Source organism: Chitinilyticum litopenaei DSM 21440, assembly GCF_000428145.1.
GTDB lineage: Bacteria > Pseudomonadota > Gammaproteobacteria > Burkholderiales > Chitinibacteraceae > Chitinilyticum > Chitinilyticum litopenaei.
This window is the reverse complement of sequence record NZ_ATZJ01000011.1, coordinates 57,672-113,479: the sequence shown is the minus strand read 5'-3', so window position 1 is coordinate 113,479 and position 55,808 is coordinate 57,672. Positions and strand designations below refer to the sequence as shown.

The 55,808-nt window shown below is 63.2% G+C and carries 48 protein-coding genes, 1 tRNA gene and 1 pseudogene (1 of these 50 only partly in view); 29 read left to right on the top strand and 21 right to left on the bottom strand.

Annotated features, from left to right (window positions below):
* Nucleotides 1-87, top strand: a tRNA-Leu gene (locus C515_RS0106280).
* A gap of 150 nt (nucleotides 88-237) precedes the next feature.
* On the top strand, nucleotides 238-1,887 hold the full coding sequence (locus C515_RS0106275) for a response regulator (protein WP_158380786.1): 1,650 nt from the start codon (nucleotides 238-240) through the stop codon (nucleotides 1,885-1,887).
* Between the two features lie 171 nt (nucleotides 1,888-2,058).
* Here the strand turns inward: C515_RS0106275 and ybaK are convergent, their stop codons facing one another.
* Nucleotides 2,059-2,559 carry a Cys-tRNA(Pro) deacylase gene (ybaK, locus tag C515_RS0106270; protein ID WP_043648408.1) on the bottom strand — a complete coding sequence of 167 codons (501 nt, stop codon included), beginning with the start codon at nucleotides 2,557-2,559 and terminating at the stop codon, nucleotides 2,059-2,061.
* 85 nt (nucleotides 2,560-2,644) lie between these two features.
* Between ybaK and C515_RS0106265 the strand changes: the two genes are divergently transcribed.
* Entirely contained in the window at nucleotides 2,645-4,129 is a 1,485-nt protein-coding gene (locus C515_RS0106265) for a protein adenylyltransferase SelO (RefSeq protein ID WP_144290367.1), read from the top strand.
* 94 nt (nucleotides 4,130-4,223) lie between these two features.
* Nucleotides 4,224-5,696: an inorganic phosphate transporter gene (locus tag C515_RS0106260; protein WP_028454840.1), complete on the top strand. Its 1,473-nt coding sequence runs from the start codon at nucleotides 4,224-4,226 to the stop codon at nucleotides 5,694-5,696.
* 412 nt (nucleotides 5,697-6,108) lie between these two features.
* Here C515_RS0106260 and C515_RS0106255 read toward each other — a convergent pair whose 3' ends face one another.
* The 4 genes from C515_RS0106255 to C515_RS0106240 all read right to left on the bottom strand — a co-directional run bounded on the left by C515_RS0106255 (nucleotide 6,109) and on the right by C515_RS0106240 (nucleotide 9,356).
* A complete protein-coding gene (locus tag C515_RS0106255) occupies nucleotides 6,109-7,458 on the bottom strand; it encodes an ATP-binding protein (RefSeq protein ID WP_211233996.1) in 1,350 nt (449 codons plus the stop codon).
* A complete protein-coding gene (locus C515_RS0106250; RefSeq protein ID WP_028454838.1) occupies nucleotides 7,455-8,138 on the bottom strand; it encodes a response regulator transcription factor in 684 nt (227 codons plus the stop codon). Before C515_RS0106250 ends, C515_RS0106255 begins: the two co-directional genes overlap by 4 nt.
* 28 nt (nucleotides 8,139-8,166) lie before the next feature.
* Nucleotides 8,167-8,406 carry a PepSY domain-containing protein gene (locus tag C515_RS0106245; protein ID WP_028454837.1) on the bottom strand — a complete coding sequence of 80 codons (240 nt, stop codon included), beginning with the start codon at nucleotides 8,404-8,406 and terminating at the stop codon, nucleotides 8,167-8,169.
* A 188-nt stretch (nucleotides 8,407-8,594) separates the two neighbouring features.
* A complete protein-coding gene (locus tag C515_RS0106240) occupies nucleotides 8,595-9,356 on the bottom strand; it encodes a ferritin-like domain-containing protein (protein ID WP_211233997.1) in 762 nt (253 codons plus the stop codon).
* Between the two features lie 198 nt (nucleotides 9,357-9,554).
* On the opposite strand from C515_RS0106240, the gene C515_RS0106235 reads away from it, so the two are divergent.
* Nucleotides 9,555-9,845, top strand: coding sequence for a helix-turn-helix domain-containing protein (locus C515_RS0106235; protein WP_028454835.1), 291 nt, complete (start codon nucleotides 9,555-9,557; stop codon nucleotides 9,843-9,845).
* On the opposite strand, the gene C515_RS0106230 is transcribed toward C515_RS0106235, so the two are convergent.
* Nucleotides 9,835-10,698, bottom strand: coding sequence for a radical SAM protein (locus tag C515_RS0106230; protein ID WP_043648361.1), 864 nt, complete (start codon nucleotides 10,696-10,698; stop codon nucleotides 9,835-9,837). The genes C515_RS0106235 and C515_RS0106230 overlap by 11 nt on opposite strands.
* A complete protein-coding gene (locus tag C515_RS0106225) occupies nucleotides 10,695-11,141 on the bottom strand; it encodes a universal stress protein (RefSeq protein ID WP_028454833.1) in 447 nt (148 codons plus the stop codon). The genes C515_RS0106230 and C515_RS0106225 overlap by 4 nt, the downstream gene beginning before the upstream one ends.
* A gap of 98 nt (nucleotides 11,142-11,239) precedes the next feature.
* Between C515_RS0106225 and C515_RS0106220 the strand changes: the two genes are divergently transcribed.
* The 6 genes from C515_RS0106220 (at nucleotide 11,240) to mltA (ending at nucleotide 17,850) form a co-directional block, all read left to right on the top strand.
* Complete coding sequence (locus tag C515_RS0106220) at nucleotides 11,240-11,683, top strand: acyl-CoA thioesterase (protein WP_028454832.1); 444 nt, start codon at nucleotides 11,240-11,242, stop codon at nucleotides 11,681-11,683.
* A gap of 10 nt (nucleotides 11,684-11,693) precedes the next feature.
* Nucleotides 11,694-12,104 (top strand): TerB family tellurite resistance protein, encoded by a 411-nt coding sequence (locus C515_RS0106215; protein WP_028454831.1) that lies wholly within the window; start codon nucleotides 11,694-11,696, stop codon nucleotides 12,102-12,104.
* Between the two features lie 105 nt (nucleotides 12,105-12,209).
* A complete protein-coding gene (locus C515_RS0106210; RefSeq protein ID WP_028454830.1) occupies nucleotides 12,210-13,997 on the top strand; it encodes a methyl-accepting chemotaxis protein in 1,788 nt (595 codons plus the stop codon).
* 111 nt (nucleotides 13,998-14,108) lie between these two features.
* On the top strand, nucleotides 14,109-16,379 hold the full coding sequence (locus C515_RS0106205) for an NADP-dependent malic enzyme (protein ID WP_028454829.1): 2,271 nt from the start codon (nucleotides 14,109-14,111) through the stop codon (nucleotides 16,377-16,379).
* A gap of 2 nt (nucleotides 16,380-16,381) precedes the next feature.
* On the top strand, nucleotides 16,382-16,654 hold the full coding sequence (locus tag C515_RS0106200) for a PhaM family polyhydroxyalkanoate granule multifunctional regulatory protein (RefSeq protein ID WP_028454828.1): 273 nt from the start codon (nucleotides 16,382-16,384) through the stop codon (nucleotides 16,652-16,654).
* Nucleotides 16,655-16,656: 2 nt separating this feature from the next.
* Entirely contained in the window at nucleotides 16,657-17,850 is a 1,194-nt protein-coding gene (gene mltA, locus C515_RS19835) for a murein transglycosylase A (RefSeq protein ID WP_043648358.1), read from the top strand.
* 283 nt (nucleotides 17,851-18,133) lie between these two features.
* On the opposite strand, the gene C515_RS0106190 is transcribed toward mltA, so the two are convergent.
* Nucleotides 18,134-19,432, bottom strand: coding sequence for an HD-GYP domain-containing protein (locus C515_RS0106190; RefSeq protein ID WP_028454827.1), 1,299 nt, complete (start codon nucleotides 19,430-19,432; stop codon nucleotides 18,134-18,136).
* A 395-nt stretch (nucleotides 19,433-19,827) separates the two neighbouring features.
* A complete protein-coding gene (locus tag C515_RS0106185; RefSeq protein ID WP_028454826.1) occupies nucleotides 19,828-21,510 on the bottom strand; it encodes an ABC1 kinase family protein in 1,683 nt (560 codons plus the stop codon).
* Between the two features lie 198 nt (nucleotides 21,511-21,708).
* On the opposite strand from C515_RS0106185, the gene C515_RS19830 reads away from it, so the two are divergent.
* Both C515_RS19830 and C515_RS19825 read left to right on the top strand, forming a co-directional pair.
* Nucleotides 21,709-22,611 (top strand): C40 family peptidase, encoded by a 903-nt coding sequence (locus C515_RS19830; RefSeq protein ID WP_081686788.1) that lies wholly within the window; start codon nucleotides 21,709-21,711, stop codon nucleotides 22,609-22,611.
* Complete coding sequence (locus C515_RS19825; protein ID WP_051304691.1) at nucleotides 22,608-23,681, top strand: CapA family protein; 1,074 nt, start codon at nucleotides 22,608-22,610, stop codon at nucleotides 23,679-23,681. The genes C515_RS19830 and C515_RS19825 overlap by 4 nt, the downstream gene beginning before the upstream one ends.
* A gap of 31 nt (nucleotides 23,682-23,712) precedes the next feature.
* Here C515_RS19825 and C515_RS0106170 read toward each other — a convergent pair whose 3' ends face one another.
* The 7 genes from C515_RS0106170 to C515_RS19810 all read right to left on the bottom strand — a co-directional run bounded on the left by C515_RS0106170 (nucleotide 23,713) and on the right by C515_RS19810 (nucleotide 31,570).
* Nucleotides 23,713-24,114, bottom strand: a complete 402-nt coding sequence (locus C515_RS0106170; RefSeq protein ID WP_028454825.1) for a GFA family protein — start codon at nucleotides 24,112-24,114, stop codon at nucleotides 23,713-23,715.
* Between the two features lie 25 nt (nucleotides 24,115-24,139).
* A complete protein-coding gene (gene astE / locus C515_RS19820) occupies nucleotides 24,140-25,162 on the bottom strand; it encodes a succinylglutamate desuccinylase (RefSeq protein WP_051304690.1) in 1,023 nt (340 codons plus the stop codon).
* A 58-nt stretch (nucleotides 25,163-25,220) separates the two neighbouring features.
* Nucleotides 25,221-26,567, bottom strand: coding sequence for an N-succinylarginine dihydrolase (astB, locus tag C515_RS0106160; RefSeq protein WP_028454824.1), 1,347 nt, complete (start codon nucleotides 26,565-26,567; stop codon nucleotides 25,221-25,223).
* 226 nt (nucleotides 26,568-26,793) lie between these two features.
* Nucleotides 26,794-28,251, bottom strand: coding sequence for a succinylglutamate-semialdehyde dehydrogenase (astD, locus tag C515_RS0106155; RefSeq protein WP_028454823.1), 1,458 nt, complete (start codon nucleotides 28,249-28,251; stop codon nucleotides 26,794-26,796).
* Between the two features lie 4 nt (nucleotides 28,252-28,255).
* Nucleotides 28,256-29,308 carry an arginine N-succinyltransferase gene (gene astA, locus C515_RS0106150; protein ID WP_028454822.1) on the bottom strand — a complete coding sequence of 351 codons (1,053 nt, stop codon included), beginning with the start codon at nucleotides 29,306-29,308 and terminating at the stop codon, nucleotides 28,256-28,258.
* 192 nt (nucleotides 29,309-29,500) lie between these two features.
* On the bottom strand, nucleotides 29,501-30,997 hold the full coding sequence (locus tag C515_RS19815; RefSeq protein ID WP_051304689.1) for an amino acid permease: 1,497 nt from the start codon (nucleotides 30,995-30,997) through the stop codon (nucleotides 29,501-29,503).
* Between the two features lie 87 nt (nucleotides 30,998-31,084).
* Nucleotides 31,085-31,570, bottom strand: a complete 486-nt coding sequence (locus C515_RS19810) for a dihydrofolate reductase (RefSeq protein ID WP_043648355.1) — start codon at nucleotides 31,568-31,570, stop codon at nucleotides 31,085-31,087.
* Between the two features lie 170 nt (nucleotides 31,571-31,740).
* On the opposite strand from C515_RS19810, the gene C515_RS19805 reads away from it, so the two are divergent.
* The 5 genes from C515_RS19805 (at nucleotide 31,741) to C515_RS0106110 (ending at nucleotide 36,230) form a co-directional block, all read left to right on the top strand.
* Entirely contained in the window at nucleotides 31,741-34,179 is a 2,439-nt protein-coding gene (locus C515_RS19805) for a heavy metal translocating P-type ATPase (protein WP_081686787.1), read from the top strand.
* Complete coding sequence (locus C515_RS0106125; protein ID WP_028454821.1) at nucleotides 34,154-34,363, top strand: heavy-metal-associated domain-containing protein; 210 nt, start codon at nucleotides 34,154-34,156, stop codon at nucleotides 34,361-34,363. The genes C515_RS19805 and C515_RS0106125 overlap by 26 nt, the downstream gene beginning before the upstream one ends.
* The gene (locus C515_RS0106120; protein ID WP_028454820.1) at nucleotides 34,347-34,631 is read left to right on the top strand and encodes a metal-sensitive transcriptional regulator; all 285 of its coding nucleotides are present in this window, start codon (nucleotides 34,347-34,349) and stop codon (nucleotides 34,629-34,631) included. Before C515_RS0106125 ends, C515_RS0106120 begins: the two co-directional genes overlap by 17 nt.
* Before the next feature lie 235 nt (nucleotides 34,632-34,866).
* On the top strand, nucleotides 34,867-35,916 hold the full coding sequence (locus C515_RS0106115) for a porin (protein ID WP_028454819.1): 1,050 nt from the start codon (nucleotides 34,867-34,869) through the stop codon (nucleotides 35,914-35,916).
* Between the two features lie 134 nt (nucleotides 35,917-36,050).
* Nucleotides 36,051-36,230, top strand: coding sequence for a hypothetical protein (locus C515_RS0106110; protein ID WP_028454818.1), 180 nt, complete (start codon nucleotides 36,051-36,053; stop codon nucleotides 36,228-36,230).
* 86 nt (nucleotides 36,231-36,316) lie between these two features.
* Here the strand turns inward: C515_RS0106110 and C515_RS0106105 are convergent, their stop codons facing one another.
* Both C515_RS0106105 and C515_RS19800 read right to left on the bottom strand, forming a co-directional pair.
* Nucleotides 36,317-37,321 carry a response regulator gene (locus C515_RS0106105; RefSeq protein WP_043648351.1) on the bottom strand — a complete coding sequence of 335 codons (1,005 nt, stop codon included), beginning with the start codon at nucleotides 37,319-37,321 and terminating at the stop codon, nucleotides 36,317-36,319.
* Nucleotides 37,318-40,338, bottom strand: coding sequence for a PAS domain S-box protein (locus C515_RS19800; protein WP_051304688.1), 3,021 nt, complete (start codon nucleotides 40,336-40,338; stop codon nucleotides 37,318-37,320). Before C515_RS19800 ends, C515_RS0106105 begins: the two co-directional genes overlap by 4 nt.
* A gap of 387 nt (nucleotides 40,339-40,725) precedes the next feature.
* Here C515_RS19800 and C515_RS24535 point away from each other — a divergent pair.
* The 3 genes and pseudogenes from C515_RS24535 to frp all read left to right on the top strand — a co-directional run.
* Nucleotides 40,726-41,565 (top strand): annotated as a pseudogene (locus C515_RS24535) (DUF5939 domain-containing protein); the annotation flags it as partial.
* Nucleotides 41,551-42,144, top strand: a complete 594-nt coding sequence (locus C515_RS24530; protein ID WP_281170850.1) for an adenylate/guanylate cyclase domain-containing protein — start codon at nucleotides 41,551-41,553, stop codon at nucleotides 42,142-42,144. The pseudogene C515_RS24535 and the gene C515_RS24530, both read left to right, overlap by 15 nt.
* A 132-nt stretch (nucleotides 42,145-42,276) precedes the next feature.
* Entirely contained in the window at nucleotides 42,277-42,627 is a 351-nt protein-coding gene (gene frp, locus C515_RS0106090) for a fluorescence recovery protein (RefSeq protein WP_028454816.1), read from the top strand.
* 591 nt (nucleotides 42,628-43,218) lie between these two features.
* On the opposite strand, the gene C515_RS0106085 is transcribed toward frp, so the two are convergent.
* A complete protein-coding gene (locus tag C515_RS0106085; protein WP_028454815.1) occupies nucleotides 43,219-43,725 on the bottom strand; it encodes a DUF934 domain-containing protein in 507 nt (168 codons plus the stop codon).
* Complete coding sequence (locus C515_RS19790; RefSeq protein WP_043648348.1) at nucleotides 43,722-45,410, bottom strand: nitrite/sulfite reductase; 1,689 nt, start codon at nucleotides 45,408-45,410, stop codon at nucleotides 43,722-43,724. The genes C515_RS0106085 and C515_RS19790 overlap by 4 nt, the downstream gene beginning before the upstream one ends.
* 284 nt (nucleotides 45,411-45,694) lie before the next feature.
* Between C515_RS19790 and pepN the strand changes: the two genes are divergently transcribed.
* The 3 genes from pepN to bfr (C515_RS0106065) all read left to right on the top strand — a co-directional run bounded on the left by pepN (nucleotide 45,695) and on the right by bfr (C515_RS0106065) (nucleotide 49,673).
* Complete coding sequence (gene pepN / locus C515_RS0106075; RefSeq protein WP_028454814.1) at nucleotides 45,695-48,340, top strand: aminopeptidase N; 2,646 nt, start codon at nucleotides 45,695-45,697, stop codon at nucleotides 48,338-48,340.
* 365 nt (nucleotides 48,341-48,705) lie between these two features.
* Nucleotides 48,706-49,176 (top strand): bacterioferritin, encoded by a 471-nt coding sequence (bfr, locus tag C515_RS0106070; RefSeq protein WP_028454813.1) that lies wholly within the window; start codon nucleotides 48,706-48,708, stop codon nucleotides 49,174-49,176.
* Nucleotides 49,177-49,202: 26 nt separating this feature from the next.
* Nucleotides 49,203-49,673 (top strand): bacterioferritin, encoded by a 471-nt coding sequence (gene bfr / locus C515_RS0106065; protein WP_028454812.1) that lies wholly within the window; start codon nucleotides 49,203-49,205, stop codon nucleotides 49,671-49,673.
* A 414-nt stretch (nucleotides 49,674-50,087) separates the two neighbouring features.
* Here the strand turns inward: bfr (C515_RS0106065) and C515_RS19785 are convergent, their stop codons facing one another.
* Nucleotides 50,088-50,309, bottom strand: a complete 222-nt coding sequence (locus C515_RS19785) for a bacterioferritin-associated ferredoxin (RefSeq protein ID WP_051304686.1) — start codon at nucleotides 50,307-50,309, stop codon at nucleotides 50,088-50,090.
* A 366-nt stretch (nucleotides 50,310-50,675) separates the two neighbouring features.
* On the opposite strand from C515_RS19785, the gene alaS reads away from it, so the two are divergent.
* The 5 genes from alaS to C515_RS22350 form a co-directional block, all read left to right on the top strand.
* A complete protein-coding gene (gene alaS, locus C515_RS0106055) occupies nucleotides 50,676-53,312 on the top strand; it encodes an alanine--tRNA ligase (RefSeq protein ID WP_028454811.1) in 2,637 nt (878 codons plus the stop codon).
* A 423-nt stretch (nucleotides 53,313-53,735) separates the two neighbouring features.
* Nucleotides 53,736-53,984: a DUF1653 domain-containing protein gene (locus C515_RS0106050; RefSeq protein WP_051304685.1), complete on the top strand. Its 249-nt coding sequence runs from the start codon at nucleotides 53,736-53,738 to the stop codon at nucleotides 53,982-53,984.
* A 200-nt stretch (nucleotides 53,985-54,184) separates the two neighbouring features.
* On the top strand, nucleotides 54,185-54,586 hold the full coding sequence (locus tag C515_RS0106045) for a hypothetical protein (protein WP_028454809.1): 402 nt from the start codon (nucleotides 54,185-54,187) through the stop codon (nucleotides 54,584-54,586).
* Between the two features lie 233 nt (nucleotides 54,587-54,819).
* Nucleotides 54,820-55,458, top strand: coding sequence for an SMI1/KNR4 family protein (locus C515_RS19780; protein WP_144290366.1), 639 nt, complete (start codon nucleotides 54,820-54,822; stop codon nucleotides 55,456-55,458).
* Nucleotides 55,459-55,626: 168 nt separating this feature from the next.
* Nucleotides 55,627-55,808 carry the 5' portion of a DUF3299 domain-containing protein gene (locus tag C515_RS22350; protein WP_051304683.1) on the top strand. Its footprint extends 493 nt past the window's final position, so only the first 182 of its 675 coding nucleotides appear in the window; it begins with the start codon at nucleotides 55,627-55,629; its stop codon lies beyond the right edge, outside the window.

Here is a 55,808-nt window from a genome sequence, read left to right as displayed (position 1 = left end):
GCCCAGGTGGCGGAATTGGTAGACGCACTAGGTTCAGGTCCTAGCGCTCGCAAGGGCGTGGAAGTTCGAGTCTTCTCTTGGGCACCAGATTCCGGCAAAAACCCCGATCGCAAGATCGGGGTTTTTGCGTTTCTGCACGCCATTTCACGACACTTGCCCGTAAAGATCGCAGAAAACCCTTGAGCCAGCCGGGAAATAGCCGATATTTTGATGTATTGGCCCTTACCGGTTGCCATCATGGCGGATGAACTCACGCAAGCCCGTGTCCTTGTTGCTGACGACGCACCTACCGTGCGCCAGTCGGTGCGCATGACGCTGGCCGGCTGCGGCATCAACCGCGTGGATGCGGCCAGCAGCATTGGAGAAACCCGCCGGCGCCTGCACAACGGTGAATACGATGTCGTGCTCTGCGACTACCACTTCGGCGAAGGCATGAACGGGCAGGAATTGCTCGAAGAATTGCGCCATTCGGGCGAGCTGCCGCTGTACACCATCTGGATCATGATCACCGCCGAAGCCTCCTACGAAAAGGTGGTGGCGGTCGCCGAAATCGGCCCCGACGACTACCTGATCAAACCCTTCACCAGCGCGCGGCTCAGCGACCGGCTCGCCCTGGCCTGGGCCAGAAAGCGCTATCTGAAACCCATCTACGACCTGATCAATGCCGACCGGCTCAGCGATGCGATTGCCGAAGGCTACAAACTGCTGCAGCAGGGCAATGCGCAATTTCGCAACGACCTCTTGCGCCTGCTGTCGAACCTGCTGCTTGAAGCCGGCCGGCTGGACGAGGCCAAGCAGATGTTCGAAGCCATCCTGCAGCAGCGCGTGGTGCCCTGGGCCAAACTGGGGCTGGCGCGCACGCTGAACCGCATGGGTCACAAGAACAAGGCCGAGGCCACGCTGCAATCCGCCATCGTCGAGCACGCCCATTATGTCGACGCCTATGAAGCACTGGCGTCGATGTATATGGCCGATGGCAGGCTGGACGAAGCCATGGCCATTTTCGACAAGTGCCTCGCCATCACGCCGAACAATGTCTCGCGCCTGCAGAAGGCCGGGAATCTCGCCAACATGCTGGGCAACTCCGGCAAGGCCAAGCAGTTTCTCGAGCGCGCCGTCACCGTGGGCGGCAACTCGGCCAGCCTGTCCGCCGATACCGTGCTGCAACTGGCGCTGGCGGCGCGGCGCGATCCGGATGGCGGCGGCGAGGCCGACAAATACCTGCGCATGGTGCAGGAACTGACACGCCGCGACGACACGCCGGTCAACCGCGCCATCGGCAATCTGGCCAATGCGCTGTATTCCGGCAAGACCGATGCACTGGCGGCCGTCGCCACCCAGTTCACCCTGCCCGACTTCACGCTGGAACTGGGCGTCAGCTTCATCATGTGCGCAGACCTGCTGTCACCGCCCAGCGTCGAGGGCGAAACACCCAATCCCGCGACCCCGCCCTACTCCTGGCTGGATGGCCTGGCCCGGCGCTTTGTCACCACACGGCACATTTCCGGCATGCTGGAAAGCGCCGCCAACCAGCGCCCGGCCTGGGGCGCCTACATCCAGGAGGTGGGCCAGGAGGTCAGCGAGCTGAACAACCAGGGCGTGAAGCTCTTGCTGGACAACCAGCTGGAAGAAGCACTGCGCCTGTTGATGCCGGCCGCCGAAAGCACGCACAACACGCGGCTGATGCTCTCGGCCACGCACTCGGCGCTGAAATACCTGAAAGCCGGCCATGGCGACGCCGCGGAACGGCGCCACCTGCTGCATCGGGCCGACGAATTCATCGGCCGCCTGCAAGACAGCATCGAAGAAAGCGTGCTGCACAATCTCCGTCGCGATCTGGACGAGCTGCTTGGCGGCAAGAAGCCGGAACCTGCGAAGGGTATATAGCCACAGCCTTTTCCTGGAAAAGGCTGCAGCGCAATACCCAATCAATCTCCTGATCGGCAACCAGGCTCGGCAAACGGTGAACATCACCGTTCCCGCGCGGGCGGGAGCCGCGTCAATGCGCGATGACCGCCTGCGCGGGCATGAGGTGCTGAACCGTCTTGCCAATCAGCATCACGCTTCATGCGGCAAGGCCACCTCGACGGCTTGCGCGCCCAGCACACGGGTCAGGGCCTCGGGGGCCAGGGACACCAGAAAGCCGCGCTTGCCGCCATTGATGTAGATTTTCGGCAAGGCCAGCACGCCGGCCTCGACATACACCGGCATGCGGCGCTTCGTGCCGAAGGGCGAGGTGCCGCCGACCAGATAGCCGGAATGCCGGCTGGCCACCTCCGGGCTGCATGGGGCGATGCTCTTGACCTGCAGCAGCCGCGCCAGCGTCTTGGTCGAGACCTCGCAATCACCGTGCATCAGCACCACCAAGGGCTGCTTGCGCTCGTCTTCCATCACCAGCGTCTTGATGACGCAATGTTCGTCCACCCCCAGCTCGCGCGCCGACACCTCGGTGCCGCCCTTTTCCACGTAATCATAGTGATGCGGCTCGAAGGCCACGCCGGCTGCGCGCAGGGCGCGAATCGCCGTCGTGACCGGATACTTGTCGTGTTTCTCTGTCATGCCCTTTTCCATTCACGACTCGCCTGTTGCGGCAAAGCCGGATAAAATATCCGACTAAAACAGTCAACTTAACGAGCCACTGTCAATGTCACACACGCCGCACATTCTAAGCCACTTGCCGCGCCAGCCGGGCTTCAGCGCCCTCGGCGACGCCTTTTCCGGGCTGGTCGCAGCAACGCCGGTGCCGGCGCCACGCCTGGCAGCCTGGAATGGCTCACTAGCCAGCGAGCTGGGTCTGCATCCAAGCGTCGAGGCGCACGGACCGGAACTGGCCGAACTGCTGGCCGGCAATGTGCCACTGGTCGCCCATCCGCCGCGCGCCTCCGTGTACGCCGGCCACCAGTTTGGCGTCTATGTGCCGCAACTGGGTGACGGTCGCGCCCTGCTGTGTGCCGAATTCAGCGATCCGGCCAGCCGCCCCTGGGAGCTGCAGCTCAAGGGGGCCGGCCCCACGCCCTACTCGCGCCGCGCCGACGGCCGGGCGGTGCTGCGCTCATCCATCCGCGAATACCTGTGCAGCGAAGCCATGCATGCCCTCGGCATCCCGACCACGCGTGCCCTGGCGCTGGTGCATGCGCCGGAACAGCCGGTCTGGCGCGAACGGCGTGAAACGGCGGCCATCGTCAGCCGCGCTGCGCCCAGTTTCCTGCGCTTTGGTCACTTCGAATACTGGTATTACCGCGGCGAAGCCGAGCGCGTGCGTGAACTGGCCGACTGGACCATCGCCCGGCACTTTCCCGAATGCCGCGAGGCGGCGCAGCCTTACCGTGCGCTGCTCTCCGCCATCATCAGCCGCAGCGCCGGGCTGGTGGCCGGCTGGCAGGCGGTCGGTTTCTGCCACGGCGTACTCAACAGCGACAACATGTCGGTGCTGGGGCTGACGCTGGACTATGGCCCCTTCGGCTTTCTCGACGGTTTTGACGCGGGCCACATCTGCAATCATTCCGATGAGCGCGGCCGCTACGCCTACGACCAGCAGCCGCGCATCGTGCTGTGGAACCTGTACTGCCTGGGCCAGGCCTTCATGGCACTGCTTTGCCGTGAAGACATCCTGGCTGCGCTGGACGAATTCCAGCCGGCCTTCGAGCGCGCCATGGGTCAGCGGCTTGCCGCCAAGCTGGGCTTGCGCGACTGGCAGGATGACGACTGGACGCTCTATGACGACCTGCAGGGCCTGCTGGCCGCCGGACGCAGCGACTGGACCATTTTCTGGCGCAGCCTGAGCCATGCGGCCGATCAGCCGGAGCTGCCGGCAGCGCTGCGTGACCAGCTCCTCGACCGGGCCGGCTTTGCCGGCTGGCATGCGCGTTACCGGGCGCGCCTGGCGGCCGACCCGCAAGCGCCAGCCGAGCGCAAGGCCGCCATGCTGGCCGCCAACCCGGCCTATGTGCTGCGCAATCATCTGGCCGAGCAGGCCATCCGCCTGGCCGAGGACGAGCAGGATTACCGCGAGATCGCCCGCCTGCAGGCCTGCCTGGCCGAACCGTTTGTCGAGCGCAGCGAATTCGCCAGCTATGCCGCCTTGCCGCCTGACTGGGCCAGGACACTGGCTGTCAGTTGCTCTTCGTAACAGGAGAAGCACGCGCAAACCCCGACTGCGTCAAGTTGGCGGGCAACAAATCTGCAATAATCGCGCCCGTCATCATTCCTGCAATGAGCCCATCATGCTCGACCTGTTCAGCGGCCTTGGCACTGGCGTTGCCATCAGCCTCGCACTGGCGCTGTTTTTCGTACTGGCCTTTGAATTCATCAACGGTTTTCATGACACGGCCAACGCCGTCGCCACCGTGATCTACACCAAGGCCATGCCGCCGCAACTGGCGGTGTTTGCCTCCGGGGTCTTCAATTTCATCGGCGTGATGGCCGGTGGCCTCGGCGTGGCCTACGCCATCGTGCACCTATTGCCGGTGGACCTGCTGCTCAATGTCTCATCCAGCCATGGCCTCGTCATGGTGTTTGCATTGCTGGCCTCGGCCATCATCTGGAATCTGGGCACCTGGTATTTCGGCCTGCCGGCCTCAAGCTCGCACACGCTGATCGGCTCCATCCTTGGTGTCGGCATCGCCAATGCGCTGATGACGGGCACGGAACTGAGCAAGGGCGTGAACATGCAAAAGGCGATCGACATCATGCTGGCCCTGCTGATTTCGCCGCTGATCGGCTTCGCCGTGGCCGGCATGCTGCTGCTGGTGCTGAAAAAGTACCGCAGCGCCTCGCGCATGCACATGACCCCGGAAGAGCGCAAGGCCACCGACGGCAAGAAGCACCCGCCGTTCTGGACGCGGCTGATGCTGATCATCTCCTCGATGGGCGTGAGCTTTGCCCACGGCATGAATGACGGCCAGAAAGGCATCGGCCTGTTGATGCTCGTACTGATCGGCCTGGCGCCGGCCAAATTCGTCGTCGACATGAACAGCACCACCTACAAGATCGAACGCACGCGCGACGCCGCCCAGCACATGAGCGACTTCTACATCAGCAACGAGGCGCGCCTGAGCCAGCACATCAAGCTGGGCCACGGCAATGGCGGCATCGAGATGCCGGCCATCTTCAAATGCGACACCGCGCAGACGGTGCCGACCATCGAAGCCCTGACCGCCAAGCTCAAGGGCGTCAAGAATTATGGCGAGCTGGCCGCCGAAGACCGCCGCCAGGTGCGCCGCATGCTGCTGTGCATTGACGACGCCGCCAAGAAGGTCACCAAGCTGCCGGGCATCACTCCGCAGGAGAAGGACGACCTCAACAAGCTGCGCAAGGATCTGAACGCCACCACCGAATACGCCCCGCAATGGGTGATCGTCGCCGTGGCGCTGGCGCTGGGCCTGGGTACCATGGTGGGCTGGAAGCGCATCGTACTGACTGTGGGCGAAAAGATCGGCAACAAGGGCATGACCTATGCGCAGGGCCTGTCCGCGCAAATCACCGCCACCGCCGCCATCGGCATCGCCAGCGTGACCGGCATGCCGGTATCGACCACCCACGTGCTGTCTTCCGCCGTGGCCGGCACCATGGTCGCCAACAAAAGCGGCCTGCAGGGCGGCACGGTGCGCAGCATCCTGCTGGCCTGGGCGCTGACGCTGCCGATCACCATCGCCCTGTCGGGCGGCCTGTTCTGGCTGGCAAGCCAGCTGGGCTGAACCGGATAGTTCCATCAGCCGCAGACCCAACAAGAAACGCCGCAATCGCGGCGTTTCTTGTTGGGGGGGCGCAAACCATCGAACGATGCGGTAAACCTGATTGCTCCGGCCATCGGCAGTTTGCATTCCGGCAGGAGCGAGCTTGCTCGCAAAGCGCGGCTGATCGCGAGCAAGCTCGCTCCTGCGACTGAAAACAGCAAAGGGCCCAATCAATCGGACATCATCACGCATACACCAAAGCGTATCTGGCTACAGCCCATTCTTCTGTTTGGCTGCAGCCACATACCCGACAAGGCAAGCAGCCTGACACGCTCCGGGCCGGATTTGGCCGCACCGGGTTGCCGTGCGTGTCTGCCTCGTCGCGGCTTGCCAGACCTGCGTGGCAAAGCCGGTGATGTGAGTAATACGGCGCTCAGGCAGACAGACTGGACAGCGGCAGGCTGATGCGCACACCGGCGCCGCCCAGCTCACCCTGCTCCAGCACGATGCGCCCGCCGTAGGCGGCGACGATGTCGGCCACCACCGCGAGGCCGATGCCCTGGCCGGGCACCTGCTCGTCGGCGCGCACGCCGCGCAGCAAGGGCGTGTGCAGGTCGGCAAACCCCGGCCCGTCATCGCTGATCACCAGCAGCAGCTCGCGCTCGCCGACGATGTCGGCACGGATCAGCACCCGGCTGCGCGCCCATTTGGCGGCATTGTCGAGCAGATTGCCGCACAGCTCGAAGGCATCGCCCTCGTCCAGCGGCCAGCTCAGCGCCTGCGGACAGATGATCTCGAACTGCAGCGCGCGCTCGACATGCACCCGCGCCAGGGCAGCCTGGACGCGTTCGATCACCGGGCGCAGCGGCAAGGCGCTGGCCAGCGGCTGGCTGCCGCGGGCAGCGGCGCGGGCCAGCTGGTGCTGGACAATGTGATCCATGCGCGCGACCTGCTCGCCGACGCGCTGGCGGAAATCCGGCTCGGCGGCAGCATTGCGCATCACGGCCAGCGGGGTTTTCAGGCTGTGCGCCAGATCGCCCAGTGCGTCGCGGTAGCGCTGCTGGCGGGCGCGCTCCTGCTCGACGAGCGCATTCAGCCGCCGGGTCAGCACGGCCAGCTCGGCTGGATAGTCGCCGGTCAGCCGCTCCTGCTGGCCGGATTCGATCCGGGCCAGCTCGGCGACCAGCTGGCGCAGCGGCGCCAACCCCCAGCGCAGCAACAGACTTTGCGCCAGCAGCAGCACCAGCGCTGCGCCGCCCAGCCAGAACCACAGGCTGCGCCGGAAATCGTCGACCTGGCGCTGGAACAGCGCCGCATCCTCGAACACGGCAAATTGCAGCTGGCGCGCCTGGCCGCCAATGGTCCAGCGCACCTGATACGCCGCGAGCTGATAAGCCCGGCCTTGCGCCGCAACGGTGTCGAAACGCCAGTCGCCAGTGGGCTGGGTGGCGAGCACGGGCAGCGCCCGCCCCAGGGCGGACGGCGAACGCCAGCGCACGCCGCCGGCATCGGCAATCGTGGCATACAGGCCGGAATCCGGCAGCGCGAACAGCGGTTCGGCCAGGGTGGCGGGCAGTTGCAGCCGCCCCTGGCCATCAAGCTCGGCGGCCGCCATCAGCAGGTAGATTTCGCTTTGCAGGCGGGCATAACGGCTGGCCTGCAGCTGGTCGGCATAGCGCGCCTGCAGCGCCAGACCGGCAAAAAACAGGAAGGCGAGCAAGACGGCCAGCGCGCCCCATTGCAGGCGGCGGCTGATCGACCAGGTACGGGCAAGGTGCATCATGTCTGGACGTCAGCCAGGGCAAAGCGGTAGCCGCGTCCGCGCAGGGTTTCGATCGGCTGCAGGCTGCCGTCGGGGTCGAGCTTGCGCCGCAGCCGCCCGATCAGCACTTCCAGCACATTGCTGTCCCGGTCTTCGTCATGCGGATAGAGGTAGTCGGCGAGTTCCTGCTTGCTGACCACGCGCTGGCGCTGCTGGATCAGCATTTCCAGCAAGCGGTATTCGTAAGCGGTGAGTTCGACCGTGGCGCCATTCAGGCGCACGGCTTGCCTGGCGAAGTCGATCTGCAGCGGGCCCAGTTGCAGCTCTGTGGAGGTCGCCTTCAGCGCCCGGCGCAGCAGCGCCATCACGCGCGCGGCAAGCTCGGGGTATTCAAAGGGTTTGGTCAGGTAATCGTCGGCACCGGCTTCCAGGCCGGCCACCTTGTCCTGCCAGCTGCTGCGGGCGGTCAGCACGAGAATGGGAACGGCATTGTGCGCGGCGCGCAGGCGCTGGATCAGCGTCGCACCGTTAAGCCTCGGCAAGCCCAGATCGACGATCAGCAAGTCGAAGGGATACTCGCTGGCCTGATACAGGCCATCCTCGCCGTCGGCGGCCGTATCAACCCGGTAGCCGTCGGCGGTCAGCTGGCGCGCCAGCGACTCGCGCAGCGGCGCTTCATCTTCGACCAGCAGCAGGCGCATGGCTTCAGCCTCCGTTTCCGACCGGCTCTTAGCGCGCCGCGCCGGTGGCTTCGTCGACAAAGACCGCGCGGACATCGCCCTGGCTGGTCACGATCTTCACGCGCCAGACCGGCTTGTTGCCCTCGAGCACCTTGTCCACCGACAGCACGCGACCGCCGCCGCTGCTTTTCAGCGCAATCGCCGCCGCATCATCCTTGCTGACCGCAGCCAGCGCCACGGCACTGACCAGCGCCAGCATCACGACCATCATCTTGCCCAGCTTGCCCATTTTTCTCTCCTCTTGCCCGCAGGCATCAGCGCCAGCGCATCCGGCAGACCCGCACACCGCGCACTTGACGGGACCAGTATGCCCCGCCAACTCTGAATCATTGCTGAATGACGTCGTCATTCACATACCCAGCAACCCATAAAGCCACAACCAATCAAATACAAAGGCTACAAGCACATACCCCAATATCAGACCTGCAGACTTTCCAGCAGCAGCAGTTCATCCCTGCTGAAACCGGCCGCCTCGCGCGCCGGGTAATTCAGGGCACCACGAGCCAGTGTCGCATCATACTCGCGCAGCAGCGCGATGAAGGTCGCCGTCGGCTCCAGGCCGCGCTGCGCGCAACACCAGTGGTACCAGCGATTGCCGATGCGTACATGCCCGATCTCGTCGCGCAGGATGATGTCAAGGATGGCGCAGGCCGCCGTATCACCGACCGCGGCCAGCTTGTCCTGGATGCCCGGCGTGGCATCCAGGCCGCGCGCTTCCATGACGCGCGGCACCAACGCCATGCGCGCCAGCACATCATGATCGGTGCGCACCGCCATGTCCCACAAGCCGTTGTGCGCGGGAAAATCCCCATAGTCAAAGCCCAGCGTGCGCAAATGGTCGCGCAACAGCACGAAATGCCCGGCCTCTTCCTGTGCGACTTGCAGCCAGTCGCGGTAGTAATCGGCTGGCATGGCAGAAAAACGGCAGATGGCATCCAGCGCCAGATTGATGGCGTTGAACTCGATATGGGCAATCGCGTGCAGCAGCGCCGCACGACCGGCCGGCGAGTGTACCGAACGCCGCGCCAGCTGGCTGACCGGCACCAGTTCGGGCCGCGCCGGGCGACCGGGGATGTCGATGCGCGGCACGGTCTGCCAGGCCTTGTCGTCATCCCCCCTCGCCTCACCGGCGCGCAAGGCGGCGACCCGCGCCAGTTTGGCCGCGAGATCGGCCTCCATCAATGCGGCCAGCGCCGTCTCTTGCAAGTGCATCGCAACAACCTCAAGCATCCGTCAAGTGTGCGGACGGTGAATAATTACAACGGCATCGCGGCAATAGTGCCGGGAGCCGGATGGCATATCGCCCTAACATGGTTCCACCTGATTTTGCAGCAACGCAGCCGGCAGCGCGCCGGCAAACGGCCAAGGAGAACCGCCATGTCCATGGACAAACCCACACTCGACCCACGCAGCATTCGCAAGCAGCTGGGCCTGAACCAGCAGGAATTCTGGAGTCGCATCGGCGTCACGCAAAGCGGCGGCTCACGTTATGAAAGCGGCCGCGCCATGCCCAAGCCGGTGCAGGAGCTGCTGCGCGTCGTGCACATCGAGGGCATCGATCTCGCCAGCATCACGCGTGCCGACATCACCCTGCTCGACCACCTGCGCGCGCGGGAGCCGGCACTTTACCAGCAGTTGCAAGACCAGGCCCGCGCCATCAAGGGCTAAGGCGCACGACCAGCCCGGCCGCGACCATCCTTGCGGCCAGCGCTTCCATCCAGGCCACGGGGGCGGCGCTCAGACGCGGCGCCTCGGGCTGCATGGAAGGCCGCGCCAGGCCATACAGCAGCACCCCGGCCAGCGCCACACCCTGACGGCGGGCTTCACCCAGAAAGTCCAGATAGGCAGCCAGCTCGGCCTCATCCGGCAATGCGCCATCCAGCGCAAACATGCAGGTTTGCAGCCAGGTCGGGCACAGGCTGGCGCTGATCGCCAACCGGCGCGCCACCCCCTCGCACTGCAGGCTGACCTGGTTGACCGTGCTGAAGCCATCAGCCGGCGCGCGATCGAGCTTGAACCACACTTCGCCCCCCAGTTGCGCCAGCGTGCGCAAGCCCTGCTGCACCTCGGGCCTGTGCATCAGGCTGCCGTTGCTGATCAGCACGACGCCGATCTTGCCGGCCAGACCGAATTCCGCGAGCACCGTGCCGACCAGCGCCACGACCTCGGCAAACTGGTGACTGCTTGTCGGCTCGCCATTGCCGGAAAAGGCAATATCCTTCAGCTGGCGCAAGCCTTCGGGCACGCGCTGCACCATGAAGTCGCCGTGCAGGATGTCGTGCAGCATGGCGCTCAATTCCGCACGCAACTGTGCGAGATCCAGCACCGGCGCACTGCCACGCGTCAGCCCGGGCACCTGGCAGTACAGGCAGCGCCAGTTGCAGGCATCGTTGGGATTGAGATTGATGCCGACCGATACCCCGCCCGCCCGGCGCGAGACCACCGGATAGACATAAGTAAAACCGGCGCTGTCGCGCCGGTGATCGGTTAGCTGCAGTGTTTGCAAGGGGATGGCCGTCATTCGGGATTGCGCACCAGCAAGACGGGAACGGGAGCCTGGCGCACAACGCCTTCGGCCACGCAGCCCAGCAACATGTGCGTCAGCCCGCCATAGCCGTGCGTGCCCATCACGATCAGATCGGCCTGCCAGCGGACGGCTTCCTCGATCAGGGCATGCGACAGATTGCCGCCCCAGACTTCGAGCAGAACGGTTTCGGTGGCGATGCCGGCCTCCTGCAGTCCGGCGGCCAGCTCCGCCAGCAGCTTGCGCCCGCTTTCCTGCAGGCTTTCCTGCAGGCGCGGCACATCCATGAATTCATTGGCGCTCCAGGCAAACTGGGCCATGTCCACCACATGCACCAGGCGTACGGTGGCGTGCTGCTCCGGAGCCAGCCGCAGGGCTTCGCGCAGTGCACAGCGACAGGTCGCGCTGTGATCAACCGGCAGGAGAATGCGTTGGTACATGATGCGCCTCGCGTAATCTGATTAATCTGCTTACAAGTCTAGCAAAGCCGTTCCGAATGCGGTATCAATACCTGCCTGCAATTTTACCCCACCCGCCCATGCCCCGCCTGCGTCTGGACATCCCTGATTTTCCGCTATTCACCACCGAGCTGGAGGTGCGGGTCACCGACCTCAACTACGGCAAGCATCTGGGCAACCAGGCTCTGCTGGGCCTTCTGCATGAAGCGCGGCTGCGCTGGTTGCGCGAGCGCGGCTTTGCCGACGAGCTGGATGTGGGCGGCTGCGGGCTGATCATGGCCGATGTGGCGATCAGTTTCAGCCAGGAAGCGTTTCTGGGCGAGCGCTTGCGTGTCGAGCTGCGTCGCGGCGAATGCACGCGCAGTGGTTTCGATCTTTACTATCTGGTTACGAAGGTGCACGATAGGCAAAGCGTTGCCCAGGCAAAAACCTTCCTGGCTTGCTTTGATTACCAAACACGGCGGGTATGCGCGATTCCGGCGGAATTGCAGCAGGCACTGCAAACAGAAGATTCAAAGATATAGCGAGCGCAGCATGAAAAAATACCCATTCAACAGCCCGGAAGCGATGGCGCGTCTGCTGGTCATGCAAATGATTTGCGACGGCAATTTCGATCCGGAAGAAATTGATCGCATCGAACACCTGCATGTGTATGAAATGCTCGGCATTTCCCGCAAGGGTTTCATCCAGGTATTGCAGGAATATTGCAATGACCTGTCGGACGAAGCCGATGATGAAGGCCAGATTCACCTGATTGACAAGGATCGCATCGACGATCTGCTCGATACCGTCGACGAGCCGCGCAAGCGCTTGCTGGTCGCCGCGCTGGCGCTCGATATCGCCAAGGCCGACCGCGTTTTCAAGGAAGCCGAACTGCTGGTATTGCGCCGGATGCTGGAGCGCTGGCATCTCACGCTGGAAGACCTGCAAGCCGCCTTCAATTAATCGACCATTCGTCCATTCAAAAAGCAGCGCTCCTTGCGGAGTACGCTGCTTTTTTATGCAGTACCCGATAAAAATAAGTAAAAACTGATATCGCTGGAGATCATCATGTCCTGGTTTCTGGACGTACACGCCACGCTGGAACGGATGTTCTTTCCAACACTGGCCCGCAAATATGCCTTCATTGCCCTGCTGGCCCTCTTCCCGGCCGCCGTTTACCTGCTCCTGTTGAGCGCGGAAAACGAGCTTGCCGCGCTGCTGGCAGACAGTGGCCAGCGCGCGGCAGCGCTGGCGTTGATGGTGACGCTGCAGCGCTGGACCATTGTCCTGACGCTGCTGGCCTTGCTGCTGAGCGTCATCCAGGTCCTTTATCTGCACTTCTGGATCACCCGCCCCGTGCGCCGCATCACGGCCGTCTACAACGAGGCCGCCACCGGTGAAGGCGACCTGTCGCACAATCTGCCGGTACTTACCTGTGATGAAATCAGCCAGCTGGCCGCATCGTGCAACCGCTTCATGGGCAAGCAGCGCGAAATCATCGCCGGCGTGCAGGGCATGACAATCGGCATCGCGCTGGATGCGGCACGCTCGATGAAAAACGTCAAGGATTCGTCGGCAGCGGCCAAGCAGCAGGATGAACTGGCGCAAATCGTCGTGGATTCAAGCGAAAACACCACGCGCGGCATTCAGCATGTCTCGCAGCGCACCGGCGACATTTCCGGAACCACGCAGCACAATCTGGAATTGGCGCGCAGCTCCTACACCGAGCTGCAGGACGTCACCCACCGCATTCATGCCATCACCGGGAAAATCGCCAGCTTCAACCAGACCGTCGATGGACTGAACCAGCGCTCGGCCAGCATCAAGAACATCGTCGACCTGATCAAGGAAATTTCCGGCCAGACCAATCTGCTGGCGCTCAACGCGGCCATCGAGGCCGCGCGGGCCGGCGAACAGGGCCGGGGCTTTGCCGTGGTGGCCGACGAGGTACGCAAGCTCGCCGAGAAGGTCGGCGTCGCTACCGACGACATTTCGCACAATATCGACAGCATGCTGGCCCAGGTGGCCGAAACGCTGCAGGAAACCGTGCTGATCACCCAGGACGCCAATCTGACCCGCGATGTCGTGGAAAAAGCTTCCGGCCAGTTTGCGCGGATGATGAGCGACTTTGAAAACACCAGCTCGGCGCTGAGCGGCATCGCCCAGACGCTGGAAGAATTCACCGAGGCCAATGCGCTCGTCAACGGCAATGTCGCGGAGATTCACAAACTCTCGCTGACCGTGAACGAACTGATGGGCAAATCGGCCACCGCCGCACAGGATCTTGCCCTTGCAGCAGAAAAAGTGCAGGGTATGGTCGGCAAATACAAGGTGGGCGAAGGCGAGCTGGATGCTACCCTTACCCGTATGGAAGGTTTCCGTGATCGCGTGGCAGCGAGGCTTGGCGACATGCTGGCGCGGGGCATCGATATTTTCGACCAGAATTACCAGCGCGTGCCCGGCACCGATCCGGTGAAATACCAGACCGGCTATTGCGATGCCTTTGTGCGCGAACTGCAGCCGCTGTACGACGAGCTCGCCAAGGCTACAGCGGGCGGCAAGTTTTCGCTGGCCGTGGATGTGAACGGCTATGGCGCCACGCACAACAGCTGGTATTCCAAGCCACCAACCGGCGATCGCAGCATCGATCTGATCAATAGCCGCGACCGGCGCCTGTTCAACGATCCGGCGGGACTGCGCGCCGCGCAGAACACCGCGCGCTTCCTCCTGCAAACCTATGCCCGCGACACCGGGGAAATCATGACCGAAATCGACATGCCCGTGCATGTGAACGGCCGGCATTGGGGCAATCTGCGCCTGGGCTTTGACGCAACCGATTTCCTGCTCCGGAAATAAGGCTTGCCAAAGCCTGAGTAGGCCTCTGGCACAGCCAGCCAGCACTTGCGTGATGCTGCATTGCAAAATAAGCTGAACAGAGCGCAGCACACACCCAAACAGGATTCCCGCATGGACGAGCAACTCCGCGAAAAAGCCCTTGAATATCACCGCCTGCCCAAACCCGGCAAGATTCAGGTCATGCCCACCAAGGGGCTGGCCAGCCAGCGCGACTTGGCGCTGGCCTACTCGCCCGGTGTCGCCGCCGCCTGCGAAGCCATCGTCGCCGACCCCAACGAGGCACGCAACCTCACCGCACGCGGCAATCTGGTCGCCGTCGTCACCAATGGCACCGCCGTGCTGGGCCTGGGCGACATCGGCCCGCTGGCCGGCAAACCGGTCATGGAAGGCAAGGGGGTGCTGTTCAAGAAATTCGCCGGCATCGACGTCTTCGACATCGAGCTGGAAGAAAAAGACCCGGACAAGCTGGTCGACATCATTGCCGCGATGGAGCCGACCTTTGGCGGCATCAATCTGGAAGACATCAAGGCGCCGGAATGCTTCTATGTCGAGCAGAAGCTGCGCGAACGCATGAACATCCCGGTTTTCCACGATGACCAGCATGGCACCGCCATCATCGTCGGCGCCGCCGTCATCAATGCGCTCAAGCTGATCGGCAAGGACATCGGCCGCGTGCGGCTTGTCGCCTCGGGAGCCGGCGCGGCCGCCATCGCCTGTCTGGACCTGCTGGTGTCGCTCGGCGTGGATCGCGCCAATGTGCTGGTCTGCGACTCCAAGGGCGTGATCCACAGCGGTCGCGAAAATCTCGATGTGACCAAGCAGCGCTATGCGCGCGACACACCGCACCGCACGCTGGCGGACGCCATTGCCGGCGCCGACATTTTCCTCGGTCTCTCGGGCAAGGGACTGGTCGATGCCACCATGGTGAAATCGATGGCCGAGCGCCCGCTGATCATGGCGCTGGCCAATCCCGACCCGGAAATCACCCCGCCGGAAGCGCGCGCCGCACGTCCGGACGCCATCATCTGTACCGGCCGCTCGGACTTTCCGAACCAGGTCAACAATGTGCTGTGCTTTCCCTACATGTTTCGCGGCGCGCTGGATGTGGGCGCGACGACGATCACCGAGTCGATGAAGCACGCCGCCGTGCATGCCATTGCCGAGCTGGCCCACGCTGAATTGTCCGACGTGGTGGCCGATGCCTATTCCGGCCAGAATCTGACCTTCGGGCCCGATTACCTGATTCCCAAGCCTTTCGATCCGCGGCTCATCATCAAGATCGCTCCGGCAGTCGCCAGGGCGGCGATGGAGGCCGGTGTCGCCAGCCGCCCGATTGCCAACTTTGCGGCTTATGTCGAAGAAATCACCCAGTTTGTCTACAAGACCAATTTCTTCATGCGCCCGGTCTTCCAGGCCGCCCGCGGCAACCGCAAACGCGTGGTGTTCTGCGAGGGCGAGGATGAGCGTGTCCTGCATGCGGTGCAGGAAATCGTTGATCTGGGCCTGTGCCACCCCATCCTGATCGGCCGCCCGAGCGTCATGCAGCGGCGCATCGAAAAACTGGGCCTGCGCCTGCGGCTGAATGAAGATGCCGAGGTCTGCAATCCGGAAAACGACCCGCGTTACCGGGAATACTGGACGCTGTATCACGGCATCATGGCGCGCCGTGGCGTGACCGAGGAGCTGGCGCGCGCCGAAGTGCGGCGCAAGACCACGCTGATCGGTGCGCTGATGGTGCGCCGCAACGAGGCCGATGCGATGATCTGCGGCACCTACGGCCAATACCAGCGCCATCACTGGTATGTGAACAACGTCATCGGGCTGAAAGCCGGCGTGCACACTTCGGCGGCGATGAACGCGCTGGTGCTGCACAGCGGCAATATCTTCATCACCGACACCTATGTGAATCAGGACCCGAGCGCGCAGGAGCTGGCCGAAATCACCCTGCTGGCCGCCGACACGGTGCGCAAGTTCGGCATCCAGCCCAAGGTGGCGCTGTTGTCGCACTCGAGTTTTGGCAGCGTAGACAGCCCCTCGGCGCGCAAGATGCAGCAAACCCTGGCGCTGGTGCGCGAGGCCGCACCCGATCTGGAAATCGACGGCGAAATGCACGGCGATGCGGCGCTGTCGGCGGCGATCCGCCAGCAGGTCTTCCCGGGCTCGACGCTGAAGGGCGAAGCCAACCTGCTGGTCATGCCGAATCTGGATGCGGCCAATATTTCCTTCAATCTGCTGAAAATGACCAGCGGTGACGGCGTGACCATCGGCCCCATCCTGCTGGGGCTGGCCGCACCCGTGCACATCCTTACCCCCACGGCCTCGGTGCGCCGTATTGTCAACATGGCGGCGCTCGCCGCCGTCGAAGCGGCAAAGGACAAATGACCATGAGCGATTACAACCCGCAAGATCCGTTCGGCCTCTTGAACCAGTTCAGCCAGTTCATGAAAACCGGCGCCACGCCGAATCCCTTCATGCCCCCCTTGTCGGAAGAGGAAATCGACCGCAAGATTCTGGAATGCCGCACCATCGAACAGTGGCTGACCATGCAGGTCAGCATGCTGCAGATGACGGTCAAGACACTGGAACTGCAAAAGGCGGGTTTGGCCGCCTTCAAACAGGGCCTGGAACCCAAAGCCGACCCGGACAACACGATTTGACGATGAAATCCCTCCCCTGCCTTGCAACGGCCGCCCTGGCGGCCGTTTTGCTTGCTGCCTGCCAGAGCCCCGGCCTTCCTGCCGGCCAACCGGCGGACACGCCCGCCATCGCCAGCCAGCCCGCCGCTGCCAGCGCGCCCGCTACCGTTCGCTATCGCCCGGCCCGGCTCAGCGAACTGCCCGGCTGGCAGGCGCACAGCCTGCGCCCGGGCTTTGCCGCCTGGCGCAAGGGTTGCACGCAACTGGTGCGCCGCCAGCCAGCCTGGCAGTCCACCTGCACAGCAGCCCGTCAGCTTGCCGACGATGAAGCCAGCGTGCGGCAGTTCATCGAGACATACCTGAGTGCCTATCAGCTGGAAAGCCATACTGGTGAAGACTCAGGGCTGATTACCGGTTATTTCGAGCCGGTCTATCCCGGCAGCGTCTCACGTACCGCCCGTGCTGCCGTGCCGGTCTACGGTGTGCCGGACGACCTGTTGAGCATTGCACTCGATGGTCTGTATCCCGAGCTGAAAGGCAAGCGGCTGCGCGGGCGCGTGCAGGGTCGACAGGTGGTGCCGTATGCGGATAGCGCCACAATTCGCCGCCAAGGCCTGAATGCACCAGTGCTGGCCTGGCTGGAATCGCCACTGGATCTGCAGTTGCTGCAGGTGCAGGGCTCGGGGCGCGTGCGCCTGCCGGATGGCGGCGAATTGCGCCTCGGTTACGCCGACCAGAACGGCCACCCCTACGCCCCCATCGGACGCTGGCTGATCCGCAACGGTGAAGTGCCCGCCGGCGAGATGAGCATGCAGCGCATTCGCACATGGGCCGCGGCCAACCCCCAGCGCATTGATGAGTTGCTGGACAGCAACCCGAGTTTTGTCTTCTTCCGCACGCTGCCGGCCAGCCAGGACGGCCCGCCGGGCGCACTGGGCGTACCGCTGACCGCGCAATACAGCATCGCCATTGATCCGAATGCCATTCCGCTGGGCAGCCCGGTGTATCTCGGCACCACCCGCCCGGATGACGGCCAGCCACTGCAAAGGCTGGTGGCCGCGCAGGATACCGGCGGCGCGATTCGCGGGGCGGTGCGGGCCGATTTTTACTGGGGCACGGGAGACGCGGCCGGCGAACTGGCCGGGCGCATGCAGCAGCCTGGCGCGCTGTGGCTGCTCTGGCCCAGGGACCAACCCTTGCCTGGCCAAGGGGATTGAGCCCTCAGCTTGTTGCTGTTCCGGAAATGCGCTTTTGTCAGGACAGCCAATGTCTGTGCAGCAGCACAACGGTTGAAGCAAAAAGTGCGCACGACGGCCTGCTGCATCGGCTTGCTCCCGAGACAGTGCAGACGATAACCGGCAGGGACTTGCTGTGGGTGCCTTATGGCGTGGCCACTGGAGGCTGCCTGCGGGCTGCACTGTGCAAAGCAGGATCAGGGCATAATCACCAGAAGGTATATGGCTGCAGCCCTTCCTTAAAAATGGCTACAGCCACATACCCTCAAGCAGCCTGCGCCGGACGCACCGCAAGCAGATCCAGCAGCGGCTGCAGCAGGATCTGCTGATCGGGCGACAGGCTCACGCACAGCGTCGCCATGCGCCGGCCCAGATCCCGCAAGCGCCAGTCGATTTCATCGAGGATTGCCGCCAGCTCCTGCTCCAGCAGACCCGGCGTCGGATCGCCCTGCAGCAACTGCTCGCTTTCCACCTGATCCAGCCCGGTGCTGGAAAAGGCGCGCTGGATATGCTGAAACTGCAGGCTGATGCCGGCGAGCAACTGCCGGCCATCGGGCTGCAAGGGCAGCGCTTCGCAGCGCTGCAGCTCGACGACGATCTGCCCCACCCGCAACAACAAGCCATGCATGGCCGGCAGCAGCAAATCCTGTCCGGGCCAGGCACCAGCCGCCTGGGGTTGAGCACGCACTTCGCTGGCGATAAGGCCGACCAAGGCCGGATCGTATTCACCACCGATCATGCGCAATGCCAGACCGATGCGGTAAAGCGGCCAGCGCTGCTCGTGGCAGAGGGTGACCAGCAGATTGCTGACCGCAAGCAGCCGTCCCAGCGGCGAGATGCCGCCGCCACGCAGGCCGCGCGGATAACCGCTGCCATTGCAGCGCTCGTGATGCTCTTCAATGGCGCGCGCCACGGCATCGGGAAATTCGCCGGTGTCGCGCACGACCCGGGCGCCAATCAGCGGATGCACCAGCACATGCCGCCACTCCTCGGGGCTCAACTGCCGGTCGGCCGCGAGCAGAGCCGGATCGATATACAGCTCGCCCGCATCATGAAACAGGCCCGCCAGACCGGCCTGATCCAGCACGGCAGACTCCCAGCCGAGGCGCTGCGCCAGCTCGATGGCCACGGCAGCATTGAGGGTGGCGTGCGCGAGCGCTTGCCGGCCATGCTGCAACAGCAAGGCCAGCTGCAGGCGACTGCCCTGGCCATGCAGGCCGGCGGCGAGCCGATCCAGCGCGGCCAGGGCCCCCGGCCCCAGCAGGGTCTGCAAGACTGCCGATTGCGCGGCCTGCTCAGCAGCCAGCACCGACAGGGCGGGCAGCTGCAGATCGCTCACCGCCAGCGTGCGCTCCAGCGGCTTGCGCAGCTTGTGCCGCAGCAGACGCTCCTGCATGCCAGCCCCCAGTCGCGCGCCTTTGCCGACGAGCTTGACGCCCTGGGCGCTGAAGATGTCTTCACTGGCTTCAACACCGCTGTGCCCGGCCAGCGCCATCACCCGCTGCAGCATGTGCGGATTGGCGGCGAATTCGGTGGTAGCGGTCAGCGTGGCGCTCTGGTTCATGATGCTTGCCGCGAACGGAATACCGGAAGCATAGACAAGCGGCCTGAAAAATTAAGCAAACAGACATAATGCAAGCAGAAAAACGGACACAATGCTGTCAAAAATCCAAAGCAATCAGCAGATTCCGTCGATGTTGACCTGTATTCGCAGCGGCGTAACTTTTGCACGTAATCAATGATTTGCGAGCTGCGCAGGACGACTTGTGCCAGCGGAACAACAAGGCAAGGTCGCCACCCCAAGCACCCAGCCGGATGCCTGTCAAAAAGCCGGTTTGGCTGTTGCTGGTATGAGCACGCGTTGCCAATCCGCAGCTGGGAACGCCCAGCGACAGGCTGCACGGCGTGTTCCAGGCCCATCACAGCGACACAACATGGCCACTTAAACCGGCAGCAACCTCATTCGCGCTTGCCCGATACCCAGATGGCCATCACCAGCCAAACGGCATTGAAGGTCGCCAGCAGAAACCCCAGCAAGCCCAGCACATGCATGCCAAACAGCGTCGGCCCCCCCTTGATCGTCAGTACGATGGACGAGCCGACGATCAGCGCGGCGGTGACGATGCCCATGGTCAGACGATTGGCGCTGCGATTGATTTGCGCTCCGAAATGGTCCAGCCGCTTCAGATCAAGGTCGACACGCAACTGGCCACGCCGCGCCTGACGGATGAGCTTGCCAATGTCGCGCGGCAGGCCGCTGACCAGCTGCAGCGCATCGAGCAGACTGCCCTTGCCTTTCTTGAGCAGGCTGTCCGGGCTGTAGCGGGCAATCAGCACCTGTTTCACAAAGGGCGTGAGGTGCGGGACCATCTGGAAATCGGGGTCGAGCTGGCGGCCCAGCCCTTCCAGCGTCACCAGCGCCTTGAAGAGCAGCGTCAGATCAGGTGGCAGGCTCAGTTCGTGCTCGCGGGAAATCTGCGTGACCTCATTGAGCATCGTGCCGAAACTGATGTCCTTGAGCGGCAGGTTTTCATAATTGAACATGAAGTCGGCAATGTCGGCGGCGAGCTTTTCCTCATCCACCACCACATCGCCCGCCCATTCCAGCAAGACGTCGCGTATGCCGTGTTCGTCGCGCTGCGCCAGTGCCGCCAGCAGGTCGACGATCTGGTCGCGGCGCGGATGCGGCAAGCGCCCGACCATGCCGAAGTCCAGAAAGGCAATCTGGTTGCCTTCCAGATATTTCACATTGCCCGGATGCGGGTCAGCGTGAAAGTAACCATCGATCAGCACCATTTTCAGCACGGCATCGGCGCCGCGCGCGGCCAGCACGCGGCAGTCCAGGCCTGCCGCTGCCGCGGCCTCCAGTTCGTTGCCGGCAAATCCGCCCACATAGGTTTGCACATTCAGCCGTTCGGACGTGTATTCCCAATGGATTTTCGGAATGACGATGCCGTCATGCCCGGCAAAATTGCGGGAAAAGCGCTCCATATTGCGCGCTTCGGAAGACAGGTTCAGCTCGCGCCGCAAGGATTTGGCAAATTCATCGGCGATTTTCGCCGGCTGATAGCGACGGGCATCGGCAAATTCGAACTCCATCAGCACGGCAATCTGGCGCAGGATGCGCAAATCGGCCTCGATCTTGGGAACAATGCCCGGGCGGCGCATTTTCAGGATGACCTCGCTGCCATCCTGCAGCCGCGCACGGTGCACCTGCGCAATCGACGCCGAGCCGATCGGCTGCGGATCCAGGTCGACAAAGATGGCATGCGGGTCACAGCCCAGGATGTCGGTCAGCTCCGGCAGCAACTCGGCAAACGGCGTGCTGGGCACATTGTTCTGCAGGCGGGCGAATTCGGCGATCCACTCCGGCGGAAAAAGATCGGAGCGAGTGGCCAGCACCTGGCCGAACTTGATGAAGGTGGGCCCCAGCTCTTCCAGCGCGCGCCGCACTCGCACTGCCGGCTCCAGCGCCTCGACTTCGTGATTGCCGGGCAGGTGCAGCAAATCCCCGGCGCGCTCGACCCCCTTGTTCAAACCCAGCCGTTGAACCAGATTGCCGAGCCCATGTCGTACCAGCACGGCAATGATCTCCCGCACGCGCGGCAGATCGCGCACTACGGTATAGGTTTCCTTGAGCATGAATCGATATCCTGTGTTTCAGCGACTGGCTGCGCATTGCGCGTCCCCCATTCTATCAGCGCCCGCTCACTTTCCCGGGAATGACTGCATTCCTCATATGCCTTTCAGGCAACAGCCACGCACGCCATCCACAAGCCGCACATTTTTCCACTCAGGCAGGCTTTACAGCCTGTAACCACATCCGTACAGTTCCAGCCCATGAAATGGAATCTTCACTTTTTGCTCGCCGGTTTGCTGGCGTTTGCAGGCTCTGCCCTTGCCCCGTTTGCGCTGGCCGATGAAACCACCGGCACCGCCGGCAATGCCGGCAGCAGCGGCTGGTTCAACGAACCGGCCACCGCCAGCACACCCACGCCGGCGGCCACGCAGGCTCACGACATCCCGACCGCCAAAGCGCGCCGCAGCAGCCCCAAAACCGGCGGGAGCAACCCCGACTACGCACCCGCTCAGGATTTGCTGCTTTCGGCGATGAGCCTGATCGGCGTCAAGTACAAATGGGGCGGCAATACGCCGGAAACCGGCCTGGATTGCAGTGGCTTCGTGCGCTACGTCTTCACCAGCTCGATGAACATCACGCTGCCACGCACGGCCTTTGAAATGGCCCAGCGCGGCCAGAGCATCGAAAAAGACGAACTGCGGCCCGGCGATCTGGTGTTTTTCAACACGCTGGGACGTACCTTTTCGCATGTAGGCATTTACCTCGGTGACAACCGCTTCATCCACTCGCCGCGAGCAGGGCGCTCGGTCGAAATCGTGAACATGAACCAGCGCTACTGGCAGCAGCGCTGGAATGGCGCGCGCCGCATCGCCGATGCCGGCGGTGAACAGGTCAACATTGCCAGCCTGATGGCCGGCGGCGCGCCATCCCGCCAGAAAGCCGCCGGCAGCCAGGAAAGCAGCAGCAAGCCGGAGCGCCAGTGCCGCAAGGTCACCACCGGCAAGGGCAAAAAGAAGAAAACCACGACGGTGTGCAGTACGGCCAGCAAGCCGGCCAAATCGACAGCCGGTAAGCCGAAGGCCAGCAAGAGTTCATCGAAAAAGAAAAGCAGCAAGCCCAAGGGCAAACCGGCAGCCAAGACTTCCTCGGGCAAGTCGCGATGAGGCGGCTGCTGCAGGCCGCCGTGCTGCTGGTCATCTGCACCATCGCCAGCGCGGCCGGCCACGGTGCGGCGATCAGCGTCAGCGCGGCCGGCGACATCATGACCGGATCGAGCTATCCGACACCTTTGCTGCCCGAGCGCTGCACCGACCTCTTCGCCGGGCTGCGCGAGCAACTGGGCCGCGCCGACGTCACCTTTGGCAATCTTGAAGGTGTCATCACCGAGAACACCAGCGAGGTGAAGCCCTGCAAGGAAGGCTGCTTCTTCTTCGCCATGCCGCCGTCAACGCCGCAATGCCTGAAGGAATCCGGCTTTGATGTGGTTTCGATCGCCAACAACCACGCCGGCGATTTTGGCGCGGCGGGCCGGCGCGACACGGCGCGCTATCTCGCCCAGCACGGCCTGCCCTATTCCGGCCAGGATGACTGCCGGCCGGCCATTCTCGAGCGCAAGGGGCTGAAGATCGGCGTACTCGCCTTCTCGCCCAGCGCCGGCACCTGTCCGATGAACGATCATGCCGGCGCAACAAGGCGCATCGCCGAACTGGCGGGCCAGGTTGACATCACCGTGGTATCGATGCATGCCGGCGCCGAAGGCATGAAGGCACTGACCCTGCCGCCGGGGCGTGAATTCTTCCTCGGCCAGGACCGCGGCGATGTGCGGGCATTTGCGAAACTGGCCGTCGATGCCGGCGCCGATCTGGTACTGGGGCACGGCCCGCATGTGCCGCGCGCCATGCAGCTCTACAAGGGCCGGCTGATCGCCTACAGCCTGGGCAATTTTGCCACCTGGCAGCGCTTCAATCTGAGGGAGGCCAACGGCTACGCCCTGCTCCTCAATGCCGAGCTCGACCGTGAAGGCCGCTTCGTCCAGGGCGAAATCATCAGCGCCATACAAACCAAGCAAAGCGGACCGACACTCGACCCCGAACACAAGGCCGCGCGACTGGTGCAGGAACTCAGTGACCGCGACATTCCCGGGCACGGCCTGCTGATCGCTCCGGACGGCAAACTGCGGCCGGCTGCGGGTCCGGACTACGGCTCGCGTTCTGGCGGCCAGAAAAAACTCTGAGATTCCGCCTCGCGCGCCAGCAGAGACGCCCTCAGAGGTGGCGCGTGAATTCCGGCGCGTTTTGCCAGTTGTCGTGCAGGCCGTCCACGTAAACGACAGAAATCCGTGCGAGCTCGGCATCGCTCACCTCATCCAGGCAGCCGAGATTGACGCCGTACATCTCTCCCATCGGCGTATCGGTGCCATGGCCGAAGGCACGCACGCCGCAATGCCGGCAGAACCAGTGCTCGTTGCGATGCGCATTGAAGGTGTAGCGCGTCAGCGCCTCCTGGCCGGCCAGGAGGCGGAAATGTTCCGGCGTGGCCACGGCCGGCCAGAAACGCGTGCGCCGGCAGATCGAGCAGTTGCAGCGGAAACTTGGCTGCTCGAGATCCAGATCGGCTTCGAAGCATACCGCACCGCAATGACAGGAACCGCGATAGGTCTTGAGCATGATCGCTCCCCGGGCTTCTGTTGACTCAGGCGGGAACGATGATCAGCCCCGCACGCTGGCCGACGGCCACATCGGGGTTGGGGAAAATGATGCGCGCCCCCGCTTCCGTCACCACGACCGGCCCCGCACAGTCCTCGGCGAGCAGCATGCCCTGCGGCAGCGGCGTGAAATTGTCGGTCTTGCCGTCGATCATCAGGCGGAAGTTGGCGCTGTGCTTGATCACCTCGCGGGACACGCGGAAGACCGGGCTGCCGACTTGGGCGGCATAATTTTCGCCGGTCAATTCCGGCTGCGGCAGCTCGCCCTCGATCAGGCCGGCAAGATAGCCTTCCATTTTCGACAAATCCGTGCCGCCGTTCTGCCCGAACGGCTTCGCGCTGCCCAGCTCGATCGTGAAGGCGGTGGCATCACAGTAGCGCGTGGAAAAGTAGCTGAAGGTCGTCGATGTGGTCGATTGCAGCAAAAAGGCCTCGACACCGGCTTGCGCCAGCCGCGCCATTTCCACCGCCTGAAACGGTCGGCCGGCGCGCTGCAGCGGATAGATTGCGAACTTCTCGATCAGCGAACCGTGAATCGCCGTATGCAGATCGTAGTGATAACGCGCTACGGTATCGGCGACCGAGCGACCAAAAAAGCGCAAGAGGTGCATTTCCAGCATCGTTGCACGGCGGCGTTCGTGCCCGTCATCGTTTTCCGGTGCACGGCAGAACAGACGGTTCATGTCTTCTTCGATGAAACGCTCGCCGGCGCACAGCGCCTCGACATTGCCCATGACGAAGAGCACCCGGTTGCGCACGCGCAATTCGCCATCCAGGATGCGCGTGATCAGCCGGTCGACCAGCTCCACCGGAGCGGTTTCATTGCCATGCACGCCACAGGAAATCACCAGATCCAGCTGGCGCAGTTCCGGTTCGCGCGGCTCGAAACGGATGATGCCTTCGTCCATGACCTGCACATGCGCGCCACCGGGCAGGCAGAACGGCAAGGTGATGCCGGTTTTCCCCGCCAGCGTTTGCGCCAGAAAGCCTTGTTCGACAAAGGGATGCATGCTTGAGTCTCCTGCGGCAGGCTAGGTTCTGCAGAACCTAGCGCCTGCCTAAAGCCGCTCAGGCATCGCTGCCCGAACGCTGAAAAGGATAGATGCTACCGAGTTCCAGCAGCTGCGTCAGCTCATCCAGAGCAGTACGCACTTCGGAGAGCAGCTGCGGATCGGCCAGATCGTTGACGTGCAGGCGGTCGCGGTAATGGCGCGTCACCCAGTGCGTGAGACGCTCGTACAGCACATCGTTCATCCACACGGCCGGGTTGACTGCGTCCTGCTCGATGGCGTTGAGCGCCACGCGCAGGCGCAGGCAGGCGGGGCCGCCACCGTTCTGCATGCTCTGCTTGAGGTCGAACACCAGCACCTCGTCGATGGGCCCGCCGCCCTGCTGCAGCTCCTGCAGATAGGCCCACACCGCCGGCGTGTTGCGGCACTCCTCCGGCACCACCAGGCGCTGGCGGCCGTCCGCCTTGGCGAGCAGCTGGCTGTTGAACAGGTAGGAGCGCACGGCGTCAGTGACCGACACTGCGCCGGCCGGCACGGTGATCACACGCAGGCCAGGCTGCTTGCTGGCCAGCTCGGCGCACACCGCCTCCTGGTCGAGAAAGGCCTGCTCATGGCAGAACAGCACGTCGAGATTGCCCACCGCAATCACGTCGTTGTGAAAGACGCCCGCGTCGATCACGTCCGGATGCTGCTGGGCGAAAACCGTCCGTGCCGGATCAAGCCCGTGGCGGCGCGCAATGGCCTCGCTGGCCTCCTGCGTCTGGCGCGCGGGAAAGCGCGCCGGTTTCCGGCCATCGCCCCAGTAGCGCGCGCCATACACAAAGAATTCGACGCCGGGCTCGTCGTAATCCCGGCAAAAGCGCGTGTGATTGGCCGCGCCCTCGTCGCCAAAGGCCGGATGCTGCGGCAAGGCGGCGTGAATCGCGAAATGCCGCTCATCGCGGAAAATGGCCTGCAGGCTGCGCCGCGTCTGTGACGCCTCGATGGCGCGGTGCAGCTTGTTGTTCAGATTGGCGACGCTGAAATGCACGCGGCCATCGCCAGTATCGGCCGACGGACTGACCGTCGCGGCATTCGCCGTCCACATGCTCGACGCCGAGCACAGGCCGGCAAAGTACGCCGGATGGGTATTGGCACAGAGCCTAATGATCTCCTCGTCTGTACCCGCATACCCCAAGTCACGCAAAACCCACAGTGCCGGACGCTCCTGCGGCGGCAGCACGCCCTGCCGGTAGCCCAGGTCGGCCAGCGCCTTCATCTTGGCCAGGCCCTGCAGCGCCGCCGCGCGGGGATTGGCGACACTGGCAGCATTGCCGGTCGAGGCGACATTGCCAAAGGAATGGCCGCCGTAATGGTGGGTCGGGCCGACCAGCCCGTCGAAATTTGCTTCACACGCGCCGTGCATGAGCATTTCCTTTCCTGATTACTTCCTGATTAAAGCCCTGTCCCGGCACACGTCAAAAACCGCTTGAACCACAGAGACACAGAGGGCACAGAGAAGGTAAAACCTCTCGGACTTGCTCCCGTTTTTCTCTGTGAACTCTGTGCCTCTGTGGTGAATTGGGGTTCTGCCGTCAGGCCATGGGGCCATTTCATGCAAGGGCAGCCTTGCCGACAGGATTGACGTCATCTCAGAGCACCAGCCCGGGCGGCAGCTGCGCGGGCAGCGCCAGCGTGTCCGCTTCCAGCGACGCCACCGGGTAGGCGCAGTAATCGGCCGCGTAATACGCGCTGGGCCGATGATTGCCCGAGGCGCCAATGCCGCCAAACGGCGCGGCGCTCGATGCACCGGTCAGCGGCTTGTTCCAGTTGACGATGCCCGCGCGCGACGCTTTCCAGAACTCCTCGTAGCGCTCGGCGGAATCGGACAAAAGCCCTGCTGCCAGGCCAAAACGCGTTGCGTTCGCCAGCGCCTGCGCCTCGGTGAAGGTCCGATAGCGCTGGACCTGCAGCAGCGGGCCGAAATATTCCTCGTCGGGCAGATTGCGCACATTGCTCACGTCCAGAATGCCGGGGCTCATGAGCGCCGTTCCCTCACGGATTCGCGTCATCGGCAGCAAGGCCTTGCCGCCCAGCGCGAGCAGCCTGTCCTGCGCGGCCAGCAATTGTTCGGCCGCGATCAGCGACACCACCGCGCCCATGAACGGTTGCGGCTCGGCATCCCACGCGGCCGGCTGCAGGGTGGCGCTCACGCGCACGAGTTCTGCAAGGAAGGCATCGCCCCATGCGCCTTGCGGCACCAGCAGGCGACGCGCGCAGGTGCAGCGCTGGCCGGCGGAAATGAAGGCCGACTGGATGACGTGATGCAGCGCTGCCTTCACATCGGCCAGCGGCTCGACGATCAGCGGGTTGTTGCCGCCCATTTCCAGCGCAAGGATCTGGTGCGGACTGCCGGCGAACTGCCGGTGCAAGGCGTAGCCGGTGCCGGCGCTGCCGGTGAAATACAGGCCGTCGAGGTCCGGATGGCCGGCGAGCGCGACACCGGTGTCCTTCGCGCCCTGCACCAGGTTGAGCACGCCATGCGGCAGGCCGGCGGCCTGCCAGAGCTCGGCGGTTTTCTGCGCGGTCAGCGGCGCCAGTTCGGACGGCTTGAAGACAACGGTATTGCCGGCCAGCAGTGCCGGAACAATATGGCCATTGGGCAGATGGCCGGGGAAATTGTAGGGACCGAACACGGCGACGACGCCGTGCGGGCGGTGGCGCAGCACGGCCTGCGCGTCACCCATCGCGCTCTCGCGCTCGCCGGTACGCTCTTCGAAGGCCCTGGCGGAAATCTCGACCTTGTTGATCATCGTCGTGACTTCGGTCAGCGCCTCCCAGCGCGGCTTGCCGGTTTCGCGGCCGATGATGGCGGCCAGCTCGTCCTGGCTGCTTTTCAGCAATTCGGCAAAATTGCGCGCCAGGGCGAGCCGCTCGCCGTAATCCAGATCACGCCAGCCGGCAAACGCATGCCGCGCGGCGGCGACCGCGCTGCCGACCTCGGTGCTGCTGGCCGCAGCCCCCTCCCACACCGGCTCTTGCGTGACCGGATTGTGCGACGCGAACAGCGCGCCACTGCCGGGATACCAGTTGCCATCGATCAGCAGCATTGCATCATCCTTCCTGCTTGGTTTGAGTTGATTGCGGCAGGCGCGCCGAAAGCGGCACGGCGCGCACTTCGTCGCCATGCGCCACGCCAAGCCGTGCCAGCACGGCCTCGGAGAGCGGCAGCGCATCTTCCAGCGGCCGGGTTTGCGCCAGCGTCGCACGAAAATCACCCAGCTTGCGGTTACTCACCAGCCAGGTGCTGGCCTGGCGCGGCTCGCTGGCGACCGCCAGCGTCTGGTAGACGGCGCTCTTGCGCACGGCGCGGATGTCGGCAAGCGCGCATTCGAGCGAAGGGCCCGCGTCGAAAATGTCCACATAGCCCTGATAGCGAAACCCTTCGGCCTCCAGCATCGCGCGCGCCGGGCGCGTGGCCGGGTGCACCTCGCCGATCGCGGCGCGCGCCTCGTCGGACAAGAGGCAGGTATAGATCGGATAGCTGGGCATCAGCTCGGCGATGAAGGACTTGCTGCCGACATAGGACAGAAAATCGGCGCGGGCGAAATCCATCTTGAAGAAGTGCCGGCCCAAGCTTTCCCAGAACGGCGAGCGCCCGGCCTCGTCGGAGACGCCGCGCATCTCGGCGATCACGCGCTCGGCAAAGCGCTGCGGGTATTCGGCCATGAAGAGGAAACGCGATTTCGACAACAGCGCGCCATTGCCGTCGCGACGGTAGTCGGGGTGCAGGAACAGCGTGCACAGCTCGGACGCGCCGGTCAGATCGGACGTCAAGAACAGCGTCTGCAGCTGCTTGTAGATGCCCAGCTCGCGCGAGGCGTGGACGGCCAGGCCGACGCGGTAGTTGTACCAGGTGTCGTGCATGCCGACCGCGCCCTCGATTGCGCAGATACCGGCCAGCCGGCCACTGGCGTCGTCTTCCAGCGCGAACAGGTAGCTGGCCTCGCCAGGCATCGGCTCGCCGGCCAGGCTTTGCATGCTGGCGGCGATGCGGCTGGCCAGCCGCTCGGCGTCGGGCTGCAGCGTGGTCACGCCAACGCCGGCGGAAGCGGCCAGCTCAAGCAGGCCGGGCAGATCGCCGGACTGCATCGGTCGTATCAACATCGCAAGGGCACCACAGTGAATCGTGATTCACTGTAGCAAAGCCCCTGTTGCCGACCTATCCGGAGAAACCCCAGCCCGATGCGAGGCAGGGACGCGAAAAAAAGGCGGCATCATCGCGGCCGCCTTTCTTATTACCCATATAAGTATTGCCCTGCAGCCATTTTCCAAAAATGGCTACAGGCATATACCCCGCTAACGTCGTTCGCTGTGCAACAGCGCCTCGTCGGCGTCATCAAACTGCATTTCACTCAGCCGCACGAAACGGGTCTTGTGTTTCAGCCGGTAGCCCCACCAGATCGCCAGGAACAGCGGGATGCCGATATAGATGGCCACGATTCCCACCCAATTGATCTGATCTGCCATGAAGGCCTGGTAGTTCTGCCCCAGCATCACAAAGAGACACAGACCAAAGGCAAACAGCGGGCCCCAGGGGAAGAATTTCGAGCGGTAAGGCAGCTCGTCCAGCGTGTGGCCCTGCGCGATGAAGCCGCGGCGGAAACGGTAATGACTGATCGCGATGCCCAGCCAGGCAATGAAGCCGGTCATCCCGGACATATTGAGCAGCCACAGGTAGATGGTCTGATCCTTGCCCAGCGCGGTCAGGAAACACAGCATGCCTACTGCGGTCGTGGCATACAGCGCGTTGCGCGGCACGCCGTTGGCCGACAGACGGGCAAAAATCTTCGGCGCCAGGCCTTCCTTGGCCAGCGTGTAGAGCATGCGCGTGGACGCATACATGCCCGAATTGCCGGCCGAGAGGATGGCGGTGAGGATGACGGCGTTCATCAGCGCAGCGGCGAACGCCAGCCCGGCATGCTCGAACACCAGGGTGAAGGGACTGACGCCAATGTCCTGGATGCCGTTCTGCAGCAGCTTCGGATCGGTGTAGGGAATCAACAGGCCGATCAGGAAAATCGCGATGACGTAAAACAGCAGGATGCGCCAGAACACCTGCTTGATCGCGCGCGGAATGGTCTTGTGCGGGTTTTCCGATTCGCCGGCGGCAACGCCGATCAGCTCGGTGCCCTGGAAGGAAAAACCCGCGACCATCATCACGCCGATCATTGCCTGCAGACCGCCGACAAAGGGCGCCTCGCCCGTGGTGAGGTTCTGCCAGCCGGCGGTCTCGCCGCCCTTGAGGATGCCGAAGATCATCGCCAGCCCGGTGGCGATGAACACCAGCACGGTGACGACCTTGATCAGCGAGCACCAGTACTCGGCCTCGCCAAAACCCTTCACCGAAATCACGTTCAGCGAAAACATGATGATCAGAAACGCCGCGCTCCAGTAGATGCCGGGCACGTCGGGCAGCCAGTAGGCCATGATCAGCTGCGCGGCAACGAGCTCGACGGCAATCGTCACCGCCCAGTTGTACCAGTAGTTCCAGCCCAGCGCGAAACCGAAGGCCGGGTCGACAAAGCGCGCGCCATAGGTGGCGAACGAGCCGGACACCGGCATGTAGGCCGCCAGCTCGCCCAGGCTCGTCATCAGGAAATACACCATCAGCCCGATCAGCAGATAGCCGGCGATCGCGCCGCCGGGCCCGGCATTGGCGACCGTCGCGCCCGAGGCCACGAAAAGCCCGGTGCCGATCGAGCCGCCAATGGCGATCATCGTGAGGTGGCGCGCCTTCAGGCTGCGGCGCAGTTCCGGCTGTTCGATGGGCCGGGAGGATGTGGCTTTGCTCATGAGTGGGCCGCGGTCATCAAAAGCTTACAATTTTGTCGCAAGCCCGCCTACCTGTCTGGAAGGGATTTCCGCAATGCGCGGCCGCGATCAGGCGGCCAGTTCGTAATCGGCAAAGACGTAGGTGGTACCGTCCGGCGCCTGTTGCGTGTCGCTGCGCGCCTGCAGGCGCCAGCGCAAGGGGTCGACCTCGGGAAACCAGGTGTCGCCTTCCGGCTCGGCATCGACCTCGGTGAGGAAAAGCTCCTGCGCCAGCGGCAAGGCCTGGCGGTAGATGTCGCCGCCGCCGATGACAAAGGCGCGCTCCAGCCCGGCGCAGGCCGCAATGGCCGCATCCAGCGAGGCAAAAACCTGCGCGCCGTCGGCTCGCCAGTCCGGATTGCGGCTGACCACCAGATGCGGTCGCCCGGGCAGGAGCCCCGGCAGCGATTCGAAGGTCTTGCGGCCCATGATCATCGGTGCGCCCATCGTCAGCGCCTTGAAGCGCTGCAGATCGCCGGGCAGACGAAACGGCAGGCGGTTTTCCATGCCGATCACGCCATTGCGGGCGACGGCGGCAATCAGGGCTAATTTCATTACAACTCCGGCAAGACACTTAAAACCGGAGTGTACTCCCTGCACCGCCTGCCGGCCATGCGCCTACCGGTCCGCAGCCTGTCGGCCCGGGACGACAAAAAGCCTGAAAACAGGGGGATACCGCCAAAGTCGTCTTGAATCGCGGGCTGGCTAGGCATACCATACTCCGCATGGGTATATCTGACCACGCTTCGGACCAGCAGCACTTCACACTCCCCGTCAGCGGGATGACGTGTGCCGCCTGCGCCAGCCGTCTCGAGAAGGTGCTGAACCGCCAGAACGGCCTCACCGCCAGCGTGAGCTTTGCCAGCGAAGCCGCCCAGGTCAGCATCTCTCCCCCGGCGAACGTCGATACGGTGCTGGCCGCTGTTGCCAGGGCCGGCTTTGCCGTTCCCATGAGCACGCTGGAGCTGCAGGTCGAGGGCATCACCTGTGCCGCCTGCGTGGCAAGGATCGAAAAAGTACTGCAGCGCCAGCCCGGTGTTACGGCGGTGGTCAACATCGCGACCCATGTCGCCACCCTCACCTTCCCTGCCGGCGCTTTCGACGAGCACGCGGCGATCCAGGCCATCCAGAAGGCGGGGTATACAGCCTCAACCATTCAAGATCAAAGGCTGCAAGCCAATACCAGCAAGGGTAAGAAGGAATGGCTGCTGCTGGCACTGGCGATCGCCTGCTCGCTGCCGCTGCTGCTGGAAATGGCGGCCATGGTCAGCGGCCAGGCGCATGTCCTGCCGCGCGGCCTGCAACTGATACTGGCCAGCATCGTGCAGTTCGTCGCCGGCTGGCGTTTCTACCGTGGCGCCTGGCATGCAGTAAAGAGTGGCGGCGCGAACATGGACGTGCTGGTCGCGCTGGGCACCAGCATGGCCTGGGGCCTGAGCGCGGTCGTTACGCTGGCCGGCCGCCACGATCTGCCCGTGTATTTCGAGGCCAGCGCGGCGGTGATCACGCTGGTGCTGCTGGGCAAGCTGCTGGAGGCCCGCGCCAAGCGCAAGACCGCCGATGCCATGGGTGAACTGCTGGCGCTGCAGCCGCGCACCGCGCGCCGCGAAGAAAACGGCAGCGTCAGCGAAATCAGCATCAATCTGCTGCGTGTCGGCGATACCATCATCGTGCGCCATGGTGAGCAGGTAGCGGTCGATGGCACGGTGATTGACGGCAATGCCGCGATTGACGAAGCACTGCTCACCGGCGAAGCGCTCCCCGTGGCCAAAAGCGCCGGCAGTCGCGTGTTTGCCGGCACGCGCAATGTCGAAGGCATGCTGCGCGTGCGTGCACAGGGCATAGGCAGCGGCACGCAGCTCGCCGAAATGCTGCGGCTGGTGCAAAGCGCGCAAAATTCCAAAGCCCCGATCCAGGCGCTGGCCGACCGCATTTCCGCGGTCTTTGTGCCGGTAGTGCTCGGCATCGCGCTGCTCACGCTGCTCGCCACCGGCCTGATCGGCGGAGCGTGGCTTGCGGCCGTGCTCAATGCGGTAGCCGTGCTGGTGATCGCCTGCCCCTGCGCGCTGGGGCTGGCCACGCCGACCGCCGTCATGGTCGGCATGGGCGCCGGCGCGCGCCACGGCCTGCTGTTTCGCAACGCCACCGCGCTGGAGCACGCAGCAAAACTCGACACGCTGGTCATGGACAAGACCGGCACGCTGACCACCGGCCAGCCGCGGCTGGAAGCGCTGCAGCCGCTGGGCGAGCTGAGCGCAGATGAACTGCTGCAATGGGCCGCCAGTACGGAAGCCGGCTCCGAGCATCCGCTCGCGCACGCCCTGCTCGCCGCGCTGCAGGAACGCAAGCTGCCACTGTTGCCGGCCGAAAACCTGCAGGCCAGCCCCGGCTACGGCATCGAGGCCCTGATTGCCGGCAAGCAGATTCGCATCGGCCGCACGGGCTGGCTGGGCGAGCTGCCGGCGCAGGCCCAGGCCTGGGCCAACCTGGCGGCAAGTCGTGGCTGCACGGTCGTCGGCATGCTGGTCGATGGCGCGCCTGCCGCGCTGTTTGCGCTTCGCGACACCCCGCGCGCCAGCAGCGCCGCAGCGATAGCCGCACTCGATGCGCAAGGCATTCATGTGGTGATGCTCACCGGCGACGCCCCCGCCACCGCGCTTGCGCTCGCCGGCGAGCTGGGCATATCAGAGGTGCGTGCCGGCGTGCTGCCGGCCGGCAAGGCCGACCTCATCCGCGCCCTGCAGGGACAAGGCAGCAGAGGCCGCAAGGTCGGCATGGTCGGCGATGGCGTGAACGACGCGCCGGCGCTGGCCGCCGCCGACGTCAGCTTCGCCATGCGCAGCGGCGCCGATGCCGCACTGGAAACCGCCGACGTGACGCTGATGCACAACGACCCGGCGCACCTGATTGACGCGCTGTCGCTATCAAAGGCCACGCTGACCAAGATCCGCCAGAATCTGTTTTTTGCCTTTTTCTACAATGTGCTCGGCATCCCGCTCGCCGCGCTGGGCTACCTCAGCCCCGTGCTCGCCGGCGCGGCCATGGCGCTGAGCTCGGTTTCGGTGGTCGGCAACGCGCTGCTTCTGCGCCGCTGGCGACCAAGCCCCTTGCCTTCGCCATCCATCAAGGAGAAAGAAGATGGACACCCTGAACCTCAGCATTGAGGGAATGAGCTGTGGCGGCTGTACCGCATCGGTCAGCCGCGCTGTAAGCGCGCTCGCAGGCGTTGTCAGGGTCGACGTGACCCTGCAGCCCGGCGGCGCAAGCGTTTCATACGACCCGGCCGTCGTTTCGGCCGACACCATCATCAACACCATCGAGGAAGCTGGCTATGACGTCATCCGCTAAAACCAACCGCGCCAACAAGGACGCCCTGATCAAGCGCATCAATCGCATCAACGGCCAGGTTTCTGCCGTTGGCCGCATGATCGACGATGATCGCTACTCGATCGACATCCTTCACCAGGTCACTGCCGCACGTAACGCACTTGATGCGCTGTCGCTGCAACTGCTCGAAGAACACGCCCGCCTGTCGGTGGACGCCGCCATCGGCAGCAAGAAGAGCGACGCCGCCGTCGAGGAAGTACTCAAGGTCGTGCGTCAGCTGGTCAAGTAAACCGCAACATCGCCCGCCAGAACCGCCGTCACAGCACGGCGGTTTTTCATGTCCGGCCCGCAGTAAATGCAGTACATCATCGCGCAACTAAATCGATTCAGCCCATCAGGAAAAGGCAGAATGTCACAATTTCACTGCGATTTACTGCCACGACACCCCCACCCCCTCTCCCTAGACTGCACAGCATCGGCCAGCCAACTGCGGGCCGACTACCGCCAACAAGGGAGAACAACACATGAAACTGCAAGCAGCCTATCTGGCCCTGGCCACCGCCTTTGCATCCGGCGCGGCGCTCGCCGAAGTCACCATCAGTGGCGATGTCACCGGCGCCATCAAGGTGGACGACCGCGGCCACGAGAACAAGGATGGCGTCTATCTCGACGGCACCGTCGGCATTGCCGGCAAGCATGAACTGGGCGCCAGCGGCAGCCAGCTGATCTGGGCCGGTTCGGTCGGACTCAACAACAGCAGCGGCTCGAACGATATCGAAGACTGGCTGGACATCAAGGACGCCTACCTGGGCGTACAGGGCAATTACGGAACGCTGCGCGCCGGTCGCATGATGATGCCCAGCTACGACGCCCAGGATCAGCTCTACACCGACACGGGCCTGGCCTGGCTGGCCGGCGACTACGGCCTGGGCCAGGGCACGCGCGTGAACAATATGCTGCGCTATGACAGCCCGGTGATGGCCGGCTTCCAGGCCTCCGCCGCTTACGCCTTCAAGGATTTCGACGATGAGGGCAAGGGCAGCGGCAAGACCTACGACCTCGCCGCGCGCTACCGCATCGGCGGCCTGCAACTCGACGGCAGCTACCAGCAGCGCGACGGGGTAACGGACGATATCGAAGTCGGCGGCGTCAGCAGCAGCCAGACTTTCGACAGCAAGACCTATTACGCTGGCGCACGCTACACCTTCCAGAACGGCTTTGGCCTGACCGGCGGCTACAAGCACCACGAGTACAATCCGGGCAGCCAATACGAGCAGGGCGAATGGCTGGCGCAGGCCAGCTATCGCCGGGACAAGCACGGCGTCTACCTGAGCTACGCCCATCTTGACGACGTGAAGCTGGCCGGCGCCAGCCAGAACGACAGTGGTGCGCAAGCCTATGCCGCGCGCTACAACTATCACTTTGACGATCACACACTGGCCTTTGTCGAAGGCCGCTATGTGAAGAACGAGAGCAATTCGGCACTGGGCGCCAGCGACAATGCCTTTGATTACCGCGGCCCGGCGGGCAAGGATGCCTCACGCGTGATGGTCGGCCTGAAAACCTACTTCTGAGTCCCGCCGCGGCAGGCCATGACAGGGCCGCTGCGCAGTGCGGCGGCCCGCCTCTGTCATCGCCCGGTAGTCTTGCCGTGCTATTGATCTGCTGGCAGCTTCGCTGCACATCCTTACTAACAGGGGAGATCACCATGAGCACCGTAGAGATTGCCGCAAACAAGCAGGACAGCAACAAGAAGCAAACGGATCAGCGCCAGGATTTTCTTGCCCGCCAACAGGGCGTGCCGGCATTTGACTGGTTGCTGGAAGCCTTTTCCCGTCCCGCCAGCGTCCGGCCAGTCTCCCAGCAAGGCAGCGACGCCGCCCGCTGAGCCGCAGTCCGGGCAGTAATAAACACCGGCATGACAACGCCCACCGCAAGGTGGGCGTTTTGCTGTCACCGAAGCGCTATGCCGCCTCAGGTTTCGGCGGTGGCAGGCAGGCTTTCGGTTTTCTCATCCCACTTCTGCTTGAGCAGGACGATCTCGTCCAGATTGGCGAAAAAGGCATCGACCAGCTGCGGGTCGAAATGCGTGCCGGCGCCGCGCCAGATCTCGGCGCTGGCTGCATCGATGGTCCATGGCTCCTTGTACGGGCGCTTGGTGGTCAGCGCGTCGAACACGTCGGCCAGCGCGACAATGCGACCCGATTCGGGAATCTGCTCGCCGACCAGTCCTTGCGGGTAGCCGCTGCCATCCCATTTCTCGTGATGCGTCAGCGCAATTTCGGCAGCCAGCGCAAACAGCGGCGAATGCCCGCGACTCAGGATGAGCTGGCCAATCTGGGCATGGGTTTTCATGATTTCCCACTCGTCGGCATCGAGCTTGCGCGGCGCCTTGAGAATGCAGTCGGGAATGCCGATCTTGCCGGTGTCATGCATGGGTGCGGCCAGCTCCATGCGTTCGGCCATGTCCTCGTCCCAGCCGATGGCGCGCGCCAGCAGGCCGCTGTAGGCGGCCATGCGCCAGATGTGCAGGCCGGTGTCGTTGTCGTTGTAATGCCCCGCCATCCCCATCATGCAGATGGTGTCGCGCTGGCTGTCCTCCAGCGCCCTGGCGCGCACCAGCGACAGATGCGTTTGCACGCGGCGCAACACGACGGGGCCGGAGATGGGCTTCTGGATGTAATCGACCGCACCGACGTCAAAACCGCGCGATTCGTCCTCGTATTCGCACATCGCGGTGATGAAGATCACCGGGATGCCCGCCGTTTCGCTCAGCTGCTTGAGCCGCAGGCAGACTTCGTAGCCGTCCATGCCCGGCATCATGATGTCCAGCAGCACCATGTCCGGCCGGTAGCGCAGCGCCGCATCGATGGCTTTCAGACCATCGGTGGCAAAATAGAGTTGATAGTGATTGCGCAGCACCTGGCGCAAGACCTGCAGATTGTTCGGCTCGTCGTCGACGATGAGGATTTTCTTCATGATGCCAGCCCCAGTGTGTCGCCCAGCGTGGCCACATGGGCCTGTGCGCCATCGAAATCGAAGCTTTCCAGCAAACGCCACAGCGGCGACACCTGCTCGTGCGGCAAATAGCGGCACAACTCTTTCAGCAGCGGCTCGACCGAATCGGGATTGAGCTGCGCCAGCTCCTGCTGCAGGCGCAGCAACAACTCCCGCACCTTGCCGGCGTCATAGCCGGTGCTCGGGATGGCGCTGGCGCCCGGCAGGGCGGCAATTGCCGCCAGTGCCTGCTGCAGGGCCTCATCGAGCTCGGCCAGTGCCGGCAGATCAAATGGCGCAGCTGCAGCCGCATCGTCCAGCAGCGGCTTGATCCGGGCATCGAGCTGGCAGGCCAGCTGGTACACCCTGCCCAGATACAGATTGCCGGCCACCCCCTTGAGCGCATGCAGCAGGCGATAGGCCGCCGGATAGTCCGGCGGATCGGCGGCCAGCAGCGCCTGCAGCTCCAGCGCCTTGTCCGCCTGCTGGCGGGCAAACTGCTGCAGCGCATCAGCATAGGCCTGCGGATCCTGCCAGACCGCCAGCGCCTTGCCGACATCCGCCACCGGCGCAAGGCACTCCAGCTGCTGCTGCGGCGCGACGGCGATGGTCAGCAACCCCGAACCTTCCTGCGCGCGCCCCGAGCCGGATGGCACAACGTCCTCCATCATGCGGAACAGCGAGTTGAAATCAATGGGCTTGCCTTCCACACGATCCATGCCGGCATCGCGGCAGCGCAAATGGTCTTCGTGCAGGATGCTGGCGGTCAGTGCCACGATGGGAATGGGAGGCTGGCCTGCCGCCGCCTCATGGGCACGGATGCGTCGCGTGGCTTCCAGCCCGTCCATTTCCGGCATCATCACATCCATCAGCACCAGATCGTAGCCGCCGCGCCTGACCGCCTGCAGCGCCTCGCGGCCATTTTTCACCCAGTCGACGTGATGGCCCTGCTGGGTGATGCGCAGCAAGGCCAGCGAGGCATTGGTTTCCAAATCCTCGGCCAGCAGCACGGTAAAGAGGCGCGGCGACACATAGGCTTCTCCCAGCACCTGCTCGTCCTCGTTGAAGCAACGCTGCTGGGCCTGGGCCGCCGGCAGCTGCGCAGTGAAATGAAAGGTGGAGCCCTCTTTCCATACGCTTTCGACCCAGATCACGCCGCCCATCTGCTCGACCAGCTGCTTGCTGATCGTCGTTCCCAGCCCCGTGCCGCCGAAGTTGCGCGTGGTGCTGACATCAGCCTGCGAAAACGCATCGAAGACCTTGGCCAGTTGCTGCTCGGTCATGCCGATGCCGGTGTCGCTGACGGCGAAGTGCAGCTCGTGCGCCTGCGCACCCGCCGTAACGGTCAGGCCGACTTCGCCGTGATCGGTGAACTTGATGGCATTACCGAGCAGATTGAGCAGAATCTGCCGCAAGCGGGTCGGATCGCCCACCACGCGCAGCGGCAAGCCATCGGCAATCCGGCAGCGGTAAACCAGCCCCTTTTCGCCCAGCTGCTGTTCGATGGTGTGCTGGATGTCGCGCAGCACATTCGGCAGATGGAAGGGAATCTGCTCAAGCATGAACTTGCCGCTTTCCAGCTTGGAGATGTCCAGCACGTCATTGATGATGCCCAGCAGCGAGCGTGACGCGCGCAGGATGGTCTTCACATGATTGCGCGTGGCGTCACTCAGCGCCTCGTCCTGCAGCACCACTTCGGTAAAACCGATGATGGCATTCATCGGCGTGCGGATTTCATGGCTCATATTGGCCAGGAAGGCCGACTTGGTGCGTGCGCCGGCTTCGGCATCTTCCTTGGCCTGCTGCAGCTCGGCGGTGGCGCTTGCCACCATTTCGGCCAGGCGGTCGCGGTGCTGCAGCAGCTCGGCCTCGGCATTCTTGCGCTCGGTGATGTCGACAATGATGCCGACAAACATCGGCTCGCCCGCCACTTCCATGCGCCCGACCGACAGGTGCATGGGAAAGGTTGCGCCATCCTTCCTGCGCCCCACCACCTCGCGCCCCTTGCCGATCACGTGCGGCTGCCCTTCACGCAGATAGCGCGACAGGTAGCCGTCATGCTCCGCGCGGTAGGGCTCGGGCATGATGATCTTGATGTTCTTGCCCAGCACCTCGTCGCGCGCATAGCCAAACAGCGCCTCGGCGGCCGGGTTGAAGGAACACACCTGGCCGATGGCGTCGATGGTGATGATGGGATTGATCGCGGTGGCCAGAATCGCGCGCGTGGTTTCCAGGCTTTTCGCCAGCTCGGTTTCGGCGGCCTTGCGCTCGCTGATGTCAACAATGATGCCAACGAACATCGGCGCACCGCCGACCTCCATGCGCCCGACCGACAGGTGCATGGGAAAGGTCGAGCCATCCTTCTTGCGCCCGACCACCTCGCGCCCCTTGCCGATCACGTGCGGCTGGCCCTCGCGCAGATAGCGCGACAGATAGCCGTCGTGCTCGGAATGATAGGGCTGCGGCATGATGAGCTTGATGTTCTGGCCGATCAGCTCGCTGGCGGCATAACCGAACAGCGTTTCCGCCGCCGGATTGAAGGAACAGACCATGCCGTGCGCGTCGATGGTGATGATGGGGTTGATCGCGGTAGCCAGGATCGCGCGCGTGGTTTCCTGGCTTTGCAGCAGGTCGGATTCGATGCTTTTCTGTTCGGACAACTCGACGATGGAGCCGACAAACACCCGCTCGCCGCCCAGCCGCACCTCGTTGACCGCTAGCCAGATCGGAAAGTCATGGCCCGCCTTGTGCCGCCCCAGTACTTCGCGCCCCTGGCCGATGATGCGCGGCGCGCCCTCCTCCCGATAGCGCGCCAGATAGCCGTCGTGCTCGTCGCGGTAGGGCGAGGGCATCAGCATCGTCACGTTCTGCCCGCACACTTCCTCCTGCGTGTAGCCAAAAATGCGCTCGGACACGGCATCGAAGCTGCGTATGCAACCCTGCTCGTCGATGGTCAGGATACCGACCGCGCTGATGCTGGACCGTGCCGCAATTGTCATCACGCTTTCCCGGGGCTGGAAACTGGGTAAGCCCATTCAAGACAAGGGCATTCCCAAGCGCAAGCGTGGAATGAGATTGAAAGCGATTCCCGGAAGCGCGCCGCGAAGCCAGGTCTGGCCGTCGGCGCGGCAATCCCGCTGGCCTCCGGCACGCAAGACCCCCTTGCCCGGGCGGACCCGCCCCTCGGCGGCAAGCACCAGATACACTCTATGATATATGCCCACAGCCTTTGCAAATATTTGGCTACAGCCATATACCCATAGCAAACTGCAAAACCGCCTGTGCAGCTACCGGCAGGCTGCGGCCAGCCGGCCGGGATTACGCGCCCGCAGCAGTGGCAGCGCATCGCCGCCTATACTGGCAGTCGCCGCACAGGGGGAATCAGCATGCTGGATGCCGAAGTGGAGTCGCGTTTTCACGCGCTGGAACACAGCGCCCCGGCCGGCTTTGCCGCTGCGCTGCGCAGGCTGGTGCAGGAAGGCAGCGACCGCGAGCTCAATCGCGTCAACGTGCTCGACTTCGCCGCGCGCCATGGCGTTGACGAGGAAGATGCGATCACCGGCTTTGTGCACGCCGTGCGCGTGGGGCTCTTCGACCTGTAGTGGAACCTGCTCTGCCCCGGCTGCGGCGGCGTGCTGGGCGCGAACGCCACGCTGAAATCGCTGCGCCGCGACGAATACCACTGCGCCATCTGCACCGTGGCCTATGCGCCGACGCTGGATGAAGTGGTCGAAGCCAGCTTCAGCGTCAACCGCCGCGTGCGCCGCATTGCCGGGCACGAGCCGGAATCGCTGCCGTTCTGGGAATACCTGCGGCAATTCTTCTGGAGCTCGGGGCTGGCCCTGCCCGAGGGCGCAGCCTTCGAGCAGCTGGCCGCACGCATCACGCTCGACACCATCGAGCTGGCGCCGGGAGAAAAATGCCAGATGTCGCTGCAGCTGCCGCCGCAGTTCCTCATCCTTTTCGAGCCGGTCACGCACACGGCGCAACACCTGAACGTGCGCGGCGAACCACCGGCGCAGCGGCAGGAATTGTCCGTCGTCTACACCGGCGAAGAACTCAGCCTGCCGCCGCGCAAGCTGCGCCCCGGCCCGCTGCGCCTGAGCCTGGAAAACCGCACCAAGCAGCGCGTGCTGCCCGGCATCTACATCGGCGGCCCGTCGTTCAAGGACATGATCGCGCACCGCAAGCGCTACCTGACCGCCGCGCGCCTGCTGACCAACCAGACCTTCCGCGACATCTACCGCGGCGACACGCTCGACGTCGACCAGCGCCTGCAGCTGACCAGCCTGAGTTTTCTCTTTACCGACCTCAAGGGCTCGACCGGACTGTACGAGCGCGTGGGCGACCTGCAGGCCTTCGACCTCGTGCGTGCGCATTTCGGCGTGCAGACCGAGGCGGTGACGGCCGCACATGGCGCCGTGGTCAAGACCATCGGTGACGCCGTCATGGCCACCTCTGCCAGCCCGGAGCGCGCCGTCGCCGCCGCGCTGCAGATGCGCGCCGCCATGCGCCGCCTCAACGCGGAGCGCGGCCGTGAGGATCTCGTCGTGAAGATCGGCATCCACGAAGGCGCCTGCCTGGCGGTATCGCTGAACGACCGGCTCGACTATTTCGGCCAGACCGTCAACATTGCCGCCCGCGTGCAGGGCCTGGCCGATTCGCAAAGCATCTTCGCCACCGAGCCCATCGTCCGCCAGGACGCGGTGATGCGCCTGCTGGCCAGCCAGAATCTCGTCCCGCAGCCGCGCCAGCATGCGCTGCGGGGCCTGAGCGATCTGTACACCGTCTACGAGATTCCCTGAGGCAAGGCCGGCAGCCGCGCCAGTCGCGGCCCAGCACCCGAACGCAAAGCCGCGCGCCTATCCACAACGGCGCGCAGGCCGGCGATAATCACCCGCTGCCGACCTTGCCCGTTTCCAAGCGTGGAGAATGCAATGCCAGACATGAACTGGAGCAACACCGAAAAGAAACTCGCCCGACACCTCTTCGAGCTGGCGCTACAGCGCAAATTTGCCGCCCTTATGACGGAATTCAGGACAAGAGCGGCGCAGGCCAGCGAGCCGGAAGACCTGTGGAACATCGAGCGTTTTCTGCGCGACGCGCGACGCGAAATCGACGAAAGATTTGACTACCGCTATTCAAGGCTGATCGTGCTGTTCGGCTGCCTGCTGGGCGAGGGGCTGATCGAAGAGCAGGAGCTGGCCGGGCTGGCGGCCGGCAAGATCGCCGAAATCCGCCACATCGCCAGCTTTCGGCAGAAGTCCTGCACACCCGTAGCTGATTAGAAACCCTTCTCAGCAAACCACAAGAAACCACCTGAATATTGATCCGGCCCTCGGAAGTTGGAATTTCCGTAGGAGCGAGCTTGCTCGCGAAGCCTTGCTAATCGCGAGCAAGCTCGCTCCAACAAGTAAAAACATCAGAGGGCCGGATCAATAGGTAGCCACCTCAGCAAAGTACAATTCGTCATTCCGGCGAAAGCCGGAATCCAGTTGCAATGCCTGTTCGAGCGTCACTCTGGATGCCGACCTTGACCGTAGGGAATCCCCGTGGGACGCCGGCATGACGAGTTGTTGAGCTGGCCACCCTTATCAGGAGAAACCATTCAAGCACAGACATACACAGGGCACAGGCAGCAAAAACCCGAGAAACGCCAATGCGGTGCTGCCGCTTTTCATCTGTGCTTTCTGTGCCTCTGCGCTTGATTTGGGTTTTGCTGAGACGTCTTGCCAATCAGGAGCCCCACGGCAAGCCAGCACAACATCAGCGCACACAAACAACAACGCCCGTCACAAGGACGGGCGTTGTTGTTTGATTTTCAGGGTATCACCCTGCAGCCATTACGGATAAAGGGCTGCGACGCAATACCCTAAAAATCAGCGGCGACGGAACAGCGGTTGCGGCTGACCCACAGAACTCTGGTAGAACTCGGTGAAATCATCGATGCCCTTCACCGCATCCTCGATGTCCTTGTCGGCGCGCACGGCAAAGGCGTTGAAGCCGCAGCGGGCGAGGTAGTTCAGCGTGTCCTTGAACACATCGCCAAAGGCGCGCAGCTGGCCGGTGAAGCCGTAGCGCTCACGCAGCAGCCGGCCGATCGAGAAGCCGCGGCCATCGGTGAAGGCCGGGAATTCGACGGCGATGAAGGCAAGCTGCGCGGCGTCCGCGCCGAGCAGCTCGGGCTCGTCAGACGCCGCGAACCACACACCCACGTCGCCGCGGGCAGTCAGCTCGGCCTTTTGCGCCAGATACTGCGGCAGCGAGACAAAGACGAGGCCCTGCTCCGACAATTCCGGAACAATGGGGAAGCTGCCATCTTCGTTGGCACGCAGGATGGGGGCGTCGCAGTCGACGATCTGTTTGTCTACGATGATGCGGCTCATGCTTCCACCTCCTTCTTGGCGCGGCCGGCAGGTCTGCCTTCATACACCTTGTTCTTGAAGGGATCGATGCCGATACGGTCGAAGGTATCAATAAAGCGCTCGTCGCCTTCGCGGTTGTCGACGAAGACCTGGATGATCTTGCTCATCACGTCGGCCATTTCTTCCTGCGCGAAGGATGGCCCGATCACCTTGCCGATCTGCGCGTCAACGCCCTGGCGACCGCCCAGCGTGATCTGGTAGAACTCGGCGTTGTTCTTGTCCACACCCAGAATGCCGATGTGGCCAATGTGGTGGTGACCACAGGCGTTGATACAGCCCGAGATGTTGATGTCGATTTCGCCGAGGTCGAACAGGAAATCGAGGTTGTCAAAGCGCTCCTGCACGGACTTGGCCACCGGCAGCGACTTGGCGTTGGCCAGCGAGCAGAAATCGCCGCCCGGGCAGCAGATCAGGTCGGTCAAGAGGCCGATGTTCGGCGTGGCGAAGCCGATGCGCTTGGCTTCTTCCCACAGCGCGAACAGCTCGCTTTCCTTGACGTCGGCGAGAATCAGGTTCTGGCCGTGCGACACGCGCACCTCGCCAAAGCTGAAGCGGTCGGCCAGATCGGCCACGGCGTCCAGCTGGGCATCGGTGGCATCGCCCGGCGCGGCGCCATGCTGCTTGAGGCTCAGCGTCACGGCGGCATAGCCCGGCACCTTGTGGGCGAAGACATTGCGGTCCACCCAGCGCGAAAACGCCGGGCTAGCCTCGATGGCAGCCAGGAAGGACGGATCGTCGCCCGGCAGGCTTTCATAAGCCGGGGCGGTAAAGAAGCGGTGATTGCGCGCGATTTCCTCGTCGGTCAGCGTCTGCGGGCCGTTTTTCAGGTAGGCCCATTCCTGGTCAACCTTGGCGGCGAACACTTCCGGCGTCATCGCCTTGACCAGAATCTTGATGCGCGCCTTGTACTTGTTGTCGCGACGGCCGTAGCGGTTGTACACACGCAGCACGGCATCGAGATAAGTCAACAGGTGGGCAGGCTCCAGCCAGGGCTTGATCAGGTCGCCGATCATCGGCGTGCGGCCCAGGCCGCCGCCCACATAAATCTCGAAGCCAACCTGCCCTTGTGCGTTCAGCTTCACATTGATGCCGATGTCGTGCACCAGCACGGCGGCGCGGTCTTCCTGCGCGCCATTGACGGCGATCTTGAACTTGCGCGGCAGGTGGGCGAATTCGGGGTGGAAGGTCGACCACTGGCGGATGATTTCACACCACGGGCGCGGATCGACGATCTCGTCGTAGGCCACGCCGGCGAACTGGTCGGAGGTGGTGTTGCGGATGCAGTTGCCGGAAGTCTGGATGGCGTGCATCTGCACGGAAGCCAGCTCGGCCAGCATCTCGGGCACGTTTTCCAGCGCCGGCCAGTTGTACTGCACGTTCTGGCGGGTGGTGAAGTGCACATAACCCTTGTCGTACTTGCGCGCCAGCTCGGCCAGCTTGCGGACCTGATCACTGCGCAGGTTGCCGTAGGGAATGGCGACGCGCAGCATCGGCGCATGGCGCTGGATGTAGAGGCCGTTCTGCAGACGCAGCGGACGGAACTCGTCGTCGGTCAGTTCGCCGGCCAGATAGCGGCGGGTCTGGTCGCGGTACTGCGCTACGCGCTGGTCCACGATTTTCTGGTCATAGTCGTCGTAGATGTACATCTGCTCTGCACTCTTGCTGTTGGGCGTCGCGGCCAGGCTCGCCCTTGTTTTGAATTACGGTGCGCAGGGTGGCCCATTGCACGATTGGTTGAAACTATACCGGGCATCACATATTGATAAAACGAATATTTGTTTCTAAGACCAACCAAAAAAGCTATATGTAACCGCTGCGCCGCGTTAACGCTTTGTGGCAGCGCAAGCAAGAGCAACAATCCATGATTGTTACATGGCGATACACGGTTTAAGCTTGGCGGGTTTTGCTTATCCCCAGCTTTCTGATGCCCATGACCGATCGCCAAGCCATCCGCCGCCTCGACTACACCGCACCTGCCTACCTCATCGACCGCGTCGACCTGAGCTTTGAACTGGATGAAACCGATACCCGCGTCAGTAACCGGCTGGTCATCAAGCGCAACAAGGGTACAGCGGCAGATACCCCGCTGGTATTGCATGGCGAAGGCCTGCAGCTGGACAGCCTGAAGCTCGACGGCGCGCCGCTGCCGGCCAGCGCCTACCAGCGCGACGAGCACAGCCTGACGATTGCAGCGATGCCGGAAGAAGCGATTCTGGAAATCGTCACCCGCGTCAATCCGGCCAGCAATACCAGCCTGATGGGCCTGTATGTGTCCGGCGGCAATTTCTTCACGCAGTGCGAAGCCGAGGGTTTTCGCAAGATCACCTACTACCTCGACCGCCCGGACGTGATGGCCAAGTTCACCACCACGCTGATCGCCGACAGGCAGAAATACCCCGTGCTGCTCTCGAACGGCAACCGCGTCGGCGCCGGCCAGATGGACCGCGGCCGCCACTGGGTGAAATGGGTCGATCCGTTCCGCAAGCCCTCCTACCTGTTCGCGCTGGTGGCCGGCAAGCTGGTGGCCATGAGCGACAGCCACGTCACCGCCTCGGGGCGCACGGTGAATGTCGAGGTGTATGTGGAGCCAGGCAATCTCGACAAATGCCCGCATGCTGTGGCCGCCGCGAAAAAGGCCATGCAGTGGGATGAGGAGCGCTTCGGCCTGGAATACGATCTGGACACCTACATGATCGTGGCGGTCAGCGACTTCAACATGGGCGCGATGGAAAACAAGGGCCTGAACATCTTCAACACCAAGTACGTGCTGGCCAAGCCCGACACGGCCACCGACGCCGATTTCGACGGCATCGATTCGGTGGTGGCGCACGAGTACTTCCACAACTGGACCGGCAACCGCGTGACCTGCCGCGACTGGTTCCAGCTCTCGCTGAAGGAAGGCCTCACCGTCTACCGCGACCAGGAGTTCTCCAGCGACATCGGCAGCCGTTCGGTCACGCGCATCCAGAACGTGCGCGCCTTGCGCGAATACCAGTTCGCCGAGGATGCCGGCCCGCAGGCACACCCGGTGCGCCCCGACGAATACCTGGAAATCAACAATTTCTATACCTGGACCGTCTACGAGAAAGGCAGCGAGGTCGTGCGCATGTACGCCACGCTGCTGGGACGCGAGGGCTTCCGCCGCGGCATGGATCTGTACTTCAAGCGGCACGACGGCCAGGCGGTGACCTGCGACGATTTTCGCGCGGCGATGGCGGATGCCAACCACGTGAATCTCGACCAGTTCGCGCTGTGGTACAGCCAGGCCGGCACGCCGCATCTGGATATCGAGGGCGAGTGGCACGAAGCCGAGCGCAGCTTCACGCTGACGGTGCGGCAGAGCATTCCGCCCACGCCGGGTCAGCATGACAAGGACCCGATGCACATTCCGCTGGCGCTGGCGCTGATCGACCGGCGCGGCCAGCCCCTGCCGCTGCAATTGTCCACACAATCGGCCGGCGAGGCCGCTGGCGACGCCACCGAGCGCATCCTGGAATTGCGCCAGGACTGCGAGCGCTTCACCTTTGTGAACCTGCCCTGCCATCCGGTGCCCTCGCTGCTGCGCGATTTTTCCGCACCGGTGACGCTGGCCTACCCCTACAGCGATGACGAACTGGTCTTCCTGATGACGCATGACGACGACGCCTTCGCGCGCTGGGAGGCCGCGAACAATTACGCGGTACGCCTCATGTGCGCGCAGTACGCCACCGCCACGCGCGGCGAAGCGGTCAGCGTGCCCGAGGCCTTCAGTGCGGCGTTTCGCACGCTCTTGGAAAAGCCCGAGCTCGACCCGGCACTGGTTGCACTGATGCTGGAATTGCCGCGCGAAAACTACCTGCTCGAACAGCTGGAAGAAGTCGACCCGGTGCGGCTGGCGCAGGTCTGCCAGCAGGTGCGCCAGCAACTGGCGCGCGCGCTGCGCTCGCAACTGCTGCAGCGCTACCAGCAGCTCAACGACGGCCAGCCCTACCATTACAACGGCGAGCAGGTCGCCCGCCGCAGCCTGAAGAATGTCTGCCTCGATTACCTGGCCGAACTCGACGAAGGCATGACCGGCGACCTGCTGGCCCGGCAATACCAGAAGGCCGACAACATGACCGACCGGCTGGCCGCGCTCAGGGCGCTGGTCAACCGTGGCGGTGGCGAGGCGCAACTGGCCGACTTCGCCCACACCTGGCAGGGCGACGCGCTGGTGATGGACAAATGGTTTGCACTGCAGGCCACCAGCCGCCGCCCCGGCACACTCAGCCGCGTGCAGCATTTGCTCGAACACCCGGCCTTTTCGCTGAAAAACCCGAACAAGGTGCGCGCGCTGATCAGCGCCTTCTGCCTGCAAAACCCGCTGCATTTCCACAGCGCCGACGGCTACGGCTACGCCTTTGCGGCCGACCGCATCATCGAGCTGGATGCCATCAACCCGCAAATCGCCGCGCGGCTCGCCACCTGCTTCAACCGCTGGACCAAGGTGGACCTGAGCCGCCGCGCGCTGATGCGCGCCGAGCTGCAGCGCATCAAGGCCTGCGCGGGACTCTCGCCGGACACCTTCGAAATCGTCAGCAAGGCACTGGCGGCGTGAGCTCTGCGTGCCGAGGCGTGAGGCGTGAGGCGTGAGGCGTGAGGCGTTCAGATCATACTGCCCCCCCATAAACCCACAGGGCTTCATTCATAAAGGCTGCAGCCACATACCCATGCAAAAGCAATCGCTCCCGGTCGCAACTCGCGACAGCATTCGCCCGCGCGTCTTTGTGAACCGCGCGGCCAGCCGCTTCGCCCGCCTTCCGGCGGCCGGCCGGGCTGAGGCCATTCCGCCCCACCTGCCCAGGCAAGAACGGGAACACATTTCATTACGAAAATACCTTTTCAAAACAAGGTTGTATTGCCACATTCGCCGCGTAGAATAAGCGCTACAAGGCAAAAATGCCGGCCACAGGAGAAACCACCATGCAAGGCGACAAACAGGTTCTTGCCCAGCTCAACCGCGTACTGGGCAACGAGCTCACCGCCATCAACCAGTACTTCCTGCATGCACGCATGTACAAGAACTGGGGTTACAAGGCGCTGAACGACAAGGATTACCACGAATCCATCGACGCGATGAAACGCGCTGACAAACTGATCGAACGCATCCTTTTTCTGGAAGGGCTGCCCAATCTGCAACAGCTGGGCAAGCTGCTGATCGGCGAAAACCCGGTCGAGATGCTGGGCTGCGACCAGCGGCTGGTCAGCGAACACCTCAGCGCGCTGCGCGAGGCGATTGCCGTGTGCGAAAGCGCGCAGGATTATGTCAGTCGCGAAGAGCTGACCGAAATGCTGGAAGATGAAGAAGAATTCCTCGACTGGCTGGAAACCCAGCACACGCTGATCAAGGACGTTGGCCTGGCCAATTACCTGCAGTCGCAGATGGCCGAATAAGCCGGACAAGGACAAGGAGAGACACCATGCAAGGCAGCAGCAAAGTCATCGAGGCGCTCAACGGGCTCCTCGCCGCCGAACTCACCTCGGTCGACCAGTATTTCGTCCACAGCGAGATGTACCGCAACTGGGGTTTCGAGCAACTGTACGCGCGCATTCACCACGAACGCGACGATGAACTCGGCCACGCCACCAAGCTGATCGAGCGCATCCTGTTTCTGGATGGCACGCCCAATGTCGCCGCCCGCACGCCGCTGCGCATCGGCGCCGACGTGGAAACCATGCTGAAAAACGACCTGCAGACCGAGTACGACGTCGCCGCCGCGCTGAAGTCCGCCATCGCACTGTGCGAAACGGAACGCGACTATGTCACCCGCGAGATGCTCACCACCCTGCTGGACGACACCGAGGTCGATCATGCCCACTGGCTGGAACAGCAGCTCAACCTGATCAAGCACGTCGGCCTGCAGAATTACCTGCAGTCGCAGATGAGCTGAAAGTACATCAAGTGAGTTGCGGGGCTTCCGCAGCGCTAAGCAACGGCAGCGTGACGCCACCTATTGATCCGGCCCTCAGAAGTTTGAATTCCTGTAGGAGCGAGCTTGCTCGCGAGGCGTTGCTGATCGCGAGCAAGCTCGCTCCTGCGACAGAAAACATCAAAGGGCCGGATCAATGATCAGGACAAAACCCAAGGCAGAGACGCAAAGACGCAGAGAAAACCGCCAGGGAATATGCCTTTCTCTGCGTCTCTGCGTTGACAGGTTTTCGGTGGGCCAGACATTGCTGCCCAGCCAGCGGGAATACTTTGGCTCCCGCCAGCACGCTCGGGCCTCACAGCAAAAACGGGAAGCCATGCTTCCCGTTTTTGTTTGGATCGATTTTTGTCTGGATCGGTGCAGCAGCACCGCCGCTCAGGCGGCCTGCAAGGCCAGTCCCTGGTTGGGGAACCAGGCTACGCTGCTGCTCTTGGCACACAGCGCTTCGGCCATCACTTCTTTCGCACAGCTTTCGCACTTGCCGCAACAGGTGGCCACGCCGGTTTCAAACTGCAGCTCCAGAAAGGAATCCACGCCACCGGCCACGGCCTGGCGGATTTGCTTGTCGGTGACGCTGTTGCAGATGCAGACGTACATGCTGGCTCGCTGAAAGAATGCTTGATAACTGTTCTCAATTATCAGGCAAGAGCGCAGCTATTGGCAAGGATTCTCATTTACCATTTGTCGCCAGCACGGGTGATAGAACGGAATCAAATGGGTATAGCCACCAAGCCAATTGCCATGAATGCCTGCAAAGGCATACCCAAGGCAGTACCTGAAACACCCTCTGCAGAATGCGGCAAATTCACCTTGCCGGGCCCGGCCTGCCTGTGAACAAGCCAGGCCCCCCCGGCCAGCGGGGCGTCGCGCCGTCGCTGCGCCCGGGCGAATCCGCTATCACGCGCCTCTGCTTTCCCGTAAAATTGACGCCTTTGTTTTTCTACCCATTCAGGTCCGCTTGCCATGAAAGCAGCAGAGATTCGTTCCAAGTTTCTTGAGTTTTTCGCCACCAAAGGCCACCAGATTGTCGGCTCATCCAGCCTGATCCCGCACAACGACCCGACGCTGCTGTTCACCAACGCCGGCATGAACCAGTTCAAGGACGTGTTCCTCGGCTTTGACAAGCGCCCCTACACCCGCGCCACCACCTCGCAGAAATGCGTGCGTGCCGGCGGCAAGCACAACGACCTGGAAAACGTCGGCTATACCGCGCGCCACCATACCTTCTTCGAAATGCTGGGCAACTTCAGCTTCGGCGACTACTTCAAGCGCGACGCCATCCTCTACGCCTGGGAATTCCTCACCAGCCCCGAGTGGCTGGGTATTCCGAAGGAAAAGCTGATGGTCACGGTGTATGCGACCGACGACGAAGCCTTCGAGATCTGGAACAAGGAAGTCGGCGTACCGGCGGACAAGATCGTGCGCATCGGCGACAACAAGGGCGCGCCGTACGCGTCGGACAACTTCTGGCAGATGGGCGACACCGGCCCCTGCGGCCCGTGTACCGAGATTTTCTACGACCACGGCGCGCACATCGCCGGCGGCCCTCCGGGCAGCCCGGATGAAGACGGCGACCGCTTCATCGAAATCTGGAACAACGTGTTCATGCAGTTCAACCGCGACGAGTCCGGCACCCTGCATCCGCTGCCCAAGCCCTCGGTCGACACCGGCATGGGCCTGGAGCGCATCTCTGCCGTCATGCAGAAGGTGCACGCCAACTACGAAATCGACCTGTTCCAGCACCTGCTGAAAGCCGCGCAGAAAGCCACCGGCGCGGCTGATGCCGACAGCCCGTCATTGCGCGTGATCGCGGACCACATCCGCTCCTGCGCCTTCCTGGTCGCCGACGGCGCAATGCCCTCCAACGACGGCCGCGGCTATGTGCTGCGCCGCATCATCCGCCGCGCCGTGCGCCACGGCTACAAGCTGGGCCAGAAGGGCTACTTCTTCCACAAGCTGGTCGCGCCGCTGGCGGAAGTGATGGGCGACGCCTACCCGGAGCTGCGCCAGAAACAGGCCGTGATCGAAGACGCGCTGCGCCAGGAAGAGGAAGTGTTTGGCCGCACGCTGGAAAACGGCATGACGCTGCTGGACGCCGCGCTGGCTGGCGGCAGCCATGTGCTCGATGGCGAAGTGGCCTTCAAGCTGCACGACACCTATGGCTTCCCGATCGACCTGACCGCCGACGTGTGCCGCGAACGCAATGTGACGGTGGACATCGCCGTCTTCGAGCAGATGCTCGACGCGCAACGCCAGCAATCCAAGGCCGCCGGCAGCTTCAAGATGAGCGCGGGCCTGGCCTACGAGGGCGACGCCTCGTGCTTCCACGGCTACGAACTGACGAGCCGCGACGCCAAGGTGATCGCGCTGTACAAGGGCAGCGAACAGGTATCGCAACTCAATGAAGGCGACGAAGGCGTGGTTGTGCTTGACCACACGCCCTTCTACGCCGAATCGGGCGGCCAGGCGGGCGACCGTGGTGAAATCTTCACCGCCGGCGGCCTGAACGCGCTGTTCGACGTGGCCGACACGCAGAAGATCAAGGCCGACGTATTCGGCCACCAGGGCAAGCTGGCACGCGGCAGCCTGAAAGTGGGCGACGACGTCACCGCCACCATCGACCTGCACGCCCGTCGCAACACCGAGCGCAACCACAGCGCCACCCACTTGCTGCACGCCGCCTTGCGCGAAGTGCTGGGCACGCACGTCGAGCAGAAAGGCTCGCTGGTGACGGCCGAGCGCACCCGCTTCGACTTCAGCCACACCAAGGCCGTCACCCCGGAAGAAATCGCGAAGATCGAAGCCGTGGTCAACCACGTCATCATGCAGAACTACGGCGTGGAAGTCGGCCTGATGAGCTACGACGACGCCATCAAGGCCGGCGCGATGGCGCTGTTTGGCGAGAAATACGGCGACGAAGTGCGCGTGCTGAAGATGGGCGACTTCTCGACCGAACTGTGCGGCGGGACGCACGTGCACCGCACCGGCGACATCGGCTTCTTCAAGATCGTGGCAGAAGGCGGCGTCGCTGCCGGCATCCGCCGCGTCGAAGCCATGACCGGCGAAGGCGCGCTGGCCTTTGTGCAAGGCCTGGATGCCGAGCTGAAGACCGCAACCAGCGTCGCCGGCGCGCAGGCTGGCGAACTGGTGAGCAAGCTGGAACGCCTGCAGGCCGAACTGAAGGCCGCGCAGAAGGAAGTTGGCGCGCTCAAGGGCCAGATGGCCTTCTCGCAGCTCGACAACCTGATCGGTGTCGGCATGAAGACCATTGGCGGCGTGAAGTGCGTGGGCAGCAATGTCGAGGGCGTCGACGCCGGCACGCTGCGCGAAATGAGTGACAAGTTGATGGACAGGCTGGAAAGCGGCGTGGCGCTGCTCGCCTCCGCCAGCGACGGCAAGGTGAGCCTGATCGCCCGCGTGTCGAAGGATCTGACGGGCAAGGTGAAGGCCGGCGAACTGGTCAACGTCGCCGCGCAGATCGTCGGCGGCAAGGGCGGCGGTCGTCCGGACATGGCGCAGGCCGGCGGCACCGAAACCGGCAAGATCCCCGAAGCACTGCAAGCCGCCGCCGCCTGGCTGGAAGGCAAGCTGGGCGCGTGAGGGAGGCCGGGGCAAGACCGGAAACCTGAACAAGCTCTTCATTCAGCAAAAAAAACCGATTCAACCACAGCGGCACAGAGAGCACAGAGAAAAACGGGAGTACACCCTGCATTTCTCAAGGGCTTGCCCCCTCTGTGCACGCTGTGCCGCTGTGGTAAGAATGGTTTTCCTGATTAGAAAGCTGCCTCAGCAAGCATTCACTAACAGCCCGTCATGCCGGCGAAGGCCGGCATCCAGACTGCAAACGTTTCGTTGAACTTTCTGGATTCCGGCCTTCGCCGGAATGACGGCAAGAAAGCTGAAGAGTCTTGCTAATCAGGATGGTTTTTGCGGTTTGCCCAGGGCAGTGCAATGCCTCCGCAAGGAGGCCTTTTTCATACTCACCACCCCATCACCCCGTAACCATTTCTGGGAAAAGGCCACATGCAGATACCCTACGAGCAACTCCCCGCCCGCCCGCAACTGGCGCCGGGCCGCTACCGTCACTACAAGGGCAAGGAGTACGAGGTGATCGACCTGGCGCGCCACAGCGAAACGCTGGAATGGCTGGTCGTCTACCGCCCGCTCTACGGCGAAGGCGCGCTGTGGGTGCGCCCGTATGCAATGTTCATCGAAACGGTGCAGATCAATGGCGTGGACGTGCCGCGCTTTGCCCGACTGGGAACGGAGTGACGGCCGCTACGGGACCGCTACCGGTCAAGCATGCTTCCCGGGCGATGCGGAAAACCGTCACCACAGAGGAAAAACAAGGCCGGCGATGAACAGCCCACCCCCGGCATGAAGGCTGAGCGGCTGCGGTTTTTTCGGTGGCTCCGTGAGTGCACTCCGCTGCTACACAGCTCCAGCTAGCAGTTACCTCCATTAGGCTGTATATGGTCCGTGCAAAATTGATTTCCACAGCTGGTCCTTACCTTGAAGCGATCATTGAGGTTCAAGGCCAACGTCTTTGTGTCATGGATGAATTCAGTGTCAGCGCTGCCTCATCCCCAAAGCTCGGTGAAGAATTCGAATTTGAGTTCAGCCCCTTCCTCGATGAAAGCGAAGAATGGGAAGCCATCTTCTCTGGCAATCCCGAAGGCTACATGGGGTTAGAGCAAATTCAAGGCTGGCGTTATCGCGCCTTCGGCAGGGTGGTTAGCGTTAACCCCGTGGTTGTAGATTGCGGCCTCTTCAAGGCCGAGGGGGTAATCAGCTCAAGTGATCCCAATCTCATTGGAGAGCCGGTTGCATTCCTGGTCTCCCGCCTGGGTGGATATGCGTATTCAACCTATTGATCCGGCCCTCGGAAGTTTGAATTTCCGTAGGAGCGAGCTTGCTCGCGAAGCCTTGCTGATCGCGAGCAAGCTCGCTCCTACGAGTAAAAACATCAGAGGGCCGGATCAATAAGCAGTTGTTCAAGCCCTCCCCCAAAGCGGCGGCCTAACCCTGCACGCCACTAGACTCCAAATATGCTGGATATTTCATTGCGCCAGCGCGTTTTCGCTCAATCAACTACAGCTTGGACGCCATGAACACAAGCCTGCTCGATTTGAAGAAGGTACAGCTCGCCTCCGGGAAGCGTGTAGCGGAGTGTCGCTTGGCACTTGATGCAGCGAAAGGCGACGTTGAGGATGCCATCGAAATCCTGTCCCGGCCGCAAGTACCTCTCGCCGATACCCCGTTCGATGATTCGGATTGGTTCACAGGTCCGACGCTGTCGCGCAATGCGGTCAAGGCTGCGGAAATGGAACTTGGCCTCAAGTTTCCAGCCGCGTATCTGGAGCTCCTCTACATCAAGAATGGCGGCAGCACCAGGTATGACTGTTTCGCTGTTGACCGCCCGACTTCCTGGGCACGAGACCACATCTCAATAACTGGGATTCGCGGCATAGGCGGGAAATACGGAATCGACGCTACATCAGAGTTAAAGATCAATTCTGACTGGGGCTACCCGACCCTTGGCTTTGTTTTTGCGGAGACACCGGCAGCTGGACACACTGTTGTCATGTTTGACTACAGCAAATGCGGCCCCTCTGGCGAGCCGCAAGTGGCTTGGGTCGACGTCTATGGCGAACAGCCGGAGGTGATTATTCTTGCCTCGAGCTTCAGTCAGTTTGTGTCGGGCTTGACCACGTCATTATCGTTCGCTCGGCTTGATGAGGCCTAAACTCCGTCTTCCACCGCTACGCGAAGGCGAAAGCTCACATGCTGCCGCCCCTCCAGCGCGTGAATGTGTTCCAGCCCCCATCCCGCGCAACACCGCCGTCGCCGGCAGATGCCCATTTGCCGGTAACGCGGCATAATGCAACACAGTTACATTTACGGTTGTTCCGCCATGCGCATCCCCGCCCTTTTCTCCCGCTTGGTCACGCTGGGTCTCCTGGCCCTGATTGCCATGCCGCTGCTGGCGGCGACAGCCTGGCGCGACATCCAGTGGAAAGACCTGCAGCCCGATGCACCGGCGCTGCGCAAGCAGGTCAATGACTTGCCGCAGGAAAAGAAAGACCGGCTGCTGCG

Excerpts from the sequence above, each read along its gene's own strand:
- astB (WP_028454824.1), bottom strand. The coding sequence starts at position 26,567 with ATGCACGGCGCGTGTGAAGCAAATTTCGACGGGCTGGTCGGCCCGACC.
- ybaK (WP_043648408.1), bottom strand. The coding sequence starts at position 2,559 with ATGACAGAGAAACACGACAAGTATCCGGTCACGACGGCGATTCGCGCC.
- C515_RS19810 (WP_043648355.1), bottom strand. The coding sequence starts at position 31,570 with ATGAAATTAGCCCTGATTGCCGCCGTCGCCCGCAATGGCGTGATCGGC.
- C515_RS0106250 (WP_028454838.1), bottom strand. The coding sequence starts at position 8,138 with ATGCGCCTGCTGCTGGTCGAAGATGAAGCGCCGCTGCGCGAGTCGCTG.
- C515_RS0106170 (WP_028454825.1), bottom strand. The coding sequence starts at position 24,114 with ATGCTCAAGACCTATCGCGGTTCCTGTCATTGCGGTGCGGTATGCTTC.
- C515_RS19785 (WP_051304686.1), bottom strand. The coding sequence starts at position 50,309 with ATGTACGTCTGCATCTGCAACAGCGTCACCGACAAGCAAATCCGCCAG.
- C515_RS0106275 (WP_158380786.1), top strand. The coding sequence starts at position 238 with ATGGCGGATGAACTCACGCAAGCCCGTGTCCTTGTTGCTGACGACGCA.
- C515_RS0106255 (WP_211233996.1), bottom strand. The coding sequence starts at position 7,458 with ATGATGCACCTTGCCCGTACCTGGTCGATCAGCCGCCGCCTGCAATGG.
- bfr (WP_028454813.1), top strand. The coding sequence starts at position 48,706 with ATGCAAGGCGACAAACAGGTTCTTGCCCAGCTCAACCGCGTACTGGGC.
- alaS (WP_028454811.1), top strand. The coding sequence starts at position 50,676 with ATGAAAGCAGCAGAGATTCGTTCCAAGTTTCTTGAGTTTTTCGCCACC.
- C515_RS0106260 (WP_028454840.1), top strand. The coding sequence starts at position 4,224 with ATGCTCGACCTGTTCAGCGGCCTTGGCACTGGCGTTGCCATCAGCCTC.
- C515_RS0106105 (WP_043648351.1), bottom strand. The coding sequence starts at position 37,321 with ATGAAGAAAATCCTCATCGTCGACGACGAGCCGAACAATCTGCAGGTC.
- astA (WP_028454822.1), bottom strand. The coding sequence starts at position 29,308 with ATGTTGATACGACCGATGCAGTCCGGCGATCTGCCCGGCCTGCTTGAG.
- C515_RS19800 (WP_051304688.1), bottom strand. The coding sequence starts at position 40,338 with ATGACAATTGCGGCACGGTCCAGCATCAGCGCGGTCGGTATCCTGACC.
- C515_RS0106200 (WP_028454828.1), top strand. The coding sequence starts at position 16,382 with ATGAGCGATTACAACCCGCAAGATCCGTTCGGCCTCTTGAACCAGTTC.
- bfr (WP_028454812.1), top strand. The coding sequence starts at position 49,203 with ATGCAAGGCAGCAGCAAAGTCATCGAGGCGCTCAACGGGCTCCTCGCC.
- C515_RS0106215 (WP_028454831.1), top strand. The coding sequence starts at position 11,694 with ATGAAAAAATACCCATTCAACAGCCCGGAAGCGATGGCGCGTCTGCTG.
- pepN (WP_028454814.1), top strand. The coding sequence starts at position 45,695 with ATGACCGATCGCCAAGCCATCCGCCGCCTCGACTACACCGCACCTGCC.
- astD (WP_028454823.1), bottom strand. The coding sequence starts at position 28,251 with ATGCTGCTGATCGATGGCAACTGGTATCCCGGCAGTGGCGCGCTGTTC.
- C515_RS0106115 (WP_028454819.1), top strand. The coding sequence starts at position 34,867 with ATGAAACTGCAAGCAGCCTATCTGGCCCTGGCCACCGCCTTTGCATCC.
- C515_RS0106230 (WP_043648361.1), bottom strand. The coding sequence starts at position 10,698 with ATGACGGCCATCCCCTTGCAAACACTGCAGCTAACCGATCACCGGCGC.
- mltA (WP_043648358.1), top strand. The coding sequence starts at position 16,657 with ATGAAATCCCTCCCCTGCCTTGCAACGGCCGCCCTGGCGGCCGTTTTG.
- C515_RS0106225 (WP_028454833.1), bottom strand. The coding sequence starts at position 11,141 with ATGTACCAACGCATTCTCCTGCCGGTTGATCACAGCGCGACCTGTCGC.
- C515_RS0106120 (WP_028454820.1), top strand. The coding sequence starts at position 34,347 with ATGACGTCATCCGCTAAAACCAACCGCGCCAACAAGGACGCCCTGATC.
- C515_RS0106235 (WP_028454835.1), top strand. The coding sequence starts at position 9,555 with ATGTCCATGGACAAACCCACACTCGACCCACGCAGCATTCGCAAGCAG.
- C515_RS19805 (WP_081686787.1), top strand. The coding sequence starts at position 31,741 with ATGGGTATATCTGACCACGCTTCGGACCAGCAGCACTTCACACTCCCC.
- C515_RS19815 (WP_051304689.1), bottom strand. The coding sequence starts at position 30,997 with ATGAGCAAAGCCACATCCTCCCGGCCCATCGAACAGCCGGAACTGCGC.
- C515_RS0106085 (WP_028454815.1), bottom strand. The coding sequence starts at position 43,725 with ATGAGCCGCATCATCGTAGACAAACAGATCGTCGACTGCGACGCCCCC.
- C515_RS19830 (WP_081686788.1), top strand. The coding sequence starts at position 21,709 with ATGAAATGGAATCTTCACTTTTTGCTCGCCGGTTTGCTGGCGTTTGCA.
- C515_RS19825 (WP_051304691.1), top strand. The coding sequence starts at position 22,608 with ATGAGGCGGCTGCTGCAGGCCGCCGTGCTGCTGGTCATCTGCACCATC.
- frp (WP_028454816.1), top strand. The coding sequence starts at position 42,277 with ATGCCAGACATGAACTGGAGCAACACCGAAAAGAAACTCGCCCGACAC.
- C515_RS0106125 (WP_028454821.1), top strand. The coding sequence starts at position 34,154 with ATGGACACCCTGAACCTCAGCATTGAGGGAATGAGCTGTGGCGGCTGT.
- C515_RS19790 (WP_043648348.1), bottom strand. The coding sequence starts at position 45,410 with ATGTACATCTACGACGACTATGACCAGAAAATCGTGGACCAGCGCGTA.
- C515_RS0106205 (WP_028454829.1), top strand. The coding sequence starts at position 14,109 with ATGGACGAGCAACTCCGCGAAAAAGCCCTTGAATATCACCGCCTGCCC.
- C515_RS0106190 (WP_028454827.1), bottom strand. The coding sequence starts at position 19,432 with ATGAACCAGAGCGCCACGCTGACCGCTACCACCGAATTCGCCGCCAAT.
- astE (WP_051304690.1), bottom strand. The coding sequence starts at position 25,162 with ATGCATCCCTTTGTCGAACAAGGCTTTCTGGCGCAAACGCTGGCGGGG.
- C515_RS0106245 (WP_028454837.1), bottom strand. The coding sequence starts at position 8,406 with ATGGGCAAGCTGGGCAAGATGATGGTCGTGATGCTGGCGCTGGTCAGT.
- C515_RS0106220 (WP_028454832.1), top strand. The coding sequence starts at position 11,240 with ATGCCCCGCCTGCGTCTGGACATCCCTGATTTTCCGCTATTCACCACC.
- C515_RS0106050 (WP_051304685.1), top strand. The coding sequence starts at position 53,736 with ATGCAGATACCCTACGAGCAACTCCCCGCCCGCCCGCAACTGGCGCCG.
- C515_RS0106110 (WP_028454818.1), top strand. The coding sequence starts at position 36,051 with ATGAGCACCGTAGAGATTGCCGCAAACAAGCAGGACAGCAACAAGAAG.
- C515_RS0106185 (WP_028454826.1), bottom strand. The coding sequence starts at position 21,510 with ATGCTCAAGGAAACCTATACCGTAGTGCGCGATCTGCCGCGCGTGCGG.
- C515_RS19780 (WP_144290366.1), top strand. The coding sequence starts at position 54,820 with ATGAACACAAGCCTGCTCGATTTGAAGAAGGTACAGCTCGCCTCCGGG.
- C515_RS0106210 (WP_028454830.1), top strand. The coding sequence starts at position 12,210 with ATGTCCTGGTTTCTGGACGTACACGCCACGCTGGAACGGATGTTCTTT.
- C515_RS0106045 (WP_028454809.1), top strand. The coding sequence starts at position 54,185 with ATGGTCCGTGCAAAATTGATTTCCACAGCTGGTCCTTACCTTGAAGCG.
- C515_RS0106265 (WP_144290367.1), top strand. The coding sequence starts at position 2,645 with ATGTCACACACGCCGCACATTCTAAGCCACTTGCCGCGCCAGCCGGGC.
- C515_RS0106240 (WP_211233997.1), bottom strand. The coding sequence starts at position 9,356 with ATGGAGGCCGATCTCGCGGCCAAACTGGCGCGGGTCGCCGCCTTGCGC.